This is a genomic window from Clostridium sp. LS, assembly GCF_002760435.1.
Lineage (GTDB): Bacteria > Bacillota > Clostridia > Clostridiales > Clostridiaceae > Clostridium.
Genome location: NZ_AUUU01000041.1, coordinates 57,672 through 115,342, shown reverse-complemented (window position 1 = coordinate 115,342; position 57,671 = coordinate 57,672). Strand labels below are relative to the sequence as shown.

General features: G+C 28.2%; 53 protein-coding genes (1 of these 53 only partly in view). 6 read left to right on the top strand and 47 right to left on the bottom strand.

Annotated features, from left to right (window positions below; genetic code table 11):
* The 3 genes from avs4 to COL3_RS11070 form a co-directional block, all read right to left on the bottom strand.
* Positions 1 to 4,293, bottom strand: partial view of an AVAST type 4 anti-phage nuclease Avs4 gene (gene avs4, locus COL3_RS11080; RefSeq protein ID WP_099716613.1) — the 5' portion only. It extends 459 nt beyond the left edge of the window; 4,293 of the gene's 4,752 nt are visible here — the first part of the coding sequence; the start codon lies at positions 4,291 to 4,293; the stop codon falls past the left edge of the window.
* Positions 4,294 to 4,893: 600 nt separating this feature from the next.
* Positions 4,894 to 5,403, bottom strand: coding sequence for a DUF1648 domain-containing protein (locus COL3_RS11075; RefSeq protein ID WP_008421612.1), 510 nt, complete (start codon positions 5,401 to 5,403; stop codon positions 4,894 to 4,896).
* Between the two features lie 131 nt (positions 5,404 to 5,534).
* Entirely contained in the window at positions 5,535 to 6,728 is a 1,194-nt protein-coding gene (locus tag COL3_RS11070; protein ID WP_008421610.1) for a MalY/PatB family protein, read from the bottom strand.
* 217 nt (positions 6,729 to 6,945) lie between these two features.
* On the opposite strand from COL3_RS11070, the gene COL3_RS11065 reads away from it, so the two are divergent.
* Positions 6,946 to 7,326 carry a VOC family protein gene (locus COL3_RS11065; protein ID WP_008421607.1) on the top strand — a complete coding sequence of 127 codons (381 nt, stop codon included), beginning with the start codon at positions 6,946 to 6,948 and terminating at the stop codon, positions 7,324 to 7,326.
* Between the two features lie 78 nt (positions 7,327 to 7,404).
* Here COL3_RS11065 and COL3_RS11060 read toward each other — a convergent pair whose 3' ends face one another.
* From COL3_RS11060 to COL3_RS11045, 4 genes are all read right to left on the bottom strand, one after another.
* Complete coding sequence (locus COL3_RS11060) at positions 7,405 to 7,782, bottom strand: phage holin family protein (protein ID WP_008421605.1); 378 nt, start codon at positions 7,780 to 7,782, stop codon at positions 7,405 to 7,407.
* Between the two features lie 145 nt (positions 7,783 to 7,927).
* Positions 7,928 to 8,743 (bottom strand): MBL fold metallo-hydrolase, encoded by an 816-nt coding sequence (locus COL3_RS11055; RefSeq protein WP_008421603.1) that lies wholly within the window; start codon positions 8,741 to 8,743, stop codon positions 7,928 to 7,930.
* Between the two features lie 104 nt (positions 8,744 to 8,847).
* Positions 8,848 to 9,690: a metallophosphoesterase gene (locus COL3_RS11050; protein WP_008421600.1), complete on the bottom strand. Its 843-nt coding sequence runs from the start codon at positions 9,688 to 9,690 to the stop codon at positions 8,848 to 8,850.
* A gap of 232 nt (positions 9,691 to 9,922) precedes the next feature.
* Positions 9,923 to 11,131 (bottom strand): Mbeg1-like protein, encoded by a 1,209-nt coding sequence (locus tag COL3_RS11045; protein ID WP_008421598.1) that lies wholly within the window; start codon positions 11,129 to 11,131, stop codon positions 9,923 to 9,925.
* Positions 11,132 to 11,432: 301 nt separating this feature from the next.
* On the opposite strand from COL3_RS11045, the gene COL3_RS11040 reads away from it, so the two are divergent.
* On the top strand, positions 11,433 to 12,335 hold the full coding sequence (locus COL3_RS11040; RefSeq protein WP_008421596.1) for a cation diffusion facilitator family transporter: 903 nt from the start codon (positions 11,433 to 11,435) through the stop codon (positions 12,333 to 12,335).
* Positions 12,336 to 12,462: 127 nt separating this feature from the next.
* Here COL3_RS11040 and COL3_RS11035 read toward each other — a convergent pair whose 3' ends face one another.
* The 18 genes from COL3_RS11035 to COL3_RS10950 all read right to left on the bottom strand — a co-directional run bounded on the left by COL3_RS11035 (position 12,463) and on the right by COL3_RS10950 (position 30,113).
* Positions 12,463 to 13,461, bottom strand: a complete 999-nt coding sequence (locus tag COL3_RS11035) for an inorganic phosphate transporter (protein ID WP_008421594.1) — start codon at positions 13,459 to 13,461, stop codon at positions 12,463 to 12,465.
* Positions 13,454 to 14,077, bottom strand: a complete 624-nt coding sequence (locus COL3_RS11030; RefSeq protein ID WP_008421591.1) for a DUF47 family protein — start codon at positions 14,075 to 14,077, stop codon at positions 13,454 to 13,456. The genes COL3_RS11035 and COL3_RS11030 overlap by 8 nt, the downstream gene beginning before the upstream one ends.
* 509 nt (positions 14,078 to 14,586) lie before the next feature.
* A complete protein-coding gene (locus COL3_RS11025; protein WP_008421589.1) occupies positions 14,587 to 16,527 on the bottom strand; it encodes a [FeFe] hydrogenase, group A in 1,941 nt (646 codons plus the stop codon).
* Positions 16,528 to 16,851: 324 nt separating this feature from the next.
* Positions 16,852 to 17,520, bottom strand: a complete 669-nt coding sequence (locus COL3_RS11020; RefSeq protein ID WP_008421587.1) for an NAD(P)H-nitrite reductase — start codon at positions 17,518 to 17,520, stop codon at positions 16,852 to 16,854.
* Between the two features lie 329 nt (positions 17,521 to 17,849).
* Positions 17,850 to 18,032: a DUF1858 domain-containing protein gene (locus tag COL3_RS11015; RefSeq protein ID WP_008421585.1), complete on the bottom strand. Its 183-nt coding sequence runs from the start codon at positions 18,030 to 18,032 to the stop codon at positions 17,850 to 17,852.
* Positions 18,033 to 18,223: 191 nt separating this feature from the next.
* Entirely contained in the window at positions 18,224 to 18,673 is a 450-nt protein-coding gene (locus COL3_RS11010; protein ID WP_008421583.1) for a HepT-like ribonuclease domain-containing protein, read from the bottom strand.
* Positions 18,670 to 19,089, bottom strand: a complete 420-nt coding sequence (locus COL3_RS11005; protein ID WP_008421581.1) for a nucleotidyltransferase domain-containing protein — start codon at positions 19,087 to 19,089, stop codon at positions 18,670 to 18,672. Before COL3_RS11005 ends, COL3_RS11010 begins: the two co-directional genes overlap by 4 nt.
* A gap of 146 nt (positions 19,090 to 19,235) precedes the next feature.
* The gene (locus tag COL3_RS11000; RefSeq protein WP_008421579.1) at positions 19,236 to 19,718 is read right to left on the bottom strand and encodes a hypothetical protein; all 483 of its coding nucleotides are present in this window, start codon (positions 19,716 to 19,718) and stop codon (positions 19,236 to 19,238) included.
* A 503-nt stretch (positions 19,719 to 20,221) separates the two neighbouring features.
* Positions 20,222 to 20,854 (bottom strand): DUF4004 family protein, encoded by a 633-nt coding sequence (locus COL3_RS10995; RefSeq protein ID WP_008421577.1) that lies wholly within the window; start codon positions 20,852 to 20,854, stop codon positions 20,222 to 20,224.
* Positions 20,839 to 21,543: a hypothetical protein gene (locus COL3_RS10990; protein ID WP_008421575.1), complete on the bottom strand. Its 705-nt coding sequence runs from the start codon at positions 21,541 to 21,543 to the stop codon at positions 20,839 to 20,841. Before COL3_RS10990 ends, COL3_RS10995 begins: the two co-directional genes overlap by 16 nt.
* 38 nt (positions 21,544 to 21,581) lie before the next feature.
* Positions 21,582 to 22,190: a hypothetical protein gene (locus COL3_RS10985; RefSeq protein ID WP_008421573.1), complete on the bottom strand. Its 609-nt coding sequence runs from the start codon at positions 22,188 to 22,190 to the stop codon at positions 21,582 to 21,584.
* A 189-nt stretch (positions 22,191 to 22,379) separates the two neighbouring features.
* Positions 22,380 to 23,093 carry an ABC transporter ATP-binding protein gene (locus tag COL3_RS10980; protein WP_008421571.1) on the bottom strand — a complete coding sequence of 238 codons (714 nt, stop codon included), beginning with the start codon at positions 23,091 to 23,093 and terminating at the stop codon, positions 22,380 to 22,382.
* Positions 23,086 to 23,856, bottom strand: coding sequence for an ABC transporter ATP-binding protein (locus COL3_RS10975; RefSeq protein ID WP_008421569.1), 771 nt, complete (start codon positions 23,854 to 23,856; stop codon positions 23,086 to 23,088). The genes COL3_RS10980 and COL3_RS10975 overlap by 8 nt, the downstream gene beginning before the upstream one ends.
* Complete coding sequence (locus COL3_RS10970; protein WP_008421567.1) at positions 23,856 to 24,920, bottom strand: branched-chain amino acid ABC transporter permease; 1,065 nt, start codon at positions 24,918 to 24,920, stop codon at positions 23,856 to 23,858. The genes COL3_RS10975 and COL3_RS10970 overlap by 1 nt, the downstream gene beginning before the upstream one ends.
* Before the next feature lie 2 nt (positions 24,921 to 24,922).
* Entirely contained in the window at positions 24,923 to 25,816 is an 894-nt protein-coding gene (locus COL3_RS10965) for a branched-chain amino acid ABC transporter permease (protein WP_008421565.1), read from the bottom strand.
* A 10-nt stretch (positions 25,817 to 25,826) separates the two neighbouring features.
* Positions 25,827 to 26,996 (bottom strand): ABC transporter substrate-binding protein, encoded by a 1,170-nt coding sequence (locus COL3_RS10960; protein WP_008421563.1) that lies wholly within the window; start codon positions 26,994 to 26,996, stop codon positions 25,827 to 25,829.
* A 475-nt stretch (positions 26,997 to 27,471) separates the two neighbouring features.
* Entirely contained in the window at positions 27,472 to 28,212 is a 741-nt protein-coding gene (locus COL3_RS10955) for a CDC27 family protein (protein WP_008421561.1), read from the bottom strand.
* Between the two features lie 83 nt (positions 28,213 to 28,295).
* Positions 28,296 to 30,113 (bottom strand): LTA synthase family protein, encoded by a 1,818-nt coding sequence (locus COL3_RS10950; RefSeq protein ID WP_008421559.1) that lies wholly within the window; start codon positions 30,111 to 30,113, stop codon positions 28,296 to 28,298.
* A 254-nt stretch (positions 30,114 to 30,367) separates the two neighbouring features.
* On the opposite strand from COL3_RS10950, the gene COL3_RS10945 reads away from it, so the two are divergent.
* On the top strand, positions 30,368 to 31,606 hold the full coding sequence (locus tag COL3_RS10945; protein WP_008421557.1) for an MFS transporter: 1,239 nt from the start codon (positions 30,368 to 30,370) through the stop codon (positions 31,604 to 31,606).
* A gap of 31 nt (positions 31,607 to 31,637) precedes the next feature.
* Positions 31,638 to 32,321, top strand: coding sequence for a YjjG family noncanonical pyrimidine nucleotidase (locus COL3_RS10940; protein ID WP_008421555.1), 684 nt, complete (start codon positions 31,638 to 31,640; stop codon positions 32,319 to 32,321).
* Positions 32,322 to 32,501: 180 nt separating this feature from the next.
* On the opposite strand, the gene COL3_RS10935 is transcribed toward COL3_RS10940, so the two are convergent.
* A complete protein-coding gene (locus COL3_RS10935; RefSeq protein WP_008421553.1) occupies positions 32,502 to 32,819 on the bottom strand; it encodes a PTS sugar transporter subunit IIB in 318 nt (105 codons plus the stop codon).
* A 469-nt stretch (positions 32,820 to 33,288) separates the two neighbouring features.
* Between COL3_RS10935 and larE the strand changes: the two genes are divergently transcribed.
* Positions 33,289 to 34,113 (top strand): ATP-dependent sacrificial sulfur transferase LarE, encoded by an 825-nt coding sequence (gene larE, locus COL3_RS10930; protein ID WP_008421551.1) that lies wholly within the window; start codon positions 33,289 to 33,291, stop codon positions 34,111 to 34,113.
* Between the two features lie 186 nt (positions 34,114 to 34,299).
* Here larE and COL3_RS10925 read toward each other — a convergent pair whose 3' ends face one another.
* The 21 genes from COL3_RS10925 to COL3_RS10825 form a co-directional block, all read right to left on the bottom strand.
* Positions 34,300 to 35,862, bottom strand: coding sequence for a hypothetical protein (locus COL3_RS10925; RefSeq protein ID WP_008421549.1), 1,563 nt, complete (start codon positions 35,860 to 35,862; stop codon positions 34,300 to 34,302).
* Between the two features lie 64 nt (positions 35,863 to 35,926).
* Entirely contained in the window at positions 35,927 to 36,583 is a 657-nt protein-coding gene (gene anfO / locus COL3_RS10920; RefSeq protein WP_008421547.1) for a Fe-only nitrogenase accessory protein AnfO, read from the bottom strand.
* A gap of 245 nt (positions 36,584 to 36,828) precedes the next feature.
* Positions 36,829 to 37,917: a PrsW family glutamic-type intramembrane protease gene (locus COL3_RS10915; RefSeq protein ID WP_008421545.1), complete on the bottom strand. Its 1,089-nt coding sequence runs from the start codon at positions 37,915 to 37,917 to the stop codon at positions 36,829 to 36,831.
* An 85-nt stretch (positions 37,918 to 38,002) separates the two neighbouring features.
* Positions 38,003 to 39,970 carry an ABC transporter ATP-binding protein/permease gene (locus COL3_RS10910; protein ID WP_008421543.1) on the bottom strand — a complete coding sequence of 656 codons (1,968 nt, stop codon included), beginning with the start codon at positions 39,968 to 39,970 and terminating at the stop codon, positions 38,003 to 38,005.
* Positions 39,971 to 40,259: 289 nt separating this feature from the next.
* Positions 40,260 to 41,690: a lipopolysaccharide biosynthesis protein gene (locus COL3_RS10905; RefSeq protein ID WP_008421541.1), complete on the bottom strand. Its 1,431-nt coding sequence runs from the start codon at positions 41,688 to 41,690 to the stop codon at positions 40,260 to 40,262.
* Between the two features lie 14 nt (positions 41,691 to 41,704).
* Positions 41,705 to 42,886, bottom strand: coding sequence for a glycosyltransferase family 4 protein (locus COL3_RS10900; protein ID WP_008421539.1), 1,182 nt, complete (start codon positions 42,884 to 42,886; stop codon positions 41,705 to 41,707).
* A 62-nt stretch (positions 42,887 to 42,948) separates the two neighbouring features.
* Positions 42,949 to 43,917 (bottom strand): glycosyltransferase, encoded by a 969-nt coding sequence (locus tag COL3_RS10895; protein ID WP_008421537.1) that lies wholly within the window; start codon positions 43,915 to 43,917, stop codon positions 42,949 to 42,951.
* 42 nt (positions 43,918 to 43,959) lie between these two features.
* A complete protein-coding gene (locus tag COL3_RS10890; RefSeq protein ID WP_008421535.1) occupies positions 43,960 to 45,093 on the bottom strand; it encodes a glycosyltransferase family 1 protein in 1,134 nt (377 codons plus the stop codon).
* A 39-nt stretch (positions 45,094 to 45,132) separates the two neighbouring features.
* Positions 45,133 to 46,359: a hypothetical protein gene (locus tag COL3_RS10885; RefSeq protein ID WP_008421534.1), complete on the bottom strand. Its 1,227-nt coding sequence runs from the start codon at positions 46,357 to 46,359 to the stop codon at positions 45,133 to 45,135.
* Positions 46,360 to 46,503: 144 nt separating this feature from the next.
* Positions 46,504 to 47,058, bottom strand: coding sequence for an acyltransferase (locus COL3_RS10880; protein WP_008421531.1), 555 nt, complete (start codon positions 47,056 to 47,058; stop codon positions 46,504 to 46,506).
* Positions 47,059 to 47,063: 5 nt separating this feature from the next.
* Positions 47,064 to 48,149 carry a glycosyltransferase gene (locus COL3_RS10875; protein ID WP_008421529.1) on the bottom strand — a complete coding sequence of 362 codons (1,086 nt, stop codon included), beginning with the start codon at positions 48,147 to 48,149 and terminating at the stop codon, positions 47,064 to 47,066.
* A 140-nt stretch (positions 48,150 to 48,289) separates the two neighbouring features.
* Complete coding sequence (locus COL3_RS10870) at positions 48,290 to 48,778, bottom strand: glycosyltransferase (protein WP_008421527.1); 489 nt, start codon at positions 48,776 to 48,778, stop codon at positions 48,290 to 48,292.
* Positions 48,775 to 49,224: a UDP-N-acetylglucosamine--LPS N-acetylglucosamine transferase gene (locus COL3_RS10865; protein WP_008421525.1), complete on the bottom strand. Its 450-nt coding sequence runs from the start codon at positions 49,222 to 49,224 to the stop codon at positions 48,775 to 48,777. Before COL3_RS10865 ends, COL3_RS10870 begins: the two co-directional genes overlap by 4 nt.
* A gap of 27 nt (positions 49,225 to 49,251) precedes the next feature.
* On the bottom strand, positions 49,252 to 50,604 hold the full coding sequence (locus COL3_RS10860; RefSeq protein WP_035283027.1) for a UDP-glucose/GDP-mannose dehydrogenase family protein: 1,353 nt from the start codon (positions 50,602 to 50,604) through the stop codon (positions 49,252 to 49,254).
* A 22-nt stretch (positions 50,605 to 50,626) separates the two neighbouring features.
* Positions 50,627 to 51,289: an exopolysaccharide biosynthesis polyprenyl glycosylphosphotransferase gene (locus COL3_RS10855; protein ID WP_008421520.1), complete on the bottom strand. Its 663-nt coding sequence runs from the start codon at positions 51,287 to 51,289 to the stop codon at positions 50,627 to 50,629.
* Positions 51,290 to 51,638: 349 nt separating this feature from the next.
* Positions 51,639 to 52,412: a CpsB/CapC family capsule biosynthesis tyrosine phosphatase gene (locus COL3_RS10850; RefSeq protein ID WP_035283025.1), complete on the bottom strand. Its 774-nt coding sequence runs from the start codon at positions 52,410 to 52,412 to the stop codon at positions 51,639 to 51,641.
* Between the two features lie 58 nt (positions 52,413 to 52,470).
* A complete protein-coding gene (locus tag COL3_RS10845) occupies positions 52,471 to 53,199 on the bottom strand; it encodes a CpsD/CapB family tyrosine-protein kinase (RefSeq protein ID WP_008421516.1) in 729 nt (242 codons plus the stop codon).
* Positions 53,200 to 53,272: 73 nt separating this feature from the next.
* On the bottom strand, positions 53,273 to 53,956 hold the full coding sequence (locus COL3_RS10840) for a Wzz/FepE/Etk N-terminal domain-containing protein (protein WP_008421514.1): 684 nt from the start codon (positions 53,954 to 53,956) through the stop codon (positions 53,273 to 53,275).
* A gap of 189 nt (positions 53,957 to 54,145) precedes the next feature.
* On the bottom strand, positions 54,146 to 54,712 hold the full coding sequence (locus COL3_RS10835; protein WP_008421512.1) for a GNAT family N-acetyltransferase: 567 nt from the start codon (positions 54,710 to 54,712) through the stop codon (positions 54,146 to 54,148).
* 443 nt (positions 54,713 to 55,155) lie between these two features.
* Positions 55,156 to 56,418, bottom strand: a complete 1,263-nt coding sequence (locus COL3_RS10830) for an FAD-dependent oxidoreductase (RefSeq protein ID WP_008421510.1) — start codon at positions 56,416 to 56,418, stop codon at positions 55,156 to 55,158.
* Between the two features lie 125 nt (positions 56,419 to 56,543).
* A complete protein-coding gene (locus tag COL3_RS10825; protein ID WP_008421508.1) occupies positions 56,544 to 57,059 on the bottom strand; it encodes a prolyl-tRNA synthetase associated domain-containing protein in 516 nt (171 codons plus the stop codon).
* 148 nt (positions 57,060 to 57,207) lie between these two features.
* On the opposite strand from COL3_RS10825, the gene COL3_RS10820 reads away from it, so the two are divergent.
* Positions 57,208 to 57,642 carry a CBS domain-containing protein gene (locus COL3_RS10820; protein WP_008421506.1) on the top strand — a complete coding sequence of 145 codons (435 nt, stop codon included), beginning with the start codon at positions 57,208 to 57,210 and terminating at the stop codon, positions 57,640 to 57,642.
* Positions 57,643 to 57,671: the final 29 nt, after the last annotated feature.

Below are 57,671 nucleotides of genomic sequence, written 5' to 3'. Positions count from 1 at the left end.
TATTTTATCTTTGAACTGATTCCATACTAACCAAAAATTATCATAACTATTCAATCTATCTTCAGCATAAATAAATTCTTGAAACATCTCTGCAATTGATTCTGATGAATTGAAATTATCTATAAATGGTTGAATCAATTGGGCAACTTCACTACTTTCTGAACCCAAAACAAGGTAAGCGTATTTCTTTAAAAAGTCATTACGTACCATGTAATCAACTTTATTACCACCCCTACTCTGCGTTAGCGTTCTTGCAAACACAGATATTATCTCATAAGCAATAGCGATATGCCCTCTATCCTTTAACTTGCTAGGCATCAATTTCAAAGCATTCGATAATATAAACAAATCAAGTTCTTGAATATTACCTAAATCTGAAATGGATAATTCGTTATTAACCATCTTATTTAGGTTCACCTCATTTACAGTTAGAAATCTATTCAATAATCCTCCTAAATCAGGTTTATAAATTCCATTTTCATAGCTCTCTTTTCGAATTTCACTTATTAATTCATTATATCTGTACTTGAATACTAGATAACCCAATAATAATGAATGCGCATCATCAAATTCGATTTCCCATAATTGATGTATTGCTATCATAGGAAAAACGTTGAATCTTTCAGTTGATAGAATTCCCCCAACTGATTCATCCTTAAACAGTATAAGTAATAGCAATAGTTTTATAGTGTCCTTATCCTCGGGATATAACTTCATCAGCTTTGGTAATGAAGCAATTGCTTCCTGCACACCATCCCCTACTTGATAGAAATAATTAGGCTGTACACAGGATATCACTTTTTCAATTACAACGTCCTTGCAAAATTTTTTATCTTCATCATTCAATTTATCGATATAATGCTCAACTAACACCGCACATACACATGATGGTATTTGGTAATTAAATAAATGGAATCTCTCATTTTCAGCGTGTGTTGTTTGAGTAAGCTCTGGGTTATAAGGCTCGTTAAGTCTTTTTAATATTTCCCTAACTTCATCTAATGCATTTTGGGGATTGCTATCATACTGCTCATATTTCTTTGATTTTTCATCATTTTTGAATTTGAAATCAGCCCATAGCTTCAATGGAACATATCTCATATGTTCGTCATATGTCTTTTGATTTTCCTCTCTAAACTCATCAATTTCTGGTTCTATCTCTGGCTCAAACTGAATTAGAATACCACCATCAGTCTCTTCAGTATTTATTTTCATCTTCCGTCTATCCATTCTTGCTAAAAACAATCTCCAAGTCTTATCAGTTTCATCCTGTTCAGAGTCTGGTGGTAGTTTATTATAATAATCATCTAGAATATCCCATAGAATTTTCTGACGTTTATTAGTCTCTTCCTCTCCTAATTCTTGCATTGCAAAAACTTGATAGTTTAGAAATAAGCTTTCTAAACACCACTTTCGATGCTTATCATCACAAGTCTTTAACCTCTCATTATCATATATACTATTTTGGCTAAAGCCCCAGTTTTGTCCTATTGAATATAGTGTTTTAGCACCTTGCTCTGAATCAAGTCTATGAATATCATTGATAATGAATTCTCTAGTTCTAAATAAGATTTTTGCAGTATCAAATGTTTTTTCTGGATATGCCAACACAATACTTGTCACTACTGATGAAATTGAGGCACTCTCAGAAAATTCTAGTAGATAATTTAACCAACTTACTAACACTTCAGCTTCTGTTTTCTCTGCTACTTCTAGAAGAAATTTTTCTAACGCCATGTGAATAGATTGCAACAAGTTTGGACTTACCGGAGAACTCGTCCCTCTGTAAATCTCCCACAAGCATTGACTACTATACTGTTTTTTATGATTTTGGTCATTTAACTTAACTACAACTTCAGTTATCACATCAAGTGTAGAGGCTAGATTTGATGTAATATACTTATTTACAGATTTATTTGTAAAATTTATTATGAAGTCAATAGTTTCTTTTGTTCTAACCTGTAATAGCCAGTAAATAGGGCTTTGATACGCACTCACAGGATGATAATCTCCATAGTCGTTTTCTATACCAAAATCATATTCGGGATCACCGCTCCAGCCTGAAAATAACTGATTTTCTTTTGGTGTATAAGTCCAAAATAAATCAGCTAACTCCAAGATTTCTTTCGGTAATACTTTACAGATTGGTAAACCATCAAGCGTAGTCAAAATTAACTTAACTAAATCGTAATATGGGTCTCTATGATTCTTCCATTTATTGCTTAATATTTCTTTTATAATATCTTGTAATTCACATTTCAATTCATGAGAGCTGTTTATAATTGTTTTAAAAATAAATTCTAATGTATTATCTTGTGAATAGTAAATGTCCTTTTGGATAACTTCCTGATAAAATATTAGAGCAATAAGACCAGCATACCTAGTAGTAATTCCACTTTTAATTTTGTCGCTCCAATCATAAATTAAAGGTAATACAAAATTAATGTTCTCAATTCCAATTTCCTCAATGTTATTGTATATAAACTCGATTAATGCCTCCCATCCAAATCCTTTAGGCTTGGTCAGAATGTGCTCGAGAGTAAACAGATTTATGTTTTTTATACCTAATCGCTTGAAAAATTCATCATCAACTTCTTTACAAGCAATCCTTAATATAAACGTTAATCTTTTTAAAAGCCCACACTGATTTGATAATAATTCATTCTTAAAAACTTCAAAAAAGTTTCTTGAATAATCTGAAAGTAAAACAGAAGCGAATAACTCATCTTTCCAAAAAGACTCAATCTCATTATTCTTAATAGTATCTTCAATGAATTCTACAATTTCACGGCTTTCGAGTAATAGTTTTTCTGATATCCAATTTCTTAAACACCTTCTTATAGGCAACGATTCTCCAATTGACACAAAAAAACCATATTCATCAGACATATTAGTAAATTCTCTATTTATAATTTTTTCTAGCGCCCATTCTTCATAAATATCATGAGTTATAAAATAGCCTACTTCCTCATATCCCAGCATTCCATCACTCATTAATTCATCACAATAATTAGCTATTTCAGTTTTTACCTGAACAAAAAACTGACCTGTATTCGCCCTTTGAGAAGCAATCTCTAAAAAGCACTTTTCTCTTTCAGGTTTACTTTTTTTAATTCTTTGCTCCCACAACTTTGATTTAAATTCAACATAATCAATCTCATCAATATCCTTATAGAATTTCAAATATTCATTAAGATAGAAAGGATTCCTAATCAGTTCTAGTAATTTCTCATCTTTAGGTAATGTAAAAGCGTTCTCATTAGAGATAGTGTCTAGTTCATCTTGTTCTAAAGGGTGTATACCAATATTTAATGGAGCAATTTTGTAAATCTCAAAAAATTGGTAGTTAAGATCTTTGAGATAAGCATCTCGAGTTGTAAAAATAACTTTCCATTTATCTTCAACTATTGCTGATAACAACTCTTTGAAGGGGTCTGTATTTTTTAAATCCAGTAGTTTTTCAGCTGAGTCAACTACTATTGTCTTATGTTCCACATCTTTATGAACATTAAGAAAATCATTCAAATTGAAATCACCAAATACATCATTGATATTTCTCAACTCAAATTCTGTGGCCTTAAAGATATAGAATGGAGCATTTTCTTCGAAGCGTTCGTATAATTTTTTTATTAAGACAGTTTTTCCAACCCCACCTGCACCACTGATAATATATACTTGATTAGAACCATTAACGAGCTGTTTCAATTCATTTTCTCTCTTAATCTCAAATTTTTTCTCGTTAAAAGAAATATCAGTATCTATGAATCTTAATAAATTCTTGCTATGCTTCTGCATTTCTTCTAATGTTGAAAATATGTTTTTTTCAAATGTAAAAAAGTGCTCCGAAATAATATCATTTTTTACTGTAACAAATTCAGATTCAAAGAAGCTAGCTAATTTCCACTCTAAACTAATATCTAATTCTTTTGCTAGCTTTTCAATGTCTTTTAGTCCTTGAGGCATCTGTCCTTTATTTTGTCCCCACTCCTGATTAGAGTAGATATATAACTTATTCACGTTAGGATAATCCCTCTTTAGTTTATTTAATGTATCCTCTAAATCTTCTTTATGATTTGAAAGCGATGTTTCATAGAATTTTGCTTGCCACGCAACTACATCCTCATCATTAATCTCAATCGGATTTGTTTCTATAGCTGACTGATTTTTATATCTAAATATTCCATACTCTATATTAAATTCTTTACAGAATAGTAAATAACAAAACCATTCGAAATTATTTTGAGGATTTTCGCTAAATTTTGCTTTAAAGACATCCCAATTTGGTTTAACCATATATATCACCTCTTCTATACTATTCGCTTGACGAGCAAAATGTAAATTCAAGCTTACTTTAATATATACCAACATCTGATTATTAATTTCCATGTTGAAAATATAAATTCCTTTACATTCTACTTTTTTAATCGTTCATGGCCAATAATCATCTACATATCTAATTTCCATCTTTTATAGCTTATACTATCTCTTAAAATATAAATCATAATGCAAAGAACTACTATATTCTCTTGCAAAAAAATGGTTAATTTGAAATATGGAGATAATGCTTTTGACCTAAACAATAAAACCGCAGTCGCTTATGATACGGTTAATCTTTCATTATCCTAAACCTTATTTAGCATTTAAATTTTTTTATCTAATAGAATGAAGTTCCCATTATAGACATAATAAGCATAAAACACCCCATAATTTATTAGACTATATACTCCATTATAATCCTATTTTCTCGCACGTGGAATAATTATCTATCTAATCCAAATATAAAAATTTATACAAATATATATAAATTCTCACAAAAATAAATGCAGTAGCATTTATTTTTTGCTACTGCACTTTAATTTTACTAATATTTTTTATTAACAAGGCTAATTTATATCACTTACTTTGAACTTTAATCATATTTATAATTCCATATATTACAGTAGCAAAGGTAATTACTATAATTGCCACAGACATGATAGGGCTTACTCCTTGTCTATTTCCCATAGCAGTTTGTATGTTTTGCCATGTTAATATACTCAGCATAAATGATACTTCTAAATCAATTAAAAGAATTAATTGACGCCCAACCTTATATAAATCTTTTGCATTTTCTTCTGTAATTGAAACTGGATAGTTATAGAATTTAGGAACTTTGCTTAATAAAACAAAAATTATATGGAGACTTGTGCAAATTCCTATTATTATAAATAAACTGGTTTTATTTCCATAAGCATCGGGTGCTCCGGAAAACCCAAAATGAGTTGGTATAATTTCAGGAATATTACTCCAAACCATTTTTAAATATATTATTATAAATATAATGGGAACTGTTGCTGCTATAATTAAGGCTTTATCCTTCTTTGATAGTGGAAGTTTAATATTTGGCCTTTTTGTGATGCTCATAAAAATCCCAACCTTCTTGTAAGACACATTTTTATTTTTTCTGTCTGCTAATTATTTTTATGTTATACTCTTCAATAAAGATTGTCAATAATTCCTAATTAAAATATTTCTTAATTAATAAAGTTCGTCTCTTATTCTTTATAACACCTTTTTACAGCTTCCAATAAACGTTCTAATGCCTTTTGTAACACACTTGTTGGACATGCTAAATTAATTCTTTCAAAACCTCTTCCTTCATCTCCAAAAATATATCCTTCATCTAAGAATAGCATAGCTTCAGTTGTCATAAATTTTTCTAAGGCTTTATGATCTTTTTCCAAATTTCTAAAGTCTAACCATTGAAGATATGTACCCTCCATATTAATAACTTTAATAAGAGGCAGATTTGTTTTTACAAACTCTTCCACTAAATTTTTATTTTTATTTATAACTTCCAAAAGTTCCTCTAGCCATTCTTCGCACTCATTGTAGGCAATTTCGCAAGCCTTATATGCAAAAATATTTAATCCCATGTTACCTGTAGATAACCTTCGCTCAGTTACAATTTTATCTCTAATTTTTTTATTTGATACAATGATATTGGAAACTTGAAGTCCTGCCAAATTAAAAGTTTTACTTGGCGCAGTACAAATTACTGAATGATTAGCAAATTCTTCAGAGATATTTGCAAAAACAGTATGTTTAAATCCTGGCATTATTAAATCAGAATGAATTTCATCAGATACGATTAGTATATTATTCTCTATACATATTCTGCCTATTTTTATCAATTCATCTTTTGTCCAAACTCTTCCAACAGGATTATGAGGATTACATAAAATGAATAGTTTTGTGTTTTCTAATTTTGCATTCTCTTCAAAATCTTCAAAATCAATTTCATAATGATCTCCACAATGTACTAGCTCAGACTTAATAAGATTTCTTTTATTAAGAGTAATAGCTTTGTAAAAAGGATAATACACTGGAGACAAAACAAGAACATTATCTTCTTGATTTGTTAAAGCTCTAATAATCATATACAGAGCAGGAACAACACCTGCAAATTCTATAATTGATTCTTTAGCAATTTTCCAATCATGCCTTCTTTCCATCCAATTGCATATGGATTTATAGTAAGCTTCTGTTGCAATTGTATATCCAAATATACTAGAGTCAATATATTTCTTTAATCCCTCAGTAATTTCTGGAGGATTCTTAAATTCCATATCGGCAACAGATAGAGGTATTATGTTCTCATCAATATCCATATTATATTTATTCATCAAATTCCACTTACTTGAACCAATGTTTTTTCTAGATACTAAAGTTTCAAAATCATACTTCATTTAATCCCTCCATTTTTATACATTGAAATTATTTTAATACATATCATTATTTTTATTATTATTACTGATTAGATAACTTATTTTTCTTTTAATATATACTACTCTTATTATTATTAATTATCAATAAATTTGCTAGCTTATACCTAAAATGTTATATAATATTTTAAGAGAACATTTTATAGATTATAAAAAATATTATAACAAAAGGAGAAATTCTATGAATTTAAATTTAATACATCATATTGCTATTATTGCTTCTAACTATGAAGTATCAAAGAATTTTTATGTAAATATATTAGGACTAAAGATTATACGCGAGAATTACCGAATAGACAGAGATTCCTATAAATTAGATTTAAAAATAGGTAATAGTGAAATTGAACTTTTTTCTATGCCTAATGCTCCTGAAAGGCCTTCTTATCCTGAGGCTTGCGGTTTAAGACATTTAGCTTTTTGTGTTGATAATATTGAAGAAGTTGTTGCAGAATTAAATGCAAATGGTATAAATACTGAGCCAATTAGAATAGATGAATATACAGGAAAAAAATTCACTTTTTTTAGTGATCCAGATGGGCTACCTTTAGAATTGCATGAATAGTTTTACTTTTATACTTAAGTGTTATAATCGAAATAAGGATGAGCATATACTCATCCTTATTTTTATAACCTAATTTCTTTACATTGCTTTACCTGGCAATATTGCATCCAATATTCCAATAGCTAACGCTGCTAAAATAGCACCAAGTATTGACACACTCATAGCTGGTACAAAGAATTGTGTTACATATAATATTATAGCAGCAATAATAAATCCTTTTATACCTCTTCCAAAAGGCGATGCACTAGTTCCCATAAATGCTTCTACTAAATAATCTAGTATACTAATCACTATCGCAGCTAATATAAATGACCATAAGCCTCTAATACTAAATCCTGGAGTTAAAAATGAAGTTATTCCTAAGATTACTACTGTTATTGCTAATCTTCCTAACCAACCAAGAATACTTTTGCTACCGAAATTTTCTCTACTTGAATGTTCTTTATCATTCACCATAAATAATTACCTCCTTAAACATTATGTTTATATATGAGTGTATATTTATTGTTCCCGTATTTATAAAATATATGTTATTTTTTATTATGTAACGCTTCACAAAATAATATTAAATTTCTATTTTTAGATATTTTAACAATTACTTTTAAACAAACTTTCCATGCCTTGGTTTAGCTATATCTTTAAAATTATTCTTAAGCAAATTTAAATGTTGTGTTAATTCATCACCCTCCATAGGTTTTCCATGACTTGGAATGGCTAAATTAGGTTTTAACTCACTCAATACATTCACAGATTCCTCTGCTGCTTCCCAATTTGTTGTAAGATATTTAGGAGGACCACTTATCTGTTCGTTTTGAGTTAAGACAGAAATTATGGATTCTTGTTTTACTGTACAAAAAGCATCTCCTGCAATAAGGATTTTATCTTCTTCTTTATATAACGAAATATGTCCTTCACTATGCCCTGGTGTATGAATATATTTCCAATCCGGTAATCCAGGAACACTGTTATCTTTTGGGAGTACTTTAGCATGCTTACCTAAATCAATACTTGTATGTGAGAAGGATCTTGATATTTTAGCAACCATTCCCTCATCAACTGTTGGATCTGCTAAAGGATAATCTTTAACTCCTGTTACATATGGAAGTTCTAGTTCATGAATATATGCTGGAATATTATAATAGTCGCATAAGGTAATAACTGATCCAACGTGGTCGAAATGCCCATGTGTTAAAATTATAGCTTGTGGCCTGCTGTTTTTGCCAAACTTTTCTTCTGCACATTTAATTATAAAATCTGCCGAATTCTCAAGTCCGGTATCAACAAGTACCCATTCATTATTCTTATTGCTTATAATAAAAGCATTCACAACAGTAAATTCTAAAATCAATATTTCTGGAGTTATTTGCAATGATTTTGTAGTAATTTCTGATAAAAATTCAACCATTTTATTTCCCATAATTTATACTCCTATTTTTACATTAATTTATAAAAATATTATTTGTTTATAATAATTTTTTATTCAATTAAATGTTGAAATAAAATAGAGCCTTAAATGGTGTGTTATAAATTCAATAAAGTTATGCTTACAATTTCAGGCATGTTATTTACTCTAAATCCTGGCTTGCTATAACCTAACCCTCTACTAACAATAAGTTTTTTATTATTTATTTCATAAACTCCTTCACTATACTTTGGAAAAAACTTTCTTTCTGGAGAAAGCAGTCCTCCAATAAAAGGCAGTCTAATCATTCCTCCATGAACATGACCTGATAATGTTAAATCTACATTGTATTTTGCATATATATCAAAAAACAAAGGATTATGCGCTAGTAAAATATTATAATTTTTTTCTTCACATTTATTTAGTGCTTTATAAATAACCTCTTCTATATTCTTAGGTTTATTTTTTGTTTTATAAAACGATAAGGGTATATCAAATCCGTAAATATGTATTCTTTCATTATTCCTAATAATGGTTACATTTTTATCATTAACCACATTAATGTTAAGATTCGTCAACTTTTTAATAAGTAAGTTCAAATGTTCTTTTTTTAATCTTTTTTCGTGATTTCCTATAATATAATAAATTTTATATTTTTTACTTAAGGTTTCTGCTAAGTTCAAAAATACATTAAAATCCTTGTCATATTTATTAACCATATCCCCAGTCATAACTATAATATCAGGATTTTCCTTCAATATCTTTTTAACAAGTCTAGAGTTGTTTTTGTTAAAAATATAATTATGAAAATCGGATAATTGGATTATTTTAAATTTATTAAACTCCTTTGGAACCTTATTACTTTGAATTTGATATTTCGATATTTTTATAAGTTTATTATCTCTATACGCTGCTCCAGATAATAAAACTAGTCCTGAAAATATAAATAAATTTTCAATCATAAAATCTCCCATTTTTACACTTTAAATGCTATTTTTTTATTCTATACTCTATTATATACAATTTTCAATTATTTAATAGGATAGAGTCTTTCAAAATCTATCAATGCATTAATAAATTTAAATTTATTAAAACAGAACTGTCACCAAAACAAAATCTAATATTATTCATTATTGTCACTTATCATAAATAAAGATTACTATACTAGATTTCTTTTAGAGACAGTTTATTAGTTTAACTTTTTAGGCTTTCATTTTTAAGCCTGTCTATTAAATTGTTAATTGAATTTGAAAGACTATTTGTTACATTAATTTGATTTTTATTGGAAATCTCTAATTTCTTTATAACACTGCTTCCGAGCGTATCCATTCTCCTTATAATATCATTCAGGGAATCCTTAGATTGTGTTTCTTGGGCATATATCAAATCATTCCAAAAATACATAGGCAGAATTAAAGCTTCCATTAATGTATAACCAATATTAAAGACTTCTTGATATTCTAAATAATTCTCATAACAAAACATTAATAAATATTCTCCAACAACTTTTAAAAGATTTTTGTCATCTTTTTCCTTACAAGTAATCAATTCAACAATATTAATTACTTCATTAATAATTAATTTACTCATATCTTCTGGTAAATCTGAAATAATCTTATTTGAAAAATCATTAATAATCTTTGTAAATTCTGCTTCATTTGTTTCCGCCCTTAATCTTCCATTCCTATCAAGCAATATGCTAATTTTATGGTAATCAAAAGGATTTAGTTGAATATCTGTTTTAATATAATGAATTTTGTCAGAAATTCTATTAAATAGACAACTAACATAATCATACTTTGCATTAATCGATACAATTTTTGATTTATTACTATTAATCTCATTACTATATCTATTTATAAATTCATTAGAAAAACCTTGCCCATTTACTGAAATGCAATTGCTTACCTTCGGCGATAAAATCGTTACAAACTGAGCTTTGTTTCCTCCTTTTGAATGCCCAGTTACAGTAATATTGTTATACCTAAGAGTATTTATATAGTTTAATGCATCTATCTGCTCCGTTGTTTCAACATCATAAGCGGATTTGCCATTATCAACCCACTCATCACTTGTTACTGTTCCTCTAAAAACCACTGTAGCATTATCCTCTTCATCTACAAAGCAAGCGTATTTCATTCCACTGTTGTAATAAGTATTTGTATTTGTAATTCTCAGTTCTCGCAAGTTAGGCTTGCTTAGTATTTGCTTTAGCAAGTTTATCCATTCACTTTTAGGCATTCTAATCAAACAATCTCCAACTTTATTCATGAAATAATCAAAGTATCCATTATTCATTAAATTATAGACAATATCAATAATCTTCTTATTTTCACTAGGATTTAACTCCAAATATATCAAATTATCTAATAGGATATGCTCCTCATATGTTAATCTCGACATTTTATCCCCCTATTTTTCAATTAATACTTTCCTAATATACTATTCAGTACCTATAAAAAAGTAATATATTTTTCATTCTAATTAACAACATTTCTTTAAATTCCGAACCTAATTTTAACTCTAATTGTCAATAAACCCAGTATTGGAACTATTAATCATTTACAATAATACAAATCATTATCAATTGATATTATGTTCTAATTAGGCTTTTTCCTTGACTTTGTTGCGTTTAAAAGTATATTATATTATTAATGTGTTTTATCAAATGATAAAGCATTAATTTTATTAGGAGGTATTTATTATGAATGCTAAAGTCAAAGTAGCAAGATTGTCTCTACTTTCAAATACCACTTTGATAGTTCTAAAATTGATTGTTGGTCTATTTACAGGTTCGGTTAGCATAATTTCTGAAGCTATACATTCAACAATGGACTTGCTTGCAGCAATAATAGCATTTTTTTCTGTTAAGATATCTGACATGCCTGCAGATGATGTTCATCCTTATGGACATGGAAAGGTAGAAAATATTTCTGGGGTAATAGAGGCACTACTTATATTTGTAGCATCAATTTGGATAATAATTGAGGCAGTAAAAAAAATAATTTATCCTGGAGAAATAGAATCTATTGGACTTGGATTTATAGTTATGTTTATTTCTTCTGCCATAAACTTTGCAGTATCTAAGCAACTATATAAAGTTGCCAAGCAAGAAGATTCTATAGCCTTAGAGGCAGACGCATTACACTTGAAAGCAGATGTATACACTTCACTTGGAGTTGGAATAGGGTTATTTTTAATTTGGATTACTAAGTTAAATTACTTAGACCCGGTTGTTGCAATATTAGTTGCAATCTTTATATTAAAAGAAGCACTTGAATTATTAAAATCTGCATTTAATCCACTATTAGATGTTGCCTTATCTGATGGGGAAAAGGATATTATAAAAGATAGGATTAATAAATATTCTCCTATCTTCTGTAACTTCCATAATTTCAAGACAAGAAAGTCAGGTAGAATTAGATATATCGACTTGCATTTAGTATTCCCTGAAAACATGACTATAAAAGAAGCACATGATATATGTGATAAAATCGAAAAAGATATTGAAGAAAGTCTTAATCATACAGAAATTATGATTCACCTTGAATCATGTGAAAAGAGATGTAACTCTGATAAATGTAAATTAAATTGTACTCATAATTGAATTATGTAATCAAATGCAATTAAATATGAATTGAACTAAAATGGCCTGTAGATTTTCTATGCTAATAAAAATCTACAGGCCATAACTTATAAAATTAAATTTTATTTAATTCTTACTATATTAATTATTACATAAACAATTTCATTATAAAGACAATTAATGCTGAAAGGCTTGCAGTAATTGGTATTGTTAAAATCCAAGCCCAAACTATATTTTGAGCTACGCCCCATTTTACTGATTTTATTCTCTTAGATGCTCCAACTCCCATTACTGAGGTAGAAATAATATGCGTTGTACTTACTGGAGCATGGAAGAATGTCGCTAAATAAATTACTGCCGCACCACCAGTTTGGGCTGCAAATCCATTTACAGGTGTTAATTTTGCCATCCCGCTTCCCATAGTTTTGATAATTTTTTTTCCTCCAGCTGCAGTTCCAATTGCCATAGCTAATGCACAGGATGCTATAACCCATGTAGGCACATTAAATGTACTTATAAACTTACCACTTAATAAAGCCATAGTTATTAATCCCATAGATTTTTGTGCATCATTACTTCCATGATTTAAGGCCATAAATGCACCTGAAGCAACTTGAAGCTTTAAAAATATTTTATTTACAATACCAGGCTTAAAAGGTCTTAAAATCCAATTTAATAAAATCATTAATATGTAACCTACAGTAAATCCTATAATTGGCGCTATAAATATCCATATAACAACATCATGGAAAAGATTATACCAATTAACTACATTAAAATTTCCGTTATAAGCAATTCCGCCACCTACTAATGCTCCTATTAATGCGTGAGAAGAACTACTTGGAATACCAAAGTACCATGTGATTATATTCCATATTATAGCTGAAATTAAAACACCCAATATAACCCACTGCTCAATAGAGTTATGACTTACTATGCTTTCTCCTACAGTTTTAGCAACTGCTGTTCCAGTAAATGCACCTAGAAAGTTAAATATTGCACATATTATAATTGCGGTTTTAGGTTTAAGCGCCCTTGTTGTAATCGAAGTAGCAACTGCTGTAGCTGTATCATGAAATCCATTTATAAAATCAAATATTAATACTGTTACTACTATCAATACTGTTAAAGTCATAGTACTAAGCATTCTTAATAACAACTCCCTCTATAATGTTTGCAATTTTTTCACACTTATCAATAGTATTTTCTAAAATTTGATATATTTCTTTCCATTTTATAATTTCAATAGGATCTTTTTCATTTCTAAATAACTCTCCTACTGTTTTTCTAAACAAACGGTCAACTTCACTTTCGATTTGATTTATTGTTAATATTGTTTCACTTATATGATTTTTATTTCCTATTAAATGAAGTTCGCCCATTAATTCTACAAGTAATTTTGTACATTTTATTATCATGTCTGCTAGGTATTTAGCTGCATCAGTGCTTTCAGTAACATTAAACATAACAAATCTATGTACTGTAGAATTAATCAAGTCAAGTACATCATCAATTCTTTTAATTAATAAATACATATCTTCTCTGTCAAATGGAGTAATAAACGAATCATTTAATTCTTTAACCATAGTATTTACTAATCTATCACCATTGTGCTCTAATTCTTCAATCTTGCTAACATCTAAATCGATATTAGATAAGGAATCTAAACTTTTCCTTAATACTACTGCTGCTTCATCAACATTTTGTGCAGCTTCTATAAACATTTTATAGAACTTATCTTCTTTTGGATTTAAATTAAACATACTATCACATCTCCCTGTAAAATATAAAATTCGACACATTATTAAAATATTACAATCCTGTACAAGTATATTCTATTTTAAAGTAAATTTAAACTGTTTTTAATAAAACTTAACCTAAATTTAATATTACTATACTTTATTATACTATTAAACTAATTTTTTTCAAAATTCTGTATCCAATTTTTGACTAAACTTTATTATTTTAAATTTATTAATATCACAATAAAACCTTAAATACTCACGATCGCGTAAATCTATCATAAACTGTTATTGTAATGTTATATCTATTATTAATACAAAATTTCTTTGTTAAAAATACTTAACATAAATATAACATTAAAATAAGTTTTTTAGTCAATATTATTTGTAAAATTAATAATATGAAATTTTAATTAGACATATTTTTGCAGTTATCTATTATTATTTTGTTAAAATTTTAAATTTTATATCATATTATTAACAAAAAAAATCCTTGAATTCTCTTCAAGGATTTTTTTGTTATATGGTTATTAATCATTATTTTTCTTCATTCTAGGGAAATAAGTTGTGTGAAGAAGCTCATGAGCCTTATTGCTTAATGGATGATCTAAATACTTATCATAAATAGCTAGTACTTCAGGATTCTCATTGGATCTTCTAAGTACTTTAGATCTGTCAATATTATTCAAGCCTTCTGCTCTTTGTTCTAAAACTTGTTGTTTGTTCTTTTTAATTTTAGGCTGTCCACCACCGCCAATGCATCCACCGATACAAGCCATAATTTCTATTGCATGGAAAAATTCTTCACCAGATCTTATTTTATCTAACATTTTAGCTGCTTCCCTTAAACCATGTGCAACACCTATTCTAAGCTTTATGTCATCAACTTCAAGTTCACAAATTCTAAAACCATCCCAGCCTCTAAGCTGCTCAAATTCTATATTTTCAATTCTATTTCCAGTTATATTTTCAAGGGCAGTTCTTACTGCGGCTTCAATAACTCCACCTGTTCTACCAAATATTATACCTGCACCAGTATATTCTCCCATAACTGAATCTATTTCTTCATCTTCAAGAGTTTTTAAATCTATTCCGGAGTTTTCAAAGATTTTTATAAGTTCTCTTGTTGTAATAACATAATCAACATCATAATTCATATCTACAGAAAATTCTGGTCTTGAAGCTTCGTATTTCTTAGCAATACATGGCATTATTGCAACTGAAGTCACTTCATCTCTTGAAAGACCTTTTTCTTTTGCCCATATTTCTTTCGCTACAATTGCAAACATCTCCATAGGTGATTTTGCTGATGACGGTACATCTAGCATATCTGCGTAATTCTGTTCTATAAACTTTATCCAAGAAGGACAACATGAAGTAAGTATCGGAAGCTTTACATTTTCATCTCCAGCCAAATGCCTTTCAAGTCTATCCTGCAATTCCGCTGCCTCTTCCATAATAGTTAAATCAGCACCCCAAGTAGTATCAAAAACATAATTTACGCCTAATTTTTTTAGCCCTGCTGCTAATTTCTTTTCTACATTATCTCCTGGTTCAAATCCAAATGCCTCACCAATTGCAACTCTAATAGCTGGAGCCATCTGTGTGATAACTATCTTATTTGGCGTAGCTAAATCTCTAAGGAATAAAAGAGTATTATCCCCTGCAGTTATTGCATCTACTGGACATGCAGAAACACATGCACCGCAATGAGTACATCTATTATAATCAATATTATGCTTCTTTTTTAATTCCCCCTCAATACAGTCAACTGGGCACGCTCTCTTACATGCTCCACACCCAATACATTTTTTTGTAATAGTTAACTTTATAAGATGATTACATTGGGAAGTATAACATTTCTTTTCTTCAATATGTTCTTCAATTTCTTCGTAAAACTTTTCAATTATTTCTTCCATAATATTATGTTTTTGTTTCATTTTACTCTTAACTGTTACTGCAAGATTTCTTAAAATATAAATCTCACGCATATTAGATACGCCCTTACTAATCCTATTTAAAATATTAAACATTTCAGTTATATCTTCTTTAACAATTTCATAATTCTTATAAGAGCCATCTTTTATTTTTGCAAGCAGATATTCTATATAAAATTTTTCAAACTGAATAATACAATCTTCTTGTGAAAGTATAATTATAGTTCTCGCTATATTATCATAAAATAATCCAAAATCAAACTCTTTATCTAGACTATCCTGTGTTAAAAAACCGCCAAAAGGAAGTCCAATTTGAGCTGCCTTAAAATTACTTTTATTTATTAATCCTCCACATTGTTCAATTATATCGTTTAATGTAGCCCCTTCTGGAACTTCAATTATTCCTGGATTATTAACTTTTCCGCATATAGCTATTTTTCTACCATTAGATAATTCTTGTAGTTCTTCTGGACTAAAAACAGAAAAAACAGAACCTAATGCACTTTGTATAAAAGATGTTTTATTATCTCCCATAATATTCACACTCCTTATTTTTCTTGAGTTTCTTTTATTATAAACTTTATACATTATATATATTAATTGTAATCTTAATAGTGAATTATTATTAGTATGCGGATCGTAAATTTCCCCATTTTCACTAATATTTATCACTATGATAATCGTAAAGGTTTATATTTTTTTAATTAATATACATAAACTCAATCTCAATTATAACATATACCTAATTAAATTTCTTTAAAATAATGACAATATAAAATAATAATTGCCAGGAGAATGTCTTTTTTACACTACTGGCGAAAAATTAATCTTCAACATTTGTTTTAATAAATCTTATAACTATTTAGTTAATTCCTCTATCCCCTTTAATACTTCTTCCTTAAATTTGTCAATGCTAACTCTATCAATAAAAAAACCTAATTTTTCACCTGGTTCTGCATGTTCTTTGTAATATGCAAAAACATTATCTACCAAATTAAGAGCTTGTTTTTCAGTTATATCTACTGCTATAATATCTGACATTCTCGGATTATACCCTCCAGATCCGCCAGCAGTAACAATAAATCCTGTTTTATCAGCTATTACTCCAACATCCTTACTATAAACACTGCCGCAGGCATTTCTACATCCTGCCACACCAATCTTAGTTCTACATGGCATTTCCATCCATTGGTATTTTTTTGAAAGCTTCATTCCTGTACCAATAGTATTAAATTTAGACCTTTTACAATACCCAGCAGGACATATCTCAACGTTTTTAACTGAATTTTGTGTTCTTACAGCAGGTTCCATTTCAAGTTCTTCCCATATTCTACTTAGATCCTCTTGTTTTAAATTAGTAATTAATATTCGTTGACCAGATGTTATTTTTAGTATCCCATTATATTTTTTTGTAACATCCACAATTTTTTGCATTACCTCTGTTGTAATAAATCCACCTGGAATATGCGGAGTTATTCCAAAAGTTCTTTTTCCATCTCTGATTTTCTGCAAGTTTCCAAAACTCATCTTTTGCCCTCCTGATCAAACTAAATCATATATGCTATATTCTTTATAATTTTCTGTAACTATATTATATATGGTATTTGCCTATCTAAAAAGTCTTTAATTAATTTTTTATAGAAAATATGCTGGCAAAATACTTAATAAGAGGTTGTCACACATATAATTGCCCAAATAAACATTTATTCAAGCACAAGCGTGTCAACCTCTCATTATGTGTTTTCATCGAAATTATCTTTGCCCTTTAAAACATTATAATTATTCAAATTGTAAACTCTTACCTTTTTAGGTTGTTTATTAGCTTAAGTAGAATTTACATTTTAGAAATCTTCTAGCTATTTATTTAATGCTTCTAATAGTTGGTCTAGATTTAATCCATGTACCTTTACTGCATCTTCAAGACTCTCTGCTTGTGCTGATGGGCATCCAACACACCCCATACCAAAATTCATTAAAATTTGTGGAGCATCTTCCTTAATATTAATTATTTGTGCTAATGTCATTTCTTTAGTTATCATATTGATTCCTCCTGTTTTCTAATTTATTATTAATTATAATTTAATTTTAATTTCTTATCTTGTGTATATTGTATTACAAAATAAAATCACAGTATGTAACAAGTGTTACAACTGTGATAAAATTAGCCTTTTTTATAAAAACTTAGTTTTCCTGGAATTACAACTAGGTATAAAAGAGATTCACGATTCACTTAAGATTTTTTTGACAACTCCCTATCATCTAAGTATTTCTTTGCAATTAAAATTATTTTTTGAAAATCCTCTTTATGTTCAACTATATGTTCAAATAGTTCTTCATGGTTAGGTTCTTTGTATCTATGAGATATTCTATTTCTAAGTAACCTGGATTTTTCTAAAAAAGAAAACAGATTTCCATCAATAACTTCGCTTTCTTTTAATATTACTAAACTATCATATAGTGAAATACCTATTTTATATTTTTTTATCTCTTTTAACGTTATAGAACAAAACTCTTCAAGTATCGTATGAAAACTCACAAAAAGTTGTCTTAAACTTGATTTAGCAAGTTTAAGCATAATATTACTATTCTTTTCATCACTTAATATATCAACACATTCCTCTATATCAGAAGTACATTCTTGTAAATCTTGTATTATTTTAATAAGTCTTTCTTGATTCATGATAGCACATCCTTTTTCCTAAAATATATAAAATTTTCATTTTCCTTATATATTCTATCGAGTTTTTCTCCAAACTCCTCCAAACTAGAGTTGTTGTCACAAGTGAATATTACCTTTCCGTTATTCAGTATTCCTATTTTCATGAATAAATCCAAATTATCACTTCTCAAATCAATTACATCTATCTCTCTATTTAGAAGGCTTGCTAAATACTTCTCTAGTTCAAGTATACATTCTAATTTTATTTTATTACTCCCTATTATTGCCATATCCACATCTGACTCTTCACTAAATTCATCACTATTTATACTACCAAAAATAATCGTATTTTTAATATCATATTTATTAAAAATGCTTACTGCCTCTTTAGATTTTAAAAGGGAAATAATCTCCTCTTTACAATAAAGTTTTTCCATATGCTCACCCACTTAATATATTATGTAAAAATTATATTATTTATAATTAAAAATAATATATCATATTAATCATTAATTCTTTTAAACTACTCATTAACAAATTAATTCAAAAATATATTACATATTATGTAATTTTAAAATCCAAATCATTTTTTCGATATTATTAATTGTTCAAACATCTTTTCTTGTTTTTCTTCTTCCTTTATAATTTGCTCAATAACTTTATATACATTATTATTTACATCATCTGCTTTCCCCAATAATCGCCCTTGAATATCTAGAAGGAGTCCAATATTATCTTTTTTAAGCCCTACTGCATACTTAATTAAATCTTGAGCATTATTTATTTGGGGATATTCTTGAATATGTGATCTAAATTCATATAAAAGCTTAGCGACTTTATCATAAAAAAAGAAATCGATTGTTTCGTTTAATTCTCCGCATAAATTATTTTTAATTTGCTCATAATATTGAATATGCTTTTGTTCCTGCTTTTCAATAGCTCTAGCAATTATACCAACTACTTTAAGTTTATTTTGTGGTAAATGTTCAATCCTTTTTAATATACTTAGTATATCTTTTTCTATATCTATTAGTTTTTGTATTAAATCAGAAATTGTATAATTCATGTCAATCCTCCAATGTAGGAAATTCTGAAATTTAATATGTTAATTATATTACTTACTATTATTGTATATTATTTTCGAGCAAATGTGTATACGAAAAATATTACTTTTAAATTACTTATTAATTTAATTAAATTTTTTATTACATTTAATCGCATAAATAGTCATTTAATACTATAAAGTCTATACACAAAATCAAATAATGTAGCTTATTTAGATTAATCTATTAGTAAACTTTTGCTATCATATTAAATCAAATTTAGCCATAGCATTGTATATTCCATATTTCATTAAATCTAGTTTAATAAATTTTTATTTTAAAACATATTTAGTAGTTAGATTATTTCAAAATAAACAATATTTCTGTTCTCAGCATAACTTTTTCTACGTAATATTATAACCTTATAATCACTTTTATCCAATGATCTATCAATTTTTATTTACGACAAAAAAACTACATTATTTTTATTTAAAATAATGTAGCCATAAATTCAATGAAAAAATTTTTATATCACAATTTTTAATTCTTGTATCTTTTGTAGAATATCTCTTGTACTAATCCTAACAATTTCAATAGAATTTTCGTCAATTGTTATTTCATTTTCACTGCATGATACATAATAGAAACATACCCCAAGCTTTCTTTTTACAACAATAGTATTTTTTTCGCTATTTAACTTTGAATAATTTTTATATATAGAAATTGTTATTTCACTAATTTCTTCTAAACCAAGAAATCCAAGCCCAATTAGTTTTTCATAAATAAATATCGTAAATAATTTACTTTCATTATATATCTCATTTTCAATTTTAATAATTTCTTCAAATCTATCCATAATATTTGTTGGAATAATATTATTTTTTACTAAATATGATTTTTTTAAATTAATATTTTTCACATTATAGGTAAATTGGTCAGCAAGGTCATCCAAAGATATGTCATCTTTTAGTTCTAAAATCTTTTTTATCCTTATGATTATTTTGTCCCGAGGGAAATATGTTTCTTGTCCTGTTGATACACTCTTTTTTATGAACCACTCTTCTGGTATAAGCTTTTTTCTTTTCCATCTATATAATTGTCCATAAGAAATTTGTAGTTCTTCTAAAAGTTCTTTTTTTGATATTAGTTCTTCAAACATACTTCTTCACCCACTATGCTGCTTTTATTTATAGACAATGATCCAGTATACTCAATTTTATCAATTTTACAATTTGATGCTATAGTTATATCGTGACCACGGACAATTTTACACTCAGTATTCTCCAATTCTATATAATCTCCTTCGATTAAATTTGAAATTACTCTAGATTCACCAAATGAGAATATTCCTTTCTTTTTAATTATAATCTTGCTTCCACCAATTTCATTAATTATACTAATTCCATTGGGATTTATAATTATATTTTCAGCTGTTAATAATCCATCTATTTTTACTTGTCCCCTACTATTAAATGTATTTCCTTCACATTCTTTAAAAACCTCTAATTGCCCAAATACATTTACCTCTTCAAATAGTAGGCTTTTCTCAAACTTTGCCTCACCTGTAACCTTTATCTTATTAACTTTGTAATTATTTAAAGCTCTTAGATTTCCCAAAATATCTAATTCATCATTAGTTATTACATAATTTTCACATAATAATTCTCCTAAGATCTTTACCCTATCTGAAATCATTTCGTCTTTTAATGTACAATTTCCAACTACCTTTAAATAATTACATTTAATTTGTTCTAATGCTATTGCCTCTCCAATTATAGAAATCTTTCCATAATCACCATTGGTTATCATACCATTACCTATTATTTTTAACGAATTCAACTTATCCATCTTCTACACATCCTTAAATTACTTATTATAAATTTCTTCTATATTTTAACTACGTTCTCTACTTTTGATTTTGGATCAATAAAAATTTCACCTGTATATTCTATTTTTTTAATTTTACATCCACTTTTTATATTTACATTTGTGCCTCTCACCATTTCACATTCGGTATTCTCTAGTGTAATTATATCTCCCTCGATGGAATCACATATTAACTTATTTGGTATTATAGTTCCATTAATAAAACTCTTTTTTTCTTGCAAGACAGTTATTTCTTCTCCACCTATTTCTTTAACTCTATTTTTTCCTATTAAAATAATCTTAATTTTATCTCCAGATAATAATCCATTAACATTAATTCTTCCACTTATATTAATTTCTCTACCCTGAATGTTCTCTCCTGATTTTACCATACCGTTTATAATTACCTTTTCACCAGCTTCAATGCTGCCCAAGGAATTAAATGTACCTTCTACATAAATATTATTGCAACCTATACTTCCATTAACTTTACAAACACCTTCCGAATTAAATTGTTCACATGTAATATTATTGAGAATTGTTCCTACCCCTGTTATCTTAATACTCTTGTAATTACCACCATTTACCGTTCCTATTCCTTCTAAATTGATATCATATAAATTATCCATACATACTCTCCTCATAACGTAACATTGTTTCGCTCATATACATAATATTTTTTTAAATCATGATTATATTATTATAATAGCGTAACATTGTTTCGTTGTAAATAGTTTTTATAAATAAATTTAAATGCATAAATATAAAAAGATGTAGTAAGAATTCTAATTTTTAATCTTACTACATCTTTAACTAAATTATAATGCTTCGCCAAGATATGCTTTTTTAATTTCTTCGTTATTAAGCAATTCTTGCCCAGAACCACTTAAGGTTATTCTTCCGGTTTCCATAATATAACCTATATCAGCTATTTTTAATGCTGCATTGGCATTTTGTTCAATTAAAAGAACTGTCATTCCTTCTTCATTGATTCTCCTAATAATTCCAAATAATTCTTTAACGATTATTGGAGCAAGACCCAACGAAGGCTCATCCATCATAATTAATTTTGGTCTAGACATTAGAGCTCTTCCTATGGCAAGCATTTGTTGCTCACCACCTGAAAGTGTACCTGCTGCCTGCCAAGTTCTTTCCTTTAGCCTTGGAAAAAGTGAATATACCTTTTCTAAATCTTCTGCTATACCAGCTTTATCCGTTCTCGTATAAGCTCCAATCTTTAAATTTTCTAAAACTGTTAGATCTGCAAAAACCTTTCTTCCTTCCGGAACTAAAGCAATCCCTTTTTTGACCATCAGCTCAGTATTAAGCTTCGTTAAGTCAGTGCTATCATCAAAATAAATAGTACCACTTTTTGGTTTAACAAGGCCTACTATAGATTTTAGTGTAGTACTTTTTCCAGCTCCATTAGCTCCAACTAATGTTACAATCTTCCCCTCAGGTACTTCTAAGTTTATGCCCTTTAACGCTTCAATGCCGCCATATGATACAACTAAATTGTCAATTTTAATCATCTTCAGATACCCCCAAATATGCATCTATAACTTTTTTATCATTTTGTATTTCGGAAGGCGTGCCTTCAGCTATAGTAATTCCATATTCAAAAACCTGTATTCTGTCTGATAAACTCATAACCATATTCATGTGGTGTTCTATCATAAATATAGATAAATTAAACTTATCCTTAATTTCCTTAACAAAGGCTGTAAGCTCATCAGTTTCAGTAGGATTCATTCCTGCTGCTGGTTCATCTAGAAGAAGAAGTTTAGGGTTAGTTGCAAGAGCTCTCGCTATTTCAAGCTTTCTTTGTTTACCATACGGAAGAGAACTAGCCTTTTCATCTTTTAATTCTTCGAGTCCTAGTTCTTTTAAAAGAGAAATTGATTTTTCAATCATTTCTTTTTCTTCTCTTCTATAACTCGGAAGTTTTAACATAGCTTCAAAACAATTTGATTTAATATGAACATGATTTGCAATTAATACATTATCGAGTACACTTAAATCTTTAAAAAGTCGTATATTTTGAAATGTTCTTGCTATACCAGTTTGAGTTATCTTATCCTGTCTCATACCAGTAATATCTATATCATTGAAAATAACTTTACCTTTTGTAGGAGTATAAACATTAGTTATCATATTAAAAGCTGTAGTCTTTCCTGCTCCATTGGGTCCAATTAAAGAGATTATTTCTCCCTCATTAATTTCAAGATTAAAATCTTTTACAGCCGTTAGCCCTCCAAATTGCATAGTTGCATTTTTTACATTTAACAATGCCATTACATATCCCCTCCTTTTTCTAGAGGTTTATTTTTTGTACTAGTGTATTTAAATAGTGATTTCCACGAAAATTCCTTTGTTCCCATAATTCCTTGTCTAAAGAATAATACTATAATCATAAGTAATACTGAGAAAACTACCATTCTTAATCCTGGTATACCTGTAAATTTTAAGATTCCAAGATCAAATTCTTTTGCCATATCTAAGAATCTTAGCACTTCTCCAAGTATCGTAACTGCAAAAGCTGATATTACTGTACCAGTAATACTTCCCATTCCACCAATAACTATTATAAGAAGTACATTAAAAGTTAGAGAAAATGTGAAAGTATTAGGTGCTATTGTACCTAATGAATTTCCAAGTAGTCCTCCTCCTACACCTGCGAAGAACGCTCCTATAGTAAATGCTATTACCTTATGCTTAAATAAGCTTATTCCCATACTTTCGGCAGCAATTTCATCTTCCCTAATAGATTTTAACGCTCTACCATATGAGCTATTTATAAATGATACAAGAATTATTATTGTAAAAATTGCTATTCCAAAGCTCCAGTATAAATTTGTACTATGAGGAATACCACGAAGTCCTAAAGCACCATTTGTTAAGCTTTGTGCATTTGTAATTACTATTCTTATTATTTCAGCAAAACCAAGAGTTGCTATTGCTAAATAGTCTCCTTTAAGCCTTAATGCAGGTGCACCAATTAAGAATGCAATAAAAGCTGACACAAGCCCTGCAATAATTAATGCTGGTAAGAATGGTATTGAAATATGATTAAACGGAGCTACTAGCGGTTCCATAAAGAAATTTTGATTTTTAACTTTTTCTGACATTGTAAGTAGCGCTGTTGTGTATGCTCCTACTGCAATAAAACCAGCATGTCCCAAAGAAAATAAACCAGTAAATCCATTTATCAAATTCATACTTAGTCCGAGTACTGTATATATTGCACATAAATTTAATATTTTAATTTCATATGAATCTAAGCTACTATTTGCAACAAATAAGAGTAAAAATATAATTGCAATAAGAGCTATATTTAAATACATTTTTTTATTGTTCATTTTTACACCTTCTCTGTTAAGTTTTTGCCCATTATTCCTGTAGGCTTAAATAGCAATATTACGATTAATAGTATGAAAGCAAATGCATCTCTGTACCCAGTTAAGCCCGGAAGGAACCCAACTATCATAATTTCACTTATTCCAAGAAGAAAACCTCCAATAACTGCTCCCTTAATATCTCCTATACCACCTATAACCGCTGCTATAAAACACTTAAGTCCTGGAATTATTCCCATAGTTCCGATAATTTGAGGATACTTAGTTGACCACATCATGGCACCTACTCCAGCTAAAGCTGATCCAATAGCAAAAGTAATAGATATTATTCTATTTACTTTTATTCCCATTAGCTTTGCAGTTTCAACATCCTTGGAAACTGCTCTCATTGCCATACCAACGTTTGTATTGTTAACTAAATGCACTAATCCAAATAATAAAATTACTGTTACAACTGGAATTATAAAAGTAATATTTTGAATTGATACCCCACCTATAAAAACTACATTTGTAAATATCTTTGGAGTGGGAAATGCTTTTGGCATTCCTCCGAATAAAACAACTGCTAAATTTTCTAGCAAGAAGGATACACCGATAGCTGAAATTAAGATTGATATCTTTGGTGCATTTCTAAGCGGCTTATAGGCAGCAAATTCAATTATCATTCCAAGAATTGCTGTTAAAACTATAGCTATTATAAAAGAAAAATACCAAGGAAGTCCGAAAGTTGCTACCCCAAAAAACGCAAAGTAAGCAGCCATCATAAATATATCTCCATGAGCAAAGTTTATAAGTTTTAATATTCCATAAACCATAGTATACCCTATAGCTATTAGGGCATATAAACTTCCTAATGAAATTCCATTTGTTAGGTATTGCATGAATGTACTTAATGTCATAATTTCACCCCTAATTATTTTCTGGTTTTATTGTATCAAGATAAGTAAATTTACCATCTTTGACTACTTTTAAAACTGCATCTTTTACTGCATTATTGTTTTCATCTATTGTAATTACTCCAGCTGCTCCAGGGAAATCTTTAGTCTTCGCAATTTCATCTCTAATCTTTACTGGATCTGTAGAATTAGCTCTCTTAATTGCATCCAGAATTACTAAGTAAGCATCATAAGATAAAGCTGTAACAGCTGCTGGTTCCTTATTATATTCTTGTCTATATGCATCTAAGAAAGTTTTTGATTCAGAAGTTATAGGCGTTTCACTTGCAAAGAAAGTTGAAAATACTGTTCCTTCAACAGATTCTTGTCCTATATCTATGAATTCTGGTGTTTCCCATGTATCTCCTCCAATTATAGGAGTTGTTATTCCAAGCTGTCTAGCTTGTTTAATTATCATAGCACCTTCAGTAAAATTACCAGGCGCAAATATTACATCTGGATTACTACTCTTTATATTGGTAAGCTGAGCTGTAAAATCCTGATCTCCTGTGCTGTAACTAGCCTTTGCAACAATGGCATTTGAGTCACCTGTAAGTTTAACAAATTCATCACTAAAGAATTTACAAATACCAACTGAGTAATCACTTGAAACTTCTTGAAGAAGAGCCACCTTTTTAGCTTGTAGCTTATTAGCAGCATATTTTGCCATAACAGTCCCTTGGAATGGGTCAATAAAGCAAACCCTAAAGTAATAGTCATTACCGGCAGTAACTAATGGATTTGTTGCTGATGCTGCAACTGCTGGAACCTTAGCCTCTTGCACAACATCTCCAGCTGCCATAGAATTACCGCTACCCCAGCTTCCAATAATTGCATTTACATGTTCTTGATCAACAAGGTTAGCTGCTGCATTAGCTGCTTCAACTTTATCTGACTTGTTATCAGCAAAAACTAATTCAACCTTTTTACCATTGACTGTTGGATAAAGTTTATTTGCTAACTTTACCCCCTCAACTTCTAGTTGTCCTCCGGCTGCATTAGCTCCTGTCATCGGTTCGAAAACTCCAATTTTTATCACATCGCTATCTACGTTTGCTTTTGAAGCTGATTTAGATGCACAGCCTGCTAGCGTTAATGAAGTGGAAATAGCTAGTGCCAAAAGCAAAGAAATCTTTTTTTTCATAAAAATAAGCCCCCTATGTATTTTTTGTATTATGAGCATAAGAAAATATTTTTAAAATTTTATATATAATTTTCAAAACATTCTCCTATTACGTTTAATAATAATTTTTTATTCTTAGAAATGATTCCCATAAAATTATTAGTAATAAATTATTCAACTCTCTATTTATTAATTTGTCAAAGATTTAGATTAATTTTTAACAAATAATACACAATAAATATAGTATTATATATACTTATATATGTCAACAGATGTCGCTAATTGTTATCCTCTTAAAATTATAATTATCATCATGAAAGGTAATTCTCAAAATATCATTGTCGAATTATGTCTGTTTTTTTCTAATTTATATATGTTGTTTTAGCTAACACCTAAAATAAATAGAATTAAAAGTTTAATTAAAAACAAAAAACTTAACTCATAAACAATTTTTCGAGTTAAGTCTTTTATTTTTAATTACAAATTTTATTTATTTTTAAAAACCGGCTGGTTCTGATTTAGCCCCTTCTTCTTTCATTTCTTTTATTGCTTCTAAATACATATCATTATCAGGTGCTATCTTAGCTGCCTGCTCATAACAATATAGGGTTTTATTTATATCTCCTAAATGGTAGTAGCAAGCTGCAAGCCTATTAATTAGGTCACTATTCCTCCTGTTTATTTTTAAAGACATTTTATAATACTTAACAGCACTTTTATAGTTAATGCTATATTTATCTCTTTCAGTAAATTCTACTATATTTTCTTTATTCAAATAAATATTGCCTAAGCATTCATAAACTGCACAAATTAGAGATTTATGTTGTTCCTTTTCTTCATTAGAGAGATTTTTTTCTCCTTTTCTTAAGTGGTCTAACCCATTATCTATATCATTTAATTCTGCATATGAAAGACCTAAATAAATATGCGCTAACGAATCATCGCTGTTATTGCAGTATGTTTCAAAAGCTTCAACTGCTTCCTTAACTTTATTGATTTGTCTATAAATTAAACCTTTAATAAAATATGAATAATAATTCTTTTCATCAAATTCAGCTGCTTTTTCAGTGAAATATAACGCTTTTTCTATCTTTCCTTTTTGTAAATCGCTCATTGCAAGGTCATTCAAAACCGATGACAATTGTTTTTCACTTTTAATTATTCCACCAGTCACATTTATTTTATTTTCTGCTAAAAAGTTATTTATCTTCTCTTGTACATTTTTATTAGTTTCCATACCTTATCCTCACTTTTTCAATTAAAATAATCTATAATATTACCTACTAATTTATTTTCCCACAGATAAATAAATTATTTCATCTATTTTTGACTTCCAAAAAAGTTTTTACTAATTACAGAGTTTGCTATTTTAAATGTATCTTTTAAATGATTAGTTTCTTTTTCATCTTTTGGATTTCCTATAATTGTACCATCATTTAATATAGTTGAATTTCTTTCAGTATTGACTAATATTCTTCCCATTGAGCTATAGTCAAATTCTCTCCTATCAATTCCAAGTAAATATGAGATTGTAGGTAAGAAATCGGATTGTCCCCCGGCCTTTGATATTTCCTCTGGCTGTAAATCTTTTGAATATATAATATACGGTATTTTCTTATGATTGTCCTTCCACCAGTCACCCTCTAATGGAGCATTTTCCATATCTTTTTCATAAAACTTATGAACTCCACAATGATCTCCATAAATCATAATTACAGTATTATCTAACTGGTTATTCTTTTCCAATTCACTTAAAAACTCACCTATGGCTTCATCTGTGTATCTAACACTTTGAAAATAAGCACCTAGAATATTATCATCAAGTTCCTTCGGAAGTTTTAAATATTTCTTATCTTCCGGCATATCAAAAGGCCCATGACTAGACAATGTAGTCATAAATGCATAGAAAGGCTGTTTTTCATCTTTTAGCTTTCCTGATATTTGTTTCAAATAAGATTCATCAGATAGACCTAAACCTATTATTTCATCTTGATTATACATCCCTATATCTAATATTTTATTAGCTCCAAAAGATTTATGCATTTCTGCCCAATTCCAACTTCCAGGCAGTTCTGCATGTGTAGAAATAGTAGTGTATCCTTTGTTCTCTAATAACTTCTGTAGAGTATTATATTTAGACCAAGGATATGAGAAAACAGTTGTACCTTCTCTAATTGGAAATATAGATGTATTAACCAGCAAATCTGCATCCGAACTTGTTCCTGAATTATTTTGTTCATAGATATTATTAAAATACAAACTATGTGAAAGTAATTTATTTAAATTAGGCGTTATTTCCTGCCCATATACTTTTTGATTTATAACAAAATTCTCCAAGGATTCTACCTGCAAAGCAATTACATTTTTACCTTGAAGCATGCCCTTATACTTATTATCCGGAAGGTTTTCCTTATTGTCATTGAACCAGCTTTTAATATCATTTATTTCATTATTAGTTAATACCTGATTTTTATCTTTGTAGAAGCTAATATCAAATCCATGATATCCCAAAGGACTCATATCACTAAAAGTCTGAAATGGTGCCCATGATAATCTAAATAGATTTTTATCAGGATCAATATGTTTAACATCAATATAATAATATCCCATCCAAATAGCTAAAGAACTTAACAAAAATACACAGATAGCCTTTATTGCTCTAAAAATAAACTTTATTTCATTATTCTCATCTCTGAATCTAATAAAGTTATATATTAAGATAAGAACAATAAAATCCGCAATAAATGCCAAATCTACTACCCTAAGGTTAAATAGATTCTTTCCTATTGGATTAAATATCTCTTTATGCATTAAGTATCTAATTGATAAAAAAGTTCCATTTGCACGATAATACCATATATCAGCTACAAAAAGAAATGTGACTAAAATATCAATTACTAATGCAGATCTTAATCTACCTTTTTCTTTGAAAAAGAAAATAGGACTGCACACTAATATTATTATAGCTATATGTGCCCAACGTACTGGAGTACCAAAATAAATATTTCCTAAATCAATGCTTGATGAGTTTGGTGTCCTAAGCATAGATAGTAGTATCATTGACTTAAATTGAAGCATAACTACTATAAATACAAACAACCAGTTATTCCTAATTATGTTTCTAATCACTTTTTTCATTATTATTCTCCATTATTTTTCTATTTTATAAGCTTTTTATATTGTAACTCAAACTTGTTTTTTAACCAAGAATAATTTTCTTATAAATAAATTAATTTTTTGTAAACGCTGCCACTTATAACAGATTGAAATTACTGCCAATTTCTAACTTGCCACTGTATAACTAATGGGTATATACTATTAATAATTCAACTTGGAACATGAATTTTTCTAGTTTCAAGATTATTTTTTTTAAAAGAAAGGTTCTGAAAATAATGGTTTCAACTAAAGACAATCAAACTCTGCTCAAGAATAAATCTCTGAGAATGTTGATGGTTGCACGTGTCTCTACAAATTTCTCATATCAAATGCTTAGTGTTGCTATTGGCTGGCAGATGTATTCATTAACTAAATCTGCTTTTTATCTAGGTCTAGTTGGACTAGTTCAATTTCTACCAATGCTTTTCCTCTCACTTTTTGTTGGTCATATATCAGATCAGCACGACCGAAGAAAAATAATCAATTTAAGTCAAGTACTTCAAAGTTTGTTTATTTCAATTTTAGCTTTTGGTAGCTTCAGCCAATGGATTACAAAAGAACGATTTCTTATTATAATATTTTTTATTGCTGTGGCGCATTCTTTTGAAGGACCACCAATGCAAGCATTATTGCCAAACATTGTAAGCAAAGATGTTTTTCCAAAAGCATCAGCCTTAATATCATCGGTTTCTGAATTCGCGGTTATTGTTGGGCCTGCTGTTGGAGGAATATTATATTCCTTTGGATCAACGTTGGTATATGCCTTTGCTGCTGCTTTGTATTTCATCTCTGGAACATTAATATCGCAAATTTCAATGAAATCTACCAAAAAAGATGATTACAAACCTGAGTCTTCAGGTCTAAAAACCATTTTTGCTGGAATATCCTTTATAAAGAGAAAACCTATTATACTTGGTGCCATATCCTTAGACTTATTTGCTGTACTCTTCGGTGGAGCAACTGCCCTCCTTCCAATTTATGCAAGCAGCATATTGATGATAGGTTCTTTTGGTCTAGGCGTCCTTAGATCTGCTCCTGCCATTGGGGCATTACTAATGTCAGCATATCTCGCAAAAAATCCTTTAAAGCATAAGGTTGGGAGAACTATGTTTACTGCAGTTATATGCTTTGGTTTATCTACAATAGTTTTTGCAATATCAAAATCTGTTATACTTTCATTTCTTGCCCTTTTCGTATTAGGCGCTTCAGATGTTGTAAGTGTTGTTATCCGTTCTACACTTGTGCAGCTAGAAACACCAGATAATATGAGAGGACGTGTTAGCTCTGTCAACATGATTTTTATAGGAACATCTAACCAGCTAGGTGAATTCGAATCTGGTGTTACAGCTTCCTTACTAGGAGTAGTAAATGCTGCTTTATTAGGAGGAATAGGAACTATACTAGTGGTTATACTTTGGATGAAATTATTTCCTTCAATTTTACACGTAGATAAATTTCAATCTGGGAATAACTAAATTTATTAATTAACTTTAAAAGGAGAGTTATATGAAATACGAAGTTATAATATTTGATGCTGATGAAACTTTATTTGATTTTAAAAAATCAGAAAAAGAAGCATTTAAAAACACTATGATTGAATTTAATATAGGATATGATGAAAATTATCATTTACCAATATACAGCAATATCAATACAGCCATTTGGAAAGAATTTGAACTTGGAACAATTACCCAGTCAAAACTAAAAGTTGATAGATTCAAAAGATTTTCAAATGCATTAAATATTAAATTTGATGAAATTAAATTTTCTAAATCATATATGAAACATTTAGCTAACGCTTCATTTTTATATAAAGACAGTATAAATCTAGTTAATGATCTAAGTATTAGCTATAAACTTGTTATACTTACAAATGGTCTTACTGATGTCCAAGATAAAAGAATTAGAAAATCTATTATATCCAAGTATTTTGAAGATATAATAATATCTGAAGAAGTGGGCGTATCCAAACCAAACCCAAAGATTTTCGAGTTATCCTTAAATAATATCAATTACCGTAATAAAGAAAAAGTATTGATGGTTGGTGATAGCTTAACATCTGATATTTTAGGCGGATTAAATTTCGGTATAGATACGTGTTGGTTTAATCCAAGCAATATTATAAATAAGACTGAAATAAAACCTACTTTTGAAATTTCAAGCCTATTAGAGCTAAAAAAATTACTTTAAGCACCAAAAAATTCAAGCACTACTCAATTGAGAGGCTATTTTCTAGAATTAATTTAAACTGAAAAAACTCCTTAAGTGTATTAACATTTAAGGAGTTTATCTAATTTCCTACTTTATTAAATATAATTACAATAATCTTTTTTTCATTTATTGTTACTAATTACTTCATTATTTGTTATGTCATCTTTTATTATTTTCAATCATTTTTAAAGCCATATTTATAACATTTTCTGCATTTATCGTACCATAATCTGCATTACTAATCACATCAATAGGGATGCCTCTTTCATCACATGCTTTCTTAAATTTTGGAAATAAGTATCTAATTTGTGGTCCTACCAATACTACATCTGCTTTATCTAAATATTTTTCAAAACCAATTTCTGAATACGCTTCTACAAATGAATTGATTTTCATCTTCTTCATAAGCTCTCTCATTTTTGCAGCTAACATATTTGAAGATATTCCCGTTCCACAAAACAATATAATTTTAAACATTCCTAATTAATCCTCCTTAAGTAAGATTAAATTTTTTTCTTACCTATATATTTCAAATTTAATTTTATTATGTTAATTCCATTGTATTTCAGCAGCATATAAAATATGACTTGTTATTGTCTTTTATATTCAAATTTATTATTAAGATCATTTTACTTGAAAAATATTTTTCTTAACGATTACAGTAAAATTATACCATACGCTATCATACATTACATATTATATTTTTAATATTTTCTAAAATTAATTTTTTAAAAACTATAATTTATTTAACCATAAATTGACATCAATTAAGGTATGCTATATGATTATTACATAGTATACATATAAGAATAATTAATTATATGAAAATACAATTAATATTATAAGTATTTATTTCAATCACTTTAAGTTTCATTATGGTATCCATCATTAAAATCAAATATTTTTTTATTTTGTACCTTAAATTTTTTAAACAGGAGGAATTAATATGACACTTCAAGAAAAGTTCGATTTACTTAAAGAAATAATTATAAAAAAAGAAAGTGCTGCTATTGCATTTTCTGGAGGTGTTGATAGTACTTTTTTACTCAAAATAGCTAAAGAAATTTTAGATGATAAATTAATTGCTGTCACAGCTACATCTTCTACCTATCCAAAAAGAGAATTAAATGAGGCCATTAAATTTGCTGAAGAAATTAATGTTAAACATATAATAATTTCTTCAGAAGAATTAGATATTGATGGATTTGCTTCAAACCCTAAAAACAGATGTTATTACTGTAAGAAAGAGCTTTATACGAAAATTAAAAATATCGCCTTTGAAAATGGAGCTGATTTCATATTTGACGGATCAAATCTTGATGATACCGGTGATTACAGACCGGGAATGCAGGCAGCTAAAGAACTTAATGTCACAAGTCCCCTAATGGAAGCTGGATTAACAAAAAAAGATATAAGAGAATTATCAAAAGAACTTGGACTTCCTACTTGGAATAAGCCCTCATTTGCATGTTTGTCTTCTAGATTTCCATACGGACATAAAATAACTCTACCAAAACTAACTATGGTAGATAAAGCAGAACAATTTCTTTTAGATATGGGCATAAGACAAGTAAGAGTAAGACATCATGGGGAAATAGCAAGAATCGAGGTTGAACCAGAAGAAAGAGAAAAATTTTATAGTCAAAAAGTAATGGACACTATCGGAAATGAGTTTAAAAAAATAGGATTTACGTATGTTACATTAGATTTACTTGGATATAGGACGGGTAGTATGAATGAAACCTTATCACAAGAAGATAAAAATATTTAGTTACCTGTAATATAATTCTCCAGAAACAATTGTTATATGAATATACAAGGCTCACCTTTTTTATCTATTAATAACAGGATGTGATTATACGAAGATTTGTATATATTAATAATAATCTTCATAGATTTTTAAGTCATAAAAAGGATTTAATCACATCCTCTCCACTTAAGGTTCTTTAATAAGAATTTATTGTTTTGTTACATACTCTTCATACTTACTAATATTTTCTATAATTTCTTGTTCAACAAGTTCTATATTGGTTTTTCCTATATATCCAAAATTACATTTATTAAATTTAATAAAATTCATTGCTTTATGAAAGGTTGAATGGTTCATATATTTTGAATAAAAGAAAATATAATCAGAGTTATTTAAAACACTAGCATCAAAATTTTCATTAAACCCGTTCAAAGTTCTTATTTCTGGATATTTAACTCTAAACCTTCTTCTCCATTCCTTATCCCCACCTATGATAATAACTTTTTTATTGTTAATGTAATCACCTAAATTTCTAGTTAAATCATAATTATTCTCAAATTCATTTAAATTAAGCTCATATTCTCTTAAAGACTCTAATTCAGATCTAATGCTCATTTCTTCGCTTAATTTCTTTTCTAAGCTTTTAATTTTATCTTCCATAATCTTCATTTGCTGTTTATGGGAATTTTCTAACTTATTTAATTCACGATTTAAATTTTTGTCAAATAATGATTTTTCTTTATTTAAACTTTCAATATTAGCTTTTAAATTAACATTTTCATGTTCAATAATTTTTAGTTTTTCTACAAGCGTATTCAATTCGTAATGCAAAACTTCTCCGCTGCTCTTAAAATACATATCTCTCATTTTTTTATATTCATTTATTAAGACTTGTACAAATAAACCACTAATAATGTTTTGTATTAATAACTCTAAATTTTTATCTTTAGAAACTCTAACATACGATAAAATTATTTTATCTACATTAATAAAATCTAAATCATGAAAAATATAATTAATGTTAAGTTTATTACTTAGAAATAAATCTTCTAGGAATTCACCACAATTTCTAACCTTTTCATTATTATGCCTGAAAATATCTTTAATATTAAATACTTTTCCATACTCCATTTTTAATAGCAATTTTATTTCCTGTACTTCATCCTTATATTTTTCTATTTCTTCTTCAAAATCTCTGTTGATTAAATCGCTAAATTCAAATTCTTCTATATCATTTAAAATAGAAATTATGAATCCTTGATCTACTACTTCAGATGAAATATATGTGGCAAAATAGAAATATATTGCTGCATCAAATCTCGCTTCAATATTTCTACTAATTATATCCATCTTTATATATTTATTTTTTAATTTTTCCTTATTACGTTTTTTTACTGATTCATATACTAATGGATAATACTTTTTTAATAATTTAATAACTTTATTTCTTATATTATTATCAGATTCTGCAACCAACAGTATTCCAAGTATTTTTCTTGCCCATATTTGTTCTTCTATAGTCGCCTGCATTATTAATACATAATTCAAACTACTGGAATTTAAAAATGCATTATAATATTTTAATTTATCAGCCATATATAATCTTTCAAGATCATTTTTAGCTTGACTGTTTCTTGACAAACAAAGGCTTATATTTGAAAATATATAATTTTTTATTATATCTCCATCAGCATTCCATCTTTCAGATATAATTTTAGAAAAAGACTCTATGCTCATCTTAAAATTACTATTCTTTTCTATGTACTCCATATTTCACACTCCTTCCTTTAATATTTTAATTAACCTTTACCTTAAAAATAGATATAGTATTATCTTAATTTTGCAACTTCTGATTTGTTTTACTTATAATTAATATATAATCATTTTGCCCAGTTCTTGAAAACTCATAATTTAAATTTAGCTTTTCTAATTCATCTTCTACCCAGTTTGGAATATGACTACAGGTTATTATTAATTCACTGAAATCCTTGTTATTTAAGAAAGGTTTTAACGCCTGCTTTGATGTAACTCCCGTATTGTGTTCCTGCAATTCTTTAAGGTTAAATATGTAACAACCATTTTCTCCAATTTCAGTTGGTTCAATACTTTGTTTTTTATCATTTTGCCTTGATGAGTTAATAAGTTTTATTTCTTCAGCCTCCTCTTCTTCTTTTTCTAATACATATTCAAGTATTTCACTTATAGCACCATCCATTTTCCATGTGCTAAATCCCATACTATCTAACATTAAATACGCTAAATCCGAAAATTCTTTTGCTATAAAAATTTTGCAGTTTTCTAGTGCCTCTGCAATATTTAAAGTATCTAAACGTATATCCTCCTTTTCCTTTGTGCTATTAAACTTAAAAGATATTTCCCTTACCACATTCCATTCTTCATAATTTTTAGAAAAAACCTTGATTATTCCTGCTTCTTTTAAATCAGTAATCTCGCCTAAATTATTCATATATACAGCAATTTCTCTCCTCATACAAACCTCCAATGCGCAGCTACAATTTTTATCCTTTTTGGAATTACAGATTATAAAGAATTATAAAAAAAATCTAATTCATATACTTTTACGTATAAAAATTAGACTTCGTAGTCAATATTTAAAATCGTTAAATCATCTCAACTTATATGTTTATTTAATTATAGTTTGTAGGCATTAATTTTTCAATATATTTTAGTCTATACTTCTTATTTTTTTAGCTTGTAATCTAATAGCTAACTATATTAAGCACTTAGACTTGAAATTTGTTTTAGTCCTGCACTAATTAGTATTAGGATAACAAGCCATGCCATTACTGTAAGTATTACTTGAATAAAAGGAAGCTCAGTACTATTACTTATGGGCATATCCCAGATTGCATGAAACATTACTGCTAAAATGAAATATTTAAGAAACTTATAATTTAGTATATATTTCATTCTTAACCTATTATCTTTTTTTACCATTACCAAAGCAGCTCCATACATAGCTGCCCATACAATATGACCTCCCAGTGCTAATACTCCTCTTGTATATATTATTTTCATCATTAAAGGAACCTGAAAACCATAAGCAAATGCATACCCGGCTGTTTCAAAAACTGCAAATCCAGCACCCACTGCTGCTCCTAGTAACAATCCATTTAAAATATATTTCTCTTTGCTTCCCTTTAAGAAATATGCTACAACAACAAACTTGGCAAATTCTTCAATAATTCCTACAATAATTGCCCCATAATAATCCAAGTTGCCAACAACAACTATACGGTCCAATATCATTGTTATAAGTAATGAAAATACACCTCCAAAAAAAAATATTTTAACTACATCAAAAATATTAATATTTCGCGGAGCATTTACTTCCCAAAAGAAAATGAGTAGAGAAAATGGAACAATTAGTGAACCTATAAAAATGGTTCCTGGGTATGCCAATACGTTTTCAAAAACTCTAAGTAAAGTGACTAGCACAAGAAAAGTTACTGTAAATAAGAAAAATACTCTTGAATATAACCAAGGTTTAGGCCACTTTGAACAAATCTCCCCTTCCTTTGGCGACGTTTGAGCCGTTCCACAGATAAAAGTATTTTCTCTTTCTTCTAATGTATGTTTTTTAAATACATTAACTATTAAATCTTTCAATTTTAACTTAATCCTTCCACTTCCACCGGCAGCTTTATTTAATTTGCTAAAAAAACTTTCCGAACCTTCACTACTTCTTTCTTCAAAATCGTAATTCTGATTATTACTGAGATTTGTTCCACACGAGCTGCAAAACCGTGAATTATTTGATAATTTTTCTTTACAATTTGGACAGTCTCTCATATTTTCTTCCATATCTTCATCCTCCTTAGTTCATACTTTATTTTTCCAAAAGCTTTGATTACCAATTTAATTTTTCGGATTAGTAACAAAAACCCTATTATTCCCTTCTTAAAGATTCAACTGGATCTAATCGTGCTGCTTTATTTGCAGGTAATAGCCCTGCTAATGTACTCATTATAATACTTACACCTATCCCAAAGATTCCATATAATCTCTTTATTAAAACCAAATTAACATTAAATAATTTATTGGACATAACATTTATACCTTTACCTACAAAATATGCACCAGCAATTCCTATTACCCCACTAAAGACTCCTATTAAAAAAGCTTCTGAAACAAAAATTCTTCGTATATCTTTTGCTCTTGCTCCTATTGCTTTAATTATTCCTATTTCTTTTGTTCTTTCTACAACACTTATATACATAACTACTATTATCATAATTGCTGATACTCCTAAAGAAATTGCAGCGATTCCTGATAATACGTATGTTAATATATCTATCATCCCATTAAACATGGATGTCATTAACTCTTGTGAAGATTCTGAATAACCAAGTTCTTTAATTTTTTCTTTTATTCCTGATGTATATTTACTACTATTTGTAATGACATAAACTACATTTGGCTTTAGCGTGTAATTATTATCTGAATATAATTTTTGTAAATCTGAATAATTCAAATAAACAGATCTCATTACTGCTGTCAAATCACCTCCTGAGGTAGTATAAATTCCACTCACAATAAAATCTCTACTTAATACTTTTGAATTTACAAGTATATGTAAACTAACTTTTTTTCCAACAATATCTTCACCAAGCTTATCGCTTATAGCTTTATTAACTAATATTTCTCCTTCTTTGGGCAAGGCTCCTTTTCCGATATTTGAAGGTGTTATATTTGATGATATTGTTGAAACCTGCATTAAATTATAACTTTTGTCATTGCAAATTATGGTATTGACCCCCATTGAAATTACAGTGTATCCCCTTTCTATAGACGATACATTTTGTATTTTAGATAAAGCATCAATGTCTTTTTCCTCAAAAGGCTTAGTTGAATTTACATCTGGTCTTTGTATTGTAGCAACATCTAAGTTAACATTTTCATTATCCTCACTTGGCATATTAACAGCTACAACCAAAGGGTTTACATAGCTGCTCATAGTTTTGTTAAAATAGTTTTTTATTCCATTACCAAATGATAACATTAGTATAATACTCATTATTCCAATACTGCTTCCTAAAGAAACCAATAAATTACGAGAGAATTTTTCCTTCATATTAATAAGTGCTAATTTTATTGATGAAAAAATATTCAAATTTTGTTTTTGTTTATTAATTTGAATTTGTCCTTCATCATTATTTATGTTATATGATTGTGATATTTCCCTATTATCAATAATTTCACCATCTTCTATTTTAATTATTCTACTTGAAGAGGATGCAACTTGTTCGGAATGAGTAACCATTATTACAAGTTTTCCTTTTTGTGCAATCTTCTTCATGATTTCTAAAACCTGCATAGTAGTTTTTGAGTCTAAACTACCTGTTGGTTCATCGGCAACAATTATTTCCGGGTTATTAATTAAGGCTCTTGCAATAGCAACTCTTTGCTTTTGTCCTCCTGACAATTGATTTGGCTTTTTATTAATATGTTTTTCCAAACCAAGTTCTGTTAGTATTTCTTTTGCACGTTTAATCTTTTCCTTTTTTCTAACATTCGATAGTGTCATTGCTATTGACACATTATCTAAAACAGATAGATGTCCTATTAAGTTAAAACTTTGAAATATAAATCCAACTTCATTTTTTCTGTATTTATCAAGTTCTTTTTTTCTTAGTTTTTTAATATTTCTGCCATTTACAAATATTTCTCCACTGTAATTTGAGTCTAAACCTCCAATTAGATTCATCAAGGTAGACTTACCACTTCCTGATTCACCAATGATAGATACTAATTCACCATTGTTTAGGGATATATTTATATGTTTTAATGCATAAAAATTTTCGCTGCCTTTTAATTTATAATACTTATTAATATCTTTTAGCTCTAGCAAACTCATTTATCTTAAACTCCTATCTTTAAATTTCACCTTTGACACATGAAAGAAAATAACAAGCCCCAAATGCCATGATTATTTTTCTTTTTAATTGTGCCTTAACCTTATAGATATTATGCCCAATAATTTATCTGCATATAGATATGAACAAAGACAAATATAAAGTTTTAAAGCTTAAAAAATGCTCTATTACTATACTTCATAATAATAGAGCACTCTAAATTATATTGATTTTATATATCTCAAAACTAGTTTTATTATTCAAGAAAACTAGAGTTACTTTCCAATGGTACTATTTTCTCAAAATAACTTTTTTTAATAGTTTATATTCTTGTGTAATATATAATCCTATAACATATGTAATAATTCCCAGAATTAATTTAAATACTGCACTTATTAATACATTATTTATGCCTATCTTGCTTGTAAGTATATATCCAATAATCATTAAAATACCAATAATGAATATATTCTTTAAATCCATTAAAAAAATAATAAAACTTCGTTCAAATACGTGGGTCAGTAATACATAAAAACATTGAAAAAAATTCAATATGAATGCTATAACCAGCCCTATAGATAATACTATTAAACTTTTACTTATAATGCCTATGATTATTGCACTTACTGTAAAAAAGGCTGATACTACGCCAGTAGAAAATAGCTTATTCACATATCCAGTAGCCTGAAAGATTGAGCCTATGCTTGATAATACCATTTGAATTACTATTGATATTGAAAGTATTCTAAAAATCGGTATTGATTCATCCCATTTTGGACCATAAACAATCCTAATTATCTCATAAGACGTAAAAAAACAATATACTGATACAAATATACCTAAATATGCAAGAATCTTAATCACCTTAATATAAGTTTCATAAATTACATCTTTTTCATTTTGATAATTTGATAAAACTGGGTGAAGCACAGGTGTAATTACGTTAGTTAAATTTTGTACTGGATAAAGCATAAGTTTATAGGATTTGTCATAACACCCTAGTGTAGATGCACCTAAATACTTACCTACTAATATGTTATCTAAATTTCTGGTAAAATAGTTTATGAAATTAAATAGGAATTGAAAGCTTGAATAATTTTTTATTTTTCTTATAGAATTATTTGAATATCCTTTTTCTATTCTAATTTTGCATGCTCTAAAGCATAACAAAAATATAAATATACTTTTTAAAATTGAATCGAAAACTAGTGAATAATAAGAAAAACCTTTAAATGCAAGTGTTATTGTAAAAATTCCAACAACTACATTAACAATAATATTAATTAATCCAACTTCTTTAAATTTTTGTTCCTTATACAATATTGCATTTGGAACAATTGTACAGATTGAAAAAAATACTGAAATAGATAATAATTCTCCTAATCTTACGTATATCCTGTCATTATAAAAAAAAGCTATAAAATAAGAAAAGAAATAAAATCCTATTGCAATAACAAAGGCGGCAATTACTGAAAATTTAAATACATCACATACTTCCTTTTCATCTAAGGCTTTATTTTGTATAATTGCTGGACCAATCCCCATATCTCCTAACATGTTAAAAAAAGAAATAAATACAGATATTACTGCAATAATTCCAAAATCAGATGGCAATAATAATCTCGCTAATACTGAATTAATAAGTAATTGTGCAAAAACATTGCTGTATTTAGCTATGAATGTAATTATTATTCCATTTTTTAGATTTGAATATTCTTTCATCTTTCCTCCATAGTTTATAATTTTTTTATAACTTCTTTCCATTGTTTAACAATATTGCTTGTTTTAAAATCTTTTGCTCTATGTATGCTCTCTATTGACATCATCTTTCTCTTACTATCATCTTTAATTAATTTTATAACTTCATGAGCAAATTGTGTATAATCATGTCCATCTACTAATACTCCATTTATGTTTGGTTTATTTATTATCTCTCTTGGACCTGAATTATTGAAAGCTACAACTGGTAATCCGCACTCCATTGCTTCCGTAATTGATAGACCAAAGCCTTCCCATCTAGAAGTTGAAACAAAAATACTTGAATCTAAATAATATTTTTTTACATCATCACTTTGCCCTATCAATATGACACTATTCTGAAGATTATATTTATTTATATTATCAATAAGAGCTTCTCTATCAGGTCCGTCTCCTACAATTTTTAGCTTCCATTCTTTATTTTCTTTATATATTATATTAAAGGCATCTATGAGTAAATCTAATCCTTTTTGCTCTTTCATTAAACGTCCAACAAATATAATATTTTTTTCATTACAGGAACACTTAATATTACATTCAAAGCTTAAAGGATTGTATATTACATCACAATCTATATTCAGTCTTTCTTTATATTTAGTTTTATCATCATTTGTTAGAACTATGTATTTATCAAGCTTTGGTATATATTTTCTAAATAATTCATTTTGTTTCCAATAATATCTATCTTTATTATTTAAATATGCATCATAAGAATTGTGCTGCCAGCCTATAGTTTTTGCATTTAACTTATTGGATATTTTCCCAAGAAGTAAGCTAAAGTAGCCTTCGACACCAATAACAACGTCATAATTCTGTTTATTTATATACTCTGCAAATTTATTTTGGATTTCATTTGGATAATATGCATATGTTAGTATATCCTCCATAACTGAATTATTTAAAATTCCTGTAATTAAATTAATTTCTTTAGAAATTTTACAAACTACTTTGTTTATAAAATTTTTATTTAAAAATTCTGTATTAAATTTTATATTTACATTATCACTTAAGTTATACATTTTCCTATTAATCTTAAAATTGTTGTCTGTACAAATTACATCTACTATATTATCCTTACTTAATTCACTAGCTAAAACAGAGACAACTCTTTGAACTCCTCCTAAGTTAAAAATTGTGTTGCTTATAAAACAAATCTTCATATTTTCTCCTTATTTTAAGATCCATAAAAGACAATAACAAGTCAAAATGCCAATATTACTACTTATCTATTTTTTATTTTCTTTAGTATTGGATATAAATTACTATTCCATAAAAATAATTTAATTTTATCTTCTTTACATATCTCACTCAGAAATAAAAATTCTCTATTTTTCACACTTAATTCATTATATTTACTATTCCTAAATGTTTTTAGGCTGTTTGATTCATCAGCATTAGTGTAATGAGCTATAAAATGTGACAGTACTTTAATTCTAAATATTTTTAAACTTTGCTGGTTTACTTTTATATTTTTATCTTTTATAAAATGTATTATGCTGCTCATCGCAAAGTAATAATCCTCTGCTAATTTCGCATTCTTCTTGTGAACTGTTGACGTTTCTCTTTGCCTATAATAATACAATGGCTTATCAATAAAACTTATTCCCTTACTATTATATATAGCTTTAAATACTGGAAATGCATCTTGAATATATCTGCCTGGTTCAAATTTAAATTCAATTTCTTTCAATAATTGTGTTCTAAACAATTTGTTCCATAACTGTCCTTGTAATTCGTAATTTAGCATCATATCTATAACATAATAGTTGTTATAGATTTTTCTTGCATCAATATCATAACTCTCGATGTAGTTTCTGCTATCATTTTTATTGTAATATACATAATATTCACTAATTACTATATCAACTTGTTTTGCTTCTGCTTCTTTTTGCATTTTTTCAAGCATATCGCATTCTAAAAAATCGTCAGGATCAATATACATTGTGTATTCTCCTTCTATATGATTAAATGCTGTATTTCTTGCAACAGAAACCCCTGCATTTTTTTGATGCAGTATAGTATAGTTTTCAAATTTATCTTCATATTCATTAACAATATTCATGGTATTATCACTTGAGCCATCATCAACAATTATTATCTGCAAATCTTTATAGGTTTGCATTAATATACTCTCTAAGCATTCCTTAATATAATCTCCAACATTATACACTGGAATAATAACACTTATCATATATTTATTCTCCTTAATGCACTAAATTATTCTTATAATAGATTATTTATTGATATATAAATCTTCCAATTTTTTTGATATTTGTCTCGCACTAAATCCAGAATCTATAATTTCTTTTGATGTATCTTTGCGGATATATCCGTCTTTGTACTTTAAAATGATTTCAGCCCACTCTTCACATGATTTACTTAAAGGTACTGATGCCCAGTAATCAGTAATTTTAACTTCATCACTTATAGTATCGGATGCAATGGTCATTAAACCTGAAGCTTGAACTTCTATTCCAACAACAGGCAATCCTTCAAAATGAGATGGAAAAACAAATATATCAGCAGCCTGCAGGATATTATGAATTTCATTAGAAAGACCGTAGAATATTACTTTATCCTGCAGCTTTAAGTTCTTAACTTTTTCTGTAATTTCTTCTTTTAATTCTCCTTCACCAACTAATAACAAAACTGAATCACTATATCGTTTAATAACAGAATTAAAAATATCAATTAAAAAATTATGATTTTTTTGATAACTAAAACGTCCTACATGAGCTATAACAAACTTTTCCTGAATATTAAGCTTCTTTCGGTATTTTTGTCTTATTTCTTCATTAAAAATAAACTTTTGTTCATCAATACCGTTATTTATTACCTGTGCTTTGGAAGCATTTATATCTGAGTCAGCAAACATCCATTCTGCAGCATTAGTTGAACATGCAAATTCATAGTTAACAGTATATTTCCAAAGATGCTTAATAATATTTTGCATTCCTAGATGTAAATAATATAATTTTTTATCCTTACTCATTCTGTCATTATGCGAATGCATTATTATTTTTGGAGTCTTGCATAGTTTAAAAACAACTGCTTCAAAAAAGCTTTTTGCACGATCTCCATGAATATGTACCACTTTATATTTTTTTTCTTTTTGTAACTTGTATAAGTCTATAAAGGATTTTATTCTTTTAATACCTTTATTTTGTTGCAAGCATATTATATTCCCCCCCATTTTTTCAACGCTTTCATCATAAAATTCTCTTTCATTTTTATTTCTATAAACTAAATAATCAAATTTAATTTTATCTAAATTTATGTTTCTGTTGATGTTTAATATAAAGGCTTGAATTCCCCCTGCCCCTAATGAGTCCACAACTTGAAGCACTCTTAATGTTTTAGTTTCCATAACAATCTTTCCTTCTGTATAAAAGTAAATTAATTCAATCTATTCAGTATTATTCATGACCTTCTGAGAATTATAGACTATATAATTATTTCCTAAATAGCCTGCAATAACCGCAAAACTAAAACAACCTGTTACATCCGTAAATATAGCCTCAGCAGTCGAAGCAATAAGAATATAAAGCAACAATAGAAAGGCAGCAGATTGAGTTATTTTATCATAATCATATCTATTTTGTAATGATTTAAATATGTATAAAAGTATTAGTAAAAAAGCAATTAATCCTAAAAATCCAAATTGTCCATAGATGTAGGGCCAGAAAGTATCTCCAATATAAGAATGAGAAGTTTCCTCTAATCCACTAACTACATTTATTCCATATTCAAAATATATTGGCGAATAATAATCACCAGATATTTCTGAAGCAAAGGTTCCAAAACCACTTCCAAAGGGAAAATATCTATTCGCTAACATAAATCCTACAATAAATAACGCCGGACGGGCTGCTGTAAGATAATATGAAGCATACTCCATTATCTTGTTATAGGTTGAGAAAATGCCTATTACAGCAAGAATTAAAATATAACGTATTTTTATATTTTTAGCATATTTCATTACTATTTTCATAAATAAGTAGCCTATAATAAATACGAATGCTTTATTTCTTAAAGAAAAAAACAATATAGATATTGTTTCAAAAACAATGAAATTATCAAATTTTTTTTTATCATCACTCAAAATAGTACATAGCATTATAACTACTGAAGATACCAAGTAAGTTGGATGTTCATATAAAAATTTATAACTCCTGATTCCATATCGCACATCCATTGACATTCCAATATCGTGAATTAAATTTATAATTAGAAAAATAAATATTACTGTTAAGTATATCCTCGACCTACTAGCAATTTTTCTAACTAATAAATCTTTATCTATATTATTTGATACAATTAATGTTCCAATGTAACAAACTACAAACTTACTTATAGCTAAAACATCTTTATAAATTGCGATCTTTTGCGGCTGAATATTATGCAAAAGATTTCCCATTATTCCAGCAAATAATAGAATAAAAAACAATAAAATAACTTTTATTTCACTAGAATATAATGAAATATGATTTTTTCTATTTGCTATAAAAATTATACTTGAAAGAATTAAAAAAACTGTGAATGATTCATCAATATAGTTTATTATAGGAACATGTGCAACCAAACAATTTTGAAAAATAAAAATATCAAATAATACGCTTAAAATAAAAAACATTATTTACTCCCTTCTGAATTATACATTTATACTTTTATATAACTAACCAAAAAAGGAAGTAATTATATGTTAAAGCATAAAATTAATTCTAGGATGCTTTATCTATAGTTTAACCATAATATTATGTTTTATTTGTATTATCTTTTATATGTCTTTTATAAATTTACATGGTACTCCACCATATACACCTTTACTAATTATATTTTTAGTAACAACTGAATTCGCAGCAATAACTACTTTATCTCCTATATTTACACCTCTTGTTATTGTACTATTGCACCCAACCCAAATATCATTTCCTATGATTATTTCTTTTGTGCTATACCCCTGCTGAATTATAGGTAAGTCATTATTCTTAAAATTATGGTCATGATCAAAAATTCCAACGTTAGGTCCAAACAAACAATTTTCTCCTATATTAATTTTTTTTAATGATACAATTTTATTATTGGTATTGAAAAATGTATTATCTCCCACATATATATTTCCTTTAATACACTCAAAGCTGCAATAATCATCAATATAAATATTATTTCCGAAATATAATGTATTTCCCTTACCGATTATTACCCTTACTCCTTTTCCTATATAAAGTGATTTAATCCCAGTAAATTTGAACTTTAGTTTACTTTTATATCTAAGTTTTAATACTACAATTCTTAATAAAGATTTAAAATATTTGATACTTTTTCCAATCATCTTTTTTATTTCACCTTGCCTAAAAGTTTCATATATATCTTTTCATGCAATTTAAAATATATTTCATTATTAAACTTAGTATTAAATGTTTCTATACAATTATCTTTCATTTTGCTATACTTTTCCTTTTCCTTATATAGTTGAAGTATCTTTTCTGTAAATCTGTCTACATCTTTAGTCTCTACTAAATAACCGTTATATCCATTTTCTATTTCTTCGTTGGTGCCGTCGATATTAGTAGCTATAACTGGGACACCTTGTGAAAAGGCTTCTAATGGTGTTAGAGGAAGTCCTTCTATATAAGAACATAAAAGTAATAAATCTATATATTTTAAGTGCTCAATTATATTATCTTTTGGTCCCAGCAAATATATGCACTTTTCTAATTTTTCTTTTTCAACAGTTTCTTTTATATTAGTAAACTCTGGTCCGTCCCCTATTAATAAAAATCTTATTTTTTCATTTTCTATACAGGTTTTTCTTGCTACTTCAACAAAATCATAAACTCCCTTATAATCTATGATTCTGCTGATTTGAGCTACAATAAAGTACCCTTCTTCTTTTAACTCTAAAAGTTTACTGTCTACTATTTTATTATTAGAAGTAGTTTCTATTGTATTGTAAATTGTAGTTATATATTTTTCCTCTAAACCAGCTTTTTCAATTAATATTCTTTTAGCAGCTTCACTTACCGTAATTATTTGTATATTTTTTAAAGATAAATTAGTTAATTCAAATTTATCTTCTATACATAGATGCTGAGTATGTATAATCTTAACTTTTGCAATTTTAGATACTATTTTTGCTAGCAAAGTTGTCATCCTATGATGACTATGTATTATTTCTATATTTTCTTTTTTGACAATTTTGTAAATAATATTCAAGTTATTTAATATGTCAAATGGACTTTTAGAGTCTGTATTTATAATATTATAGTGCCTAATATTCAATCTTTTTAACTCTTCAGTTAATTGCCCTCCCATGCTGGCAACTATAATTTTATTGTCCTTACTGAATACTTTAGAAAGTTGAACTATACATTTTTCAACTCCACCAAGTCCCATGCCTCGATTAATATATAATATATTCATTTTTCACTCTCCTTATAAAATCGTATAAAAAAATCATTAAACTAAAAGTATATTCTTAGTTTAATGATTTTTCTTAAAATTATTTACATATATTACATTCTTCATACTATTTTACTCTAAAGTAATTAGCGAGATAACTGTTACATTATCTCGCTAATTACTTTATCAAATTTTCTTATAAAATCATTATTTCCAGTATCATGGCTGTTACATTTATTAGACAATTCTTTATAATTACTTAATATACCATCTAAATCTTCAATATCATATACTCCAATAACCTTTGAATTTTCTTCTAATCTTTTTGTAAAAAGTATTTGATGATCATCTACATGCTCATCAAACTCTGGATTTCTTGGTACCACAATTGGAGTTTTATTGTATTGAAGTGGATGAAAAATGCTTCCTGGACCTCCATGAGTTATTATTATATCACTTGCCTTTATCCATTCATCCATTTCATCATACCCAATCATTTTTTTGCACTGATAATTTTTAGGTACGTAATCACTGTATCCATTTTGAGCAAATACTTCTTCTTTAATATGCCCGCTTTCAATTAATTTATCTAGCTTAATGAATAGTCTATCCATTCCTTGTTCATGAGTACCAACAGTTACAAATATCAAAATAATCCCTCCAATACTCTTCCTCTTGGATAAAATTTCTTTTGTTCTTCCCACTGTAATATAAATAAGTCACTTATAGGATAAACTATTTTACCAGTTATTGTTGGTTTTTCTATTCTGTCATATACCTCAATATAAACTACCTTTGATCCAAAAAACTTTCCTAAGTAAAAGAACGGAATAGCTGGCGCAGCACCAGTACTAACGATTAAATCTGGTTTTTCTTTAAGCAATATCTTTATAGCTAAAAATGTGTTTTTAATTAAATTTTTTATATTTCTGTTAGTAGGGAAGTAACACCAATATTTTTTTTCATCTTTTAATATTGATTTTGAGTCCTCTTTTTCAAAAGTAACCCAAAACCTTTCCTTATCCTTCCACCACTCTTTTAACTGAATTAAATGAGTTAAGTGGCCTCCACTTGATGTTATAAAACATACTTTCATCCTAATCCTCCTAACCCGTTAAAGTTTTTATATTACCATCGCTGCTTTTATCTTCTTTGCAGCATTTTTTTCATAATTTAATACAGCTTTTCTTCCAATTGAGTAGTAATCTATTTCTTTAGCTTTAGCTTCTTTTACTTTGTAACAATTTCTACCATCAAATATAATTGGAGAGTACATTAAATCCTCATATACGCCTAAATCTAAAGATTTAATTTCATTCCATTCTGTAAATATAAATGCCATATCCGCATCTTTTAAGGTTTCTTCAAGAGTATTTGCATATGTTATTTCATTTGGATATAACTTTTTGAAGTTATTAACACCTACTGGATCATATGCAACTATTTCTGCACCTTCATCTAATAATCTTCTTACATTTGGTATTGATGGGGCTTCTCTTAAATCATCAGTCCCTGGTTTAAAGGTTAATCCAAGTACTGCTACTTTTAATCCCTTTAGGCTTCCGAATCTGTTTTTAGCTTGTCTAAATAGCTTATATTTTTGATTTTCATTAACTTCAATTGTCGCTTTAATTGTTTTTAATTCATATCCATTATCATTGGCAAGCCAATGAAGTGCTTTAGTATCTTTAGGGAAACATGATCCACCATATCCTATTCCTGCATTTAAGAACTTATCTCCTATTCTTGGATCAAAGCTCATTCCTTTAGCTACATCCTCAATATCTGCTCCAACCATTTCACAGAAATTTGCTATTTCATTCATAAATGATATTTTAAGAGCTAAGAAATCATTTGAAGCATACTTAACCATTTCTGCACTTCTTCTATTAGTTGCAACTATTGGCTGATTATATCCTTCGTATACTTTTCTTAAAAGATCTTCTGCTCTTTTAGATTCAACTCCAATTACTATTCTTTTAGCATATAAAGTATCAACAACAGCTGTACCTTGGGCTAAGAATTCTGGATTTGAAGCCACTTCTACAAGAACATTATTCTTAATATTTTCTTTTAAATATTCTTCAATTTTATCATTTGTTCCTATTGGAACTGTTGATTTAACAACTACCAAGCAGTCTTTTTCAATATTATCTGCAATTTGTTTACATACATTAAATACATAATCTAAATTAGCTGATCCATCTTCTCTCTCAGGAGTGCCAACCCCTATGAAAATTATATCAGCATCTTTATAAGCATTTTTATAGTCTATTGTAAAATCCAATCTACCTTCATCGTGATTTCTTTTTAACAATTCATCTAAACCTGGTTCATATATAGGTGAGATTCCTTGCTTCATCATTTCAACTTTATTCTTATCTATATCAACACAAGTTACATTATGTCCTATTTCTGAAAGACATGCTCCTGTAACCAATCCAACGTATCCTGTTCCTGCAACTACTATTTTCATATTCATATTTATACCTCTCATTCTATCTCGCATGTTTGTCTCCAAAAAGTACAAAAAATGTTTTAAAAATAAGTTTAATATCTGTTAAAATACATCGATTATGTACATATTCAATGTCTAATCTCATCCAATCTTCAAAATCAATATCATTTCTTCCTGATACCTGCCAGTAGCATGTTAATCCTGGCTTAACTTCTAACCTAGTCATCATCCAGTCATCGAACTTCATAACTTCCTTTGGAAGTGATGGTCTAGGTCCAACTAAACTCATTTCACCTTTTAGTACATTAAACAATTGTGGGAGTTCATCTATACTTGTCTTTCTTATGAATCTACCAACTCTAGTTACTCTCGGATCATTCTTCATTTTAAACATTGGTCCGCTCATCTCATTTTTATCGTGTAGTTTTTCTTTTAATTCTTCTGCATTAATAATCATTGACCTAAACTTGAACATTTTAAAACCTTCTCCGTTCTTCCCAATTCTTTCTTGAGAGAAAAATACAGGCCCTTTTGATTCAAGTTTGATTAAAACTCCAATAATAATAAATATTGGAAGTAAGATTATTAATCCAGTTAGCGAACAAAGAATGTCCATAGTCCTTTTTAAAAAGTAATACTCCATCTTAGGTTCTGTTCTATCTTGGAAGATAGCTTCCCCCTTCTTAATTTCTAGTTGCTGCACTTTATCACCGCCCTATGAAAATTTATTAATAATTAAGTCTTACAGTTTCCTACAACTATTAGCGTTAGTAAGTCATACTGATCTTAATTATTTCTATGTTAAGATGAGCTTTGTTCGACAATTTGTTTCGTTTTTCTACACCTTCTACAACCTATATTACACTGGAAACAATATAATTTTCAACACACAATAAACGCTATATTAAGCAATCATAAGGATAGTTGCTAATATAGCGTTTTGAAACAAATTTTTATTTAATTTACTTTATTATGGTATACTTTTTTTAAAACAATTATTAAATCTACTTTATTTATTAAATTTAAAGTTCTTATATTATCTCAAAATTCCGTCAAATTTTTAAAAATGAAAAGAATGATTTTTTAGGCTTAACTTTTTTACCAATAAACTTTACCACATTATCTTCTAAGAGGTCTTCAGAACTTTTTTCAAATATATGTTTGTTTAGACTCTCTTTATCTTCTCTATTTAATATATTAATAGCTTTTTGTATTCCTGTAGTTCTATTCTCTATATCATGAGCATCTGATCCAATGAAATTATAAATATTATTTTCTAAAAAGATTTTGGCGGTTTTTCTAACACTTTCTCCAAACTTGCCTTCTATGCTGCCAGCATTCATTTGAAATAAAAATCCTGCATCAATAAAATCATTAATAACGGCGGTATTTTCTCTAATTGGTTTATATCTTTCGGGATGCGCTATTATTGGAATAATGTTTCTAATCTGCAATTCATAAATTATATCAAAAATATTTTTTTCAATTTCATGCATAGAAAATTCAATAAGCATATACCTAGAATCATTTATTGTACCTATGTTTCCTTCCAAAAAGTTATTTATTATATTTTCATTAAAATAAACTTCCTGTCCACTATAGATTTTTAAATTAATTCCTTCTTTTTCAGCAGCTAAATTCACCTCATTAACCAAGGATTTAACTTCGCTGATTGTAGCGTCCCCGTAATCTAATAAATAATGTGGTGTAGCCACTATTTCTTTAGTTCCTTTTTCCTGCGCATTTCGTAACATTTCCAATGTCATTTCCATACTCTTCGAACCATCATCAATATTTGGTAATATATGCGAATGAATATCTAGTATCATTAAATCACCCACCAATTTAAGTTATAAGTTATAAGTTTTTTAATCGAATTTTCTTTCATTTTTCATCTTCATTATTTCCGTAATAATAAGAATATTTTCCTCTAGTGTTTTCTACTGCATGCAATACGGTCCCTATTATATTAGCTCCAACTTTATCTAAAAGATTCTTTGCATCAATTACCGCATCTCTTTTTGTCACAGCTGCTCTTACAACTAAAATAGTACCATCAACTTTGGTGGAAAGTATTTGAGCATCTGTAACTGCCCTAAGGGGTGCAGTATCTAATATTACTATATCATATTCTTCTTTTAGCGTTTTTATTAATTTTGTCATGGCAGATGAAGCAAGCATTTCTGATGGATTGGGCGGTATTTTTCCTGAAGTTAAAAAATAAAGATTTTCATTCCGCCTTTGAATAGCATCTTCAAGAGATGCTTTTCCAATAAGAACTTCTGAAACACCTACTAAATTAGAAGTTTTAAAATTTTTATGTACTGATGGCTTTCTTAAATCACAATCAACTAAAATAACTTTTTTATCATTTTGGACAAAAGATAATGCAATATTTCCTGCTACTGTAGATTTACCTTCTGCCATTTCAGCACTAGTAATAACTATGGTTTTAATTTCTTTATCAAAAGAAGAATATTGTATATTAGTTCTCAAAGTTCTATAAGCTTCTGCAACTATTGACTTTGGCTTATCTTCCATTATAAAACCTGCATGTATCCTACTATCAACTTGATTATTTTCTTTTTTTTTGATTTTCTCTAATAACAACATACTCTCACGCCCTTCTAAGATTTAATGAAAATAGAAATCAAATTAGTTTGATTCCCAACATTCTCTTAACTGTCTACTTATTTCCATCAGGAATTGTTCCTAAGACAGGTATACCTAAAAGTTCTTCAATTTGCTCTCTAGTCTTAAATGTATTATCCATAAATTCTAGTAAAAAACTCAATCCTATACTGCCTATTAAACCAACTAAGAAAGCAATACCTATATATAATTTTTTATTGGGACTGATAGGGTTTTCCGGTACCTTCACACTTTCAATTACTCTCACATTTCCATTAGGTATTATTTCTTTAGATGTTCTAATAAATTCATTCGTCACCGCACTTACTACATCGCTTGCCAATGCTTTATTGGCACTTATATAGCTTATTTCTAAAATTTGAGTATCTGTTCTTGGATTCACACTTAATGTATTAAGTACATTTTCTGACTTTAAATCTAAATTACTTGAGTTAATTGCTCTTTGAATTAAGTCATTAGTTTGAATTATTTCCGCATAAGTTTTTATAAGCTTTTGATACATTTGTACATCATTAGTATTATAACTTTGTTCTTGCCCCTGATTATTTAATTCTTTTCCTATAAATACTTTAGTAGCTGCTACATATTTAGGCGGAATAATAACAAAACTGACAAATGCAGAAAGTATTGTTGCAATTATTGTTAAACAAATTATCATTTTTCTTCTTTTTATTATTACATCTAATAAATCATCAATTTTAATAATTCCGTTATTCATAATTTTAAATTCTCCATCACAAATATATTTTATTTAGAACAAGTATAGTTTTACTAATTTACCTGTCTTTCATTCATTTTTTATTTAATGATTTTTATGAAATAGTTAATTAGAGCCGTATTAATAAGAATAGTGAATTAATACGGCTCTATCATATTCAATATATTTTAAATCTGCTAATTCAGTAAGTTATTTTAAATAACTTATTTCAACATATTTTGAAAAATAGTTGCTTGGAATAATTTCTTTATATATAGTTTGGACTGCTTCATAGACATCTGAATCTTCTAATGGAATATTACATAGACACATAATTGAATACTCAACATTAAATAATATACTCAAAATGTTTGTCATATTCATTCCATTTTTCTTATAAAACTCTATTCTTCTTCGCCTGACTAATCTTTCTGCTTCACTTGGAGCATATTCAAGGCTCTCGACTTCTACTATAATTCCATTATAGCTTTTACTAATGTTCTTTAACATACCTAAAAACTTACTTCCTATACCTTTACTTCTATATTGTTCACATACAGCATAATAGTCAATTAATAAATATGATTTTGAAGTAACTAAACACGCATAAGCTACTAATTCGCTATTATCATACAAACCATAACATATGTATTTTTTTCTTTTAATTAGCTTTATTATTGAAGAAAGAGGCTTTAATTCCCCTTGGGGAAAATCTGTTATCATATGTTTATAATAAATATTTTCAATTTCTTCATTACTTAATTGCTTTAAATCCATTAATATTCATCCTATCTCTTCTATAGTAATTTAATTATCTAACTGTTTTATTATATCACAGATATTTATTATCCTTTTTGTTGCACTTATAAATTCATAAGAAATTGCTACAATAAATGCATTCTCTATAATTTTATGGATATAATTCCTTTAAATTTATATTGCTTAAATTACCTGTGAATATAGCAGTAAATTTCTTGTATTAACAACTAATAATTAGAATATCTCCATTTAAATTTTATATACTATTAATGAAATATAAAATATAAGTGACTTTTTTATTTAACCAATTCCAATTTATATTAGCCCTCTATCGCCTAGGAGGGCTTTTACTTTATCATTTCATTCTAAAGTTAATCTAATTAATTATCTATAAAATTTAATGGCCGAAATATAGATATATTCTAAATTTCAGCCATATGCGCAAATAATACAAAATTCTGCTATGAAAAAATATTCAATAAATTCAAACTTGAAACCTTTGATTTTATTTTATCCTTGTTAGTAATATATAATCCTAAACTCTTCATTCTTTCGAAATAATCTGCACCTGAAAATGTATGTCTTTCACTCATATTGCCTTCCTTTAACTTATCATTTGCATATGCAATAATATCACCAATGGATAACTCTCTTGGTAGTTCTAATAATTTTTTCTTCTTTAAATATTGAACTGCATTGTATCCAGCTAGAGTTCCCGTAGCCATTGCTTCAGTGTGACCTACAAAAAATCCTGACTTCTCACCTCCACAAAATAGATTTTCTATTCCATCTACCTTCATTTCATTACTTCTAGGTGCTGCTCCTAAGTATCTAATTGAATTACCATTACTTCCTGCTAGTGGATCAACATATATTACATTTTCTAGCCCTTTAATTTTTCTTAACTTATCTATTGGATAATGTGAAGTCATAAGTTTTATTCGTCCAGTATCTAACAAAATAATATTTTCACCAAATTCTAAGGTTGCATATTGTTGACATACCTTTTGCTCTAATTTTTCCAAGTGAATATCTTCTTTGGGTATTGGTATTACCACCACTCCACTTTTATCCAAATCATTTAATATTTCATTAGATAGAGATTCTCTGGGAAATTCACATGAACCACTCATTGCACCCTTTATTCCATTTGCTCTTTCACCTGATAAGTCATTTACTCCTGCTTTATTACTTATACTTACTCTGGCACCAAAACTAGGACACCTTAGCGTGCACATTACGCACCCATTACCATATTTTACACAGTTAGGCATTGATCCCGTTGAGCCTGTAGTTTCTATAAATACATCCCCTGTTATGGTTTTTTTATTTGATAATGCTACCGATTCAATTTTATTTCCTTCCTTTACGACGTCTGTCACCCTACTTTGGAAAAAAATTCTTATTCCTTTATTTATCAAAAGCCTTCTAACAATAGGTTCTGCTCTTCCAACATCACATAAATAAGCATGTTTATGTCCAGGAAAATCTACATTTTTATGAATAGCTATAGAATCCATTATCTCAATAAATTCTCCAGCACCAAGATTTATCAGTTCTTCTGCAGCAGTAAACCTTCCATTATTTCTCATAATGCCGCCTACATTTCCAACTCCGAGTAATAAATCAGTTCTTTCATATAACTCGACTTCTGCCCCTTGTTTTACTGCCTCTAGTGCGGCTGAACAACCTGCCCATCCTCCGCCTATAACTATTACTTTCATTTAATTCTCCTTTAAATTATAGCTTCCTCATTATATATTATATTCAATTACTTATTTTAAGTTCACCATCATAAACTTATTCTTAGAGAAAATGTAATTAAAAGAGAAATGGTTCAATGCTTATTTTATATTTTAACTATATTCACCATATTACCTCGATATTTCAAAAATTTATTCAAACCTTCATAGGATACTGTAATAGTTGCAGTATTAATATTAGGATGAAAGTTAATTTTATCTAATCCTACTAAATCACTATCTAATAATACTACTACTTCGCTATTTAAATCATTAATCAGACCAAAAGGTGTTACAGACCCAGGCTTTAAAACAAGGTATTCATGTAAAACTTCGTCGCTTGCAAAGGATAACCTTGTGCTTCCTATCTCCCTTGCCAATCGCTTAAGATCAGCTTTTTTACTATCTTTTATAATAAGAAGATAATGTACATCCCCTTTACTATTTCTCAAAAAAAGATTTTTGCAATATATCCCATCAAATTTTATAGCTAAATTATCAATATCATCAATAGTAAAAACTTCTTTATGCTTATATAATTTGAAATCAATATCTAACTCATTTAAAAGCCTTGACACCTTCTCTATAACTTCATCAGAAGAATCACTCATTATTTCGCACATTAGTATACACCTTTTTCCTAAATAGTTATTCTTATATACATTATATCAAAATATAGATTTATCAATATACTATTTTATATTTTTATACCAAAATTTTTAATAATAAAATGTTCATCCATTGGGAAATATATTTTAGGAGGTGGATATAATGCAAATAAAAGATGTAATGTCAAAAGATATAGTAAATTTAAATTCAGCAGATTCTATTGAAAGAGCTGCTCAAATGATGAGACAATTTGATGTAGGTTCAATACCTGTATGTGATGATTCCGGAAAATTAGTTGGAATAATTACAGATAGGGATATTACTTTAAATGCTGTAGCATCTGGTGCTAATGCAAGTCAACAAAAAATTTGTGATTTTATGACTTCAAATCCTGTGACAGGAAGTCCAGATATGGATGTTCATGAAGCTGTAAGATTAATGAGCAGGCACCAAGTAAGAAGATTACCTATTGTTGATAATAACAATCTTGTTGGTATAGTTGCACTAGGAGATATTTCACAAGAGCCTAACTTACAAGATAATGCTGAAGTTGCACTAAAAAATATATCAGAGCCTGGAACTAATAATCACATTTAATTATTAAACATAAAAACCATGCATATTAA

Excerpts from the sequence above, each read along its gene's own strand:
- COL3_RS11075 (WP_008421612.1), bottom strand. The coding sequence starts at position 5,403 with ATGAGCATCACAAAAAGGCCAAATATTAAACTTCCACTATCAAAGAAG.
- COL3_RS11070 (WP_008421610.1), bottom strand. The coding sequence starts at position 6,728 with ATGAAGTATGATTTTGAAACTTTAGTATCTAGAAAAAACATTGGTTCA.
- COL3_RS11065 (WP_008421607.1), top strand. The coding sequence starts at position 6,946 with ATGAATTTAAATTTAATACATCATATTGCTATTATTGCTTCTAACTAT.
- COL3_RS11060 (WP_008421605.1), bottom strand. The coding sequence starts at position 7,782 with ATGGTGAATGATAAAGAACATTCAAGTAGAGAAAATTTCGGTAGCAAA.
- COL3_RS11055 (WP_008421603.1), bottom strand. The coding sequence starts at position 8,743 with ATGGGAAATAAAATGGTTGAATTTTTATCAGAAATTACTACAAAATCA.
- COL3_RS11050 (WP_008421600.1), bottom strand. The coding sequence starts at position 9,690 with ATGATTGAAAATTTATTTATATTTTCAGGACTAGTTTTATTATCTGGA.
- COL3_RS11045 (WP_008421598.1), bottom strand. The coding sequence starts at position 11,131 with ATGTCGAGATTAACATATGAGGAGCATATCCTATTAGATAATTTGATA.
- COL3_RS11040 (WP_008421596.1), top strand. The coding sequence starts at position 11,433 with ATGAATGCTAAAGTCAAAGTAGCAAGATTGTCTCTACTTTCAAATACC.
- COL3_RS11035 (WP_008421594.1), bottom strand. The coding sequence starts at position 13,461 with ATGCTTAGTACTATGACTTTAACAGTATTGATAGTAGTAACAGTATTA.
- COL3_RS11030 (WP_008421591.1), bottom strand. The coding sequence starts at position 14,077 with ATGTTTAATTTAAATCCAAAAGAAGATAAGTTCTATAAAATGTTTATA.
- COL3_RS11025 (WP_008421589.1), bottom strand. The coding sequence starts at position 16,527 with ATGGGAGATAATAAAACATCTTTTATACAAAGTGCATTAGGTTCTGTT.
- COL3_RS11020 (WP_008421587.1), bottom strand. The coding sequence starts at position 17,520 with ATGAGTTTTGGAAACTTGCAGAAAATCAGAGATGGAAAAAGAACTTTT.
- COL3_RS11015 (WP_008421585.1), bottom strand. The coding sequence starts at position 18,032 with ATGATAACTAAAGAAATGACATTAGCACAAATAATTAATATTAAGGAA.
- COL3_RS11010 (WP_008421583.1), bottom strand. The coding sequence starts at position 18,673 with ATGAATCAAGAAAGACTTATTAAAATAATACAAGATTTACAAGAATGT.
- COL3_RS11005 (WP_008421581.1), bottom strand. The coding sequence starts at position 19,089 with ATGGAAAAACTTTATTGTAAAGAGGAGATTATTTCCCTTTTAAAATCT.
- COL3_RS11000 (WP_008421579.1), bottom strand. The coding sequence starts at position 19,718 with ATGAATTATACAATTTCTGATTTAATACAAAAACTAATAGATATAGAA.
- COL3_RS10995 (WP_008421577.1), bottom strand. The coding sequence starts at position 20,854 with ATGTTTGAAGAACTAATATCAAAAAAAGAACTTTTAGAAGAACTACAA.
- COL3_RS10990 (WP_008421575.1), bottom strand. The coding sequence starts at position 21,543 with ATGGATAAGTTGAATTCGTTAAAAATAATAGGTAATGGTATGATAACC.
- COL3_RS10985 (WP_008421573.1), bottom strand. The coding sequence starts at position 22,190 with ATGGATAATTTATATGATATCAATTTAGAAGGAATAGGAACGGTAAAT.
- COL3_RS10980 (WP_008421571.1), bottom strand. The coding sequence starts at position 23,093 with ATGATTAAAATTGACAATTTAGTTGTATCATATGGCGGCATTGAAGCG.
- COL3_RS10975 (WP_008421569.1), bottom strand. The coding sequence starts at position 23,856 with ATGGCATTGTTAAATGTAAAAAATGCAACTATGCAATTTGGAGGGCTA.
- COL3_RS10970 (WP_008421567.1), bottom strand. The coding sequence starts at position 24,920 with ATGAACAATAAAAAAATGTATTTAAATATAGCTCTTATTGCAATTATA.
- COL3_RS10965 (WP_008421565.1), bottom strand. The coding sequence starts at position 25,816 with ATGACATTAAGTACATTCATGCAATACCTAACAAATGGAATTTCATTA.
- COL3_RS10960 (WP_008421563.1), bottom strand. The coding sequence starts at position 26,996 with ATGAAAAAAAAGATTTCTTTGCTTTTGGCACTAGCTATTTCCACTTCA.
- COL3_RS10955 (WP_008421561.1), bottom strand. The coding sequence starts at position 28,212 with ATGGAAACTAATAAAAATGTACAAGAGAAGATAAATAACTTTTTAGCA.
- COL3_RS10950 (WP_008421559.1), bottom strand. The coding sequence starts at position 30,113 with ATGAAAAAAGTGATTAGAAACATAATTAGGAATAACTGGTTGTTTGTA.
- COL3_RS10945 (WP_008421557.1), top strand. The coding sequence starts at position 30,368 with ATGGTTTCAACTAAAGACAATCAAACTCTGCTCAAGAATAAATCTCTG.
- COL3_RS10940 (WP_008421555.1), top strand. The coding sequence starts at position 31,638 with ATGAAATACGAAGTTATAATATTTGATGCTGATGAAACTTTATTTGAT.
- COL3_RS10935 (WP_008421553.1), bottom strand. The coding sequence starts at position 32,819 with ATGTTTAAAATTATATTGTTTTGTGGAACGGGAATATCTTCAAATATG.
- larE (WP_008421551.1), top strand. The coding sequence starts at position 33,289 with ATGACACTTCAAGAAAAGTTCGATTTACTTAAAGAAATAATTATAAAA.
- COL3_RS10925 (WP_008421549.1), bottom strand. The coding sequence starts at position 35,862 with ATGGAGTACATAGAAAAGAATAGTAATTTTAAGATGAGCATAGAGTCT.
- anfO (WP_008421547.1), bottom strand. The coding sequence starts at position 36,583 with ATGAGGAGAGAAATTGCTGTATATATGAATAATTTAGGCGAGATTACT.
- COL3_RS10915 (WP_008421545.1), bottom strand. The coding sequence starts at position 37,917 with ATGGAAGAAAATATGAGAGACTGTCCAAATTGTAAAGAAAAATTATCA.
- COL3_RS10910 (WP_008421543.1), bottom strand. The coding sequence starts at position 39,970 with ATGAGTTTGCTAGAGCTAAAAGATATTAATAAGTATTATAAATTAAAA.
- COL3_RS10905 (WP_008421541.1), bottom strand. The coding sequence starts at position 41,690 with ATGAAAGAATATTCAAATCTAAAAAATGGAATAATAATTACATTCATA.
- COL3_RS10900 (WP_008421539.1), bottom strand. The coding sequence starts at position 42,886 with ATGAAGATTTGTTTTATAAGCAACACAATTTTTAACTTAGGAGGAGTT.
- COL3_RS10895 (WP_008421537.1), bottom strand. The coding sequence starts at position 43,917 with ATGATAAGTGTTATTATTCCAGTGTATAATGTTGGAGATTATATTAAG.
- COL3_RS10890 (WP_008421535.1), bottom strand. The coding sequence starts at position 45,093 with ATGGAAACTAAAACATTAAGAGTGCTTCAAGTTGTGGACTCATTAGGG.
- COL3_RS10885 (WP_008421534.1), bottom strand. The coding sequence starts at position 46,359 with ATGTTTTTTATTTTAAGCGTATTATTTGATATTTTTATTTTTCAAAAT.
- COL3_RS10880 (WP_008421531.1), bottom strand. The coding sequence starts at position 47,058 with ATGATTGGAAAAAGTATCAAATATTTTAAATCTTTATTAAGAATTGTA.
- COL3_RS10875 (WP_008421529.1), bottom strand. The coding sequence starts at position 48,149 with ATGAATATATTATATATTAATCGAGGCATGGGACTTGGTGGAGTTGAA.
- COL3_RS10865 (WP_008421525.1), bottom strand. The coding sequence starts at position 49,224 with ATGAAAGTATGTTTTATAACATCAAGTGGAGGCCACTTAACTCATTTA.
- COL3_RS10860 (WP_035283027.1), bottom strand. The coding sequence starts at position 50,604 with ATGAAAATAGTAGTTGCAGGAACAGGATACGTTGGATTGGTTACAGGA.
- COL3_RS10845 (WP_008421516.1), bottom strand. The coding sequence starts at position 53,199 with ATGTTGTTATTAGAGAAAATCAAAAAAAAAGAAAATAATCAAGTTGAT.
- COL3_RS10840 (WP_008421514.1), bottom strand. The coding sequence starts at position 53,956 with ATGAATAACGGAATTATTAAAATTGATGATTTATTAGATGTAATAATA.
- COL3_RS10835 (WP_008421512.1), bottom strand. The coding sequence starts at position 54,712 with ATGGATTTAAAGCAATTAAGTAATGAAGAAATTGAAAATATTTATTAT.
- COL3_RS10830 (WP_008421510.1), bottom strand. The coding sequence starts at position 56,418 with ATGAAAGTAATAGTTATAGGCGGAGGATGGGCAGGTTGTTCAGCCGCA.
- COL3_RS10825 (WP_008421508.1), bottom strand. The coding sequence starts at position 57,059 with ATGTGCGAAATAATGAGTGATTCTTCTGATGAAGTTATAGAGAAGGTG.
- COL3_RS10820 (WP_008421506.1), top strand. The coding sequence starts at position 57,208 with ATGCAAATAAAAGATGTAATGTCAAAAGATATAGTAAATTTAAATTCA.